Source organism: Algoriphagus aquimarinus (assembly GCF_007997215.1).
GTDB lineage: Bacteria > Bacteroidota > Bacteroidia > Cytophagales > Cyclobacteriaceae > Algoriphagus > Algoriphagus aquimarinus_A.
Window position 1 is genome coordinate 1 of the sequence record NZ_VORW01000002.1, and the last position, 57671, is coordinate 57671.

Annotated in this window: 48 protein-coding genes (1 of these 48 running past the window's edge); 29 read left to right on the forward strand and 19 right to left on the reverse strand. The window is 41.0% G+C overall.

The annotated features are described in order from the left end of the window. Positions 1 to 172 precede the first annotated feature (172 nt). The 4 genes from ESV85_RS04565 to ESV85_RS04580 form a co-directional block, all read right to left on the reverse strand. The gene (locus ESV85_RS04565) at positions 173 to 532 is read right to left on the reverse strand and encodes a heavy-metal-associated domain-containing protein (RefSeq protein ID WP_146915200.1); all 360 of its coding nucleotides are present in this window, start codon (positions 530 to 532) and stop codon (positions 173 to 175) included. A 163-nt stretch (positions 533 to 695) separates the two neighbouring features. Then, on the reverse strand, positions 696 to 2909 hold the full coding sequence (locus tag ESV85_RS04570) for a TonB-dependent receptor plug domain-containing protein (RefSeq protein WP_146915202.1): 2214 nt from the start codon (positions 2907 to 2909) through the stop codon (positions 696 to 698). A 158-nt stretch (positions 2910 to 3067) separates the two neighbouring features. Further along, positions 3068 to 3445 (reverse strand): HYC_CC_PP family protein, encoded by a 378-nt coding sequence (locus ESV85_RS04575; RefSeq protein ID WP_146915204.1) that lies wholly within the window; start codon positions 3443 to 3445, stop codon positions 3068 to 3070. A gap of 98 nt (positions 3446 to 3543) precedes the next feature. Continuing rightward, entirely contained in the window at positions 3544 to 4536 is a 993-nt protein-coding gene (locus tag ESV85_RS04580; protein WP_146915206.1) for a c-type cytochrome, read from the reverse strand. Positions 4537 to 4769: 233 nt separating this feature from the next. On the opposite strand from ESV85_RS04580, the gene ESV85_RS04585 reads away from it, so the two are divergent. Continuing rightward, a complete protein-coding gene (locus ESV85_RS04585; protein WP_146915208.1) occupies positions 4770 to 6194 on the forward strand; it encodes an amidohydrolase in 1425 nt (474 codons plus the stop codon). A 211-nt stretch (positions 6195 to 6405) separates the two neighbouring features. Here ESV85_RS04585 and ESV85_RS04590 read toward each other — a convergent pair whose 3' ends face one another. Further along, complete coding sequence (locus ESV85_RS04590) at positions 6406 to 8850, reverse strand: zinc-dependent metalloprotease (protein ID WP_146915210.1); 2445 nt, start codon at positions 8848 to 8850, stop codon at positions 6406 to 6408. A 116-nt stretch (positions 8851 to 8966) separates the two neighbouring features. Further along, entirely contained in the window at positions 8967 to 10061 is a 1095-nt protein-coding gene (locus ESV85_RS04595) for a glycoside hydrolase family 43 protein (protein ID WP_146915212.1), read from the reverse strand. 199 nt (positions 10062 to 10260) lie between these two features. Here ESV85_RS04595 and ESV85_RS04600 point away from each other — a divergent pair, with 199 nt between their 5' ends. From ESV85_RS04600 to ESV85_RS04635, 8 genes are all read left to right on the forward strand, one after another. Next, positions 10261 to 10797 (forward strand): gluconate 2-dehydrogenase subunit 3 family protein, encoded by a 537-nt coding sequence (locus ESV85_RS04600; protein ID WP_146915214.1) that lies wholly within the window; start codon positions 10261 to 10263, stop codon positions 10795 to 10797. Positions 10798 to 10803: 6 nt separating this feature from the next. After that, positions 10804 to 12501 (forward strand): GMC oxidoreductase, encoded by a 1698-nt coding sequence (locus ESV85_RS04605; protein ID WP_146915216.1) that lies wholly within the window; start codon positions 10804 to 10806, stop codon positions 12499 to 12501. A gap of 59 nt (positions 12502 to 12560) precedes the next feature. After that, positions 12561 to 13421: a sugar phosphate isomerase/epimerase family protein gene (locus tag ESV85_RS04610; RefSeq protein ID WP_146915217.1), complete on the forward strand. Its 861-nt coding sequence runs from the start codon at positions 12561 to 12563 to the stop codon at positions 13419 to 13421. Positions 13422 to 13512: 91 nt separating this feature from the next. Continuing rightward, positions 13513 to 14340: a metallophosphoesterase family protein gene (locus ESV85_RS04615; protein ID WP_146915219.1), complete on the forward strand. Its 828-nt coding sequence runs from the start codon at positions 13513 to 13515 to the stop codon at positions 14338 to 14340. Positions 14341 to 14559: 219 nt separating this feature from the next. Further along, positions 14560 to 15153, forward strand: a complete 594-nt coding sequence (locus ESV85_RS04620; RefSeq protein ID WP_146915221.1) for a hypothetical protein — start codon at positions 14560 to 14562, stop codon at positions 15151 to 15153. A 260-nt stretch (positions 15154 to 15413) separates the two neighbouring features. Continuing rightward, positions 15414 to 17456, forward strand: a complete 2043-nt coding sequence (locus ESV85_RS04625) for a glycoside hydrolase family 3 protein (protein ID WP_146915222.1) — start codon at positions 15414 to 15416, stop codon at positions 17454 to 17456. A 129-nt stretch (positions 17457 to 17585) separates the two neighbouring features. Further along, the gene (locus ESV85_RS04630) at positions 17586 to 18473 is read left to right on the forward strand and encodes a zinc-dependent peptidase (RefSeq protein ID WP_146915224.1); all 888 of its coding nucleotides are present in this window, start codon (positions 17586 to 17588) and stop codon (positions 18471 to 18473) included. A 292-nt stretch (positions 18474 to 18765) separates the two neighbouring features. Continuing rightward, entirely contained in the window at positions 18766 to 19221 is a 456-nt protein-coding gene (locus tag ESV85_RS04635; protein WP_191321933.1) for a nuclear transport factor 2 family protein, read from the forward strand. 36 nt (positions 19222 to 19257) lie between these two features. On the opposite strand, the gene ESV85_RS04640 is transcribed toward ESV85_RS04635, so the two are convergent. After that, positions 19258 to 19773, reverse strand: coding sequence for a hypothetical protein (locus tag ESV85_RS04640; RefSeq protein ID WP_223275907.1), 516 nt, complete (start codon positions 19771 to 19773; stop codon positions 19258 to 19260). Positions 19774 to 19778: 5 nt separating this feature from the next. Then, positions 19779 to 21044 carry a sulfite oxidase gene (locus ESV85_RS04645; RefSeq protein ID WP_146915228.1) on the reverse strand — a complete coding sequence of 422 codons (1266 nt, stop codon included), beginning with the start codon at positions 21042 to 21044 and terminating at the stop codon, positions 19779 to 19781. 264 nt (positions 21045 to 21308) lie between these two features. Here ESV85_RS04645 and ESV85_RS04650 point away from each other — a divergent pair, with 264 nt between their 5' ends. Beyond that, positions 21309 to 21695 carry a DoxX family protein gene (locus ESV85_RS04650; protein WP_146915230.1) on the forward strand — a complete coding sequence of 129 codons (387 nt, stop codon included), beginning with the start codon at positions 21309 to 21311 and terminating at the stop codon, positions 21693 to 21695. A 63-nt stretch (positions 21696 to 21758) separates the two neighbouring features. Next, the gene (locus tag ESV85_RS04655) at positions 21759 to 23342 is read left to right on the forward strand and encodes a glycoside hydrolase family 43 protein (protein ID WP_146915232.1); all 1584 of its coding nucleotides are present in this window, start codon (positions 21759 to 21761) and stop codon (positions 23340 to 23342) included. Positions 23343 to 23388: 46 nt separating this feature from the next. On the opposite strand, the gene ESV85_RS22445 is transcribed toward ESV85_RS04655, so the two are convergent. The 4 genes from ESV85_RS22445 to ESV85_RS04675 form a co-directional block, all read right to left on the reverse strand. Next, positions 23389 to 23598 (reverse strand): GDCCVxC domain-containing (seleno)protein, encoded by a 210-nt coding sequence (locus ESV85_RS22445; protein WP_146915234.1) that lies wholly within the window; start codon positions 23596 to 23598, stop codon positions 23389 to 23391. A 1-nt stretch (position 23599) separates the two neighbouring features. Next, positions 23600 to 24214: a mercuric transport protein MerTP gene (merTP, locus tag ESV85_RS04665; protein WP_146915236.1), complete on the reverse strand. Its 615-nt coding sequence runs from the start codon at positions 24212 to 24214 to the stop codon at positions 23600 to 23602. Continuing rightward, positions 24211 to 24585, reverse strand: coding sequence for an ArsR/SmtB family transcription factor (locus ESV85_RS04670; protein ID WP_146915238.1), 375 nt, complete (start codon positions 24583 to 24585; stop codon positions 24211 to 24213). The genes merTP and ESV85_RS04670 overlap by 4 nt, the downstream gene beginning before the upstream one ends. Positions 24586 to 24896: 311 nt before the next feature. Continuing rightward, positions 24897 to 25406, reverse strand: a complete 510-nt coding sequence (locus ESV85_RS04675; protein WP_146915240.1) for a contractile injection system tape measure protein — start codon at positions 25404 to 25406, stop codon at positions 24897 to 24899. Positions 25407 to 25628: 222 nt separating this feature from the next. Between ESV85_RS04675 and ESV85_RS04680 the strand changes: the two genes are divergently transcribed. From ESV85_RS04680 to ESV85_RS04740, 13 genes are all read left to right on the forward strand, one after another. Continuing rightward, complete coding sequence (locus tag ESV85_RS04680; RefSeq protein WP_146915241.1) at positions 25629 to 26477, forward strand: bifunctional helix-turn-helix domain-containing protein/methylated-DNA--[protein]-cysteine S-methyltransferase; 849 nt, start codon at positions 25629 to 25631, stop codon at positions 26475 to 26477. A gap of 9 nt (positions 26478 to 26486) precedes the next feature. Further along, a complete protein-coding gene (locus tag ESV85_RS04685; RefSeq protein WP_146915243.1) occupies positions 26487 to 27095 on the forward strand; it encodes an alpha-ketoglutarate-dependent dioxygenase AlkB family protein in 609 nt (202 codons plus the stop codon). A 416-nt stretch (positions 27096 to 27511) separates the two neighbouring features. Then, on the forward strand, positions 27512 to 29155 hold the full coding sequence (locus ESV85_RS04690) for a TldD/PmbA family protein (protein WP_146915245.1): 1644 nt from the start codon (positions 27512 to 27514) through the stop codon (positions 29153 to 29155). 17 nt (positions 29156 to 29172) lie between these two features. Next, complete coding sequence (locus ESV85_RS04695; protein WP_146915247.1) at positions 29173 to 30510, forward strand: TldD/PmbA family protein; 1338 nt, start codon at positions 29173 to 29175, stop codon at positions 30508 to 30510. 133 nt (positions 30511 to 30643) lie between these two features. Next, on the forward strand, positions 30644 to 31261 hold the full coding sequence (locus ESV85_RS04700) for a DUF4159 domain-containing protein (protein ID WP_146915249.1): 618 nt from the start codon (positions 30644 to 30646) through the stop codon (positions 31259 to 31261). A gap of 2 nt (positions 31262 to 31263) precedes the next feature. Beyond that, a complete protein-coding gene (locus ESV85_RS04705; RefSeq protein WP_146915251.1) occupies positions 31264 to 32262 on the forward strand; it encodes an AAA family ATPase in 999 nt (332 codons plus the stop codon). Then, positions 32249 to 33118: a DUF58 domain-containing protein gene (locus tag ESV85_RS04710; RefSeq protein WP_146915253.1), complete on the forward strand. Its 870-nt coding sequence runs from the start codon at positions 32249 to 32251 to the stop codon at positions 33116 to 33118. Before ESV85_RS04705 ends, ESV85_RS04710 begins: the two co-directional genes overlap by 14 nt. After that, entirely contained in the window at positions 33118 to 34290 is a 1173-nt protein-coding gene (locus ESV85_RS04715; protein ID WP_146915255.1) for a BatA domain-containing protein, read from the forward strand. Before ESV85_RS04710 ends, ESV85_RS04715 begins: the two co-directional genes overlap by 1 nt. Continuing rightward, a complete protein-coding gene (locus tag ESV85_RS04720) occupies positions 34287 to 36455 on the forward strand; it encodes a hypothetical protein (RefSeq protein WP_146915257.1) in 2169 nt (722 codons plus the stop codon). The genes ESV85_RS04715 and ESV85_RS04720 overlap by 4 nt, the downstream gene beginning before the upstream one ends. Beyond that, positions 36452 to 38074, forward strand: coding sequence for a hypothetical protein (locus ESV85_RS04725; RefSeq protein WP_146915259.1), 1623 nt, complete (start codon positions 36452 to 36454; stop codon positions 38072 to 38074). The genes ESV85_RS04720 and ESV85_RS04725 overlap by 4 nt, the downstream gene beginning before the upstream one ends. Positions 38075 to 38235: 161 nt before the next feature. Continuing rightward, on the forward strand, positions 38236 to 38688 hold the full coding sequence (locus tag ESV85_RS04730) for a YHS domain-containing (seleno)protein (protein WP_223275908.1): 453 nt from the start codon (positions 38236 to 38238) through the stop codon (positions 38686 to 38688). 84 nt (positions 38689 to 38772) lie between these two features. Further along, a complete protein-coding gene (locus ESV85_RS04735) occupies positions 38773 to 39762 on the forward strand; it encodes a hypothetical protein (RefSeq protein ID WP_191321934.1) in 990 nt (329 codons plus the stop codon). 170 nt (positions 39763 to 39932) lie between these two features. Further along, a complete protein-coding gene (locus ESV85_RS04740) occupies positions 39933 to 40430 on the forward strand; it encodes a DinB family protein (protein ID WP_146915263.1) in 498 nt (165 codons plus the stop codon). 378 nt (positions 40431 to 40808) lie between these two features. Here ESV85_RS04740 and ESV85_RS04745 read toward each other — a convergent pair whose 3' ends face one another. From ESV85_RS04745 to ESV85_RS04755, 3 genes are all read right to left on the reverse strand, one after another. Beyond that, entirely contained in the window at positions 40809 to 41330 is a 522-nt protein-coding gene (locus tag ESV85_RS04745) for a hypothetical protein (RefSeq protein WP_146915265.1), read from the reverse strand. Positions 41331 to 41649: 319 nt separating this feature from the next. After that, positions 41650 to 43002, reverse strand: coding sequence for a sensor histidine kinase (locus ESV85_RS04750; RefSeq protein WP_146915267.1), 1353 nt, complete (start codon positions 43000 to 43002; stop codon positions 41650 to 41652). Further along, positions 42992 to 44380 carry a sigma-54-dependent transcriptional regulator gene (locus ESV85_RS04755; RefSeq protein ID WP_146915269.1) on the reverse strand — a complete coding sequence of 463 codons (1389 nt, stop codon included), beginning with the start codon at positions 44378 to 44380 and terminating at the stop codon, positions 42992 to 42994. Before ESV85_RS04755 ends, ESV85_RS04750 begins: the two co-directional genes overlap by 11 nt. Positions 44381 to 44709: 329 nt before the next feature. Here ESV85_RS04755 and ESV85_RS04760 point away from each other — a divergent pair, with 329 nt between their 5' ends. The 5 genes from ESV85_RS04760 (at position 44710) to ESV85_RS04780 (ending at position 52803) form a co-directional block, all read left to right on the forward strand. Further along, positions 44710 to 45957, forward strand: coding sequence for an efflux RND transporter periplasmic adaptor subunit (locus ESV85_RS04760; RefSeq protein ID WP_146915270.1), 1248 nt, complete (start codon positions 44710 to 44712; stop codon positions 45955 to 45957). Between the two features lie 151 nt (positions 45958 to 46108). Then, positions 46109 to 46435, forward strand: coding sequence for a four helix bundle protein (locus ESV85_RS04765; RefSeq protein WP_223275933.1), 327 nt, complete (start codon positions 46109 to 46111; stop codon positions 46433 to 46435). A 188-nt stretch (positions 46436 to 46623) separates the two neighbouring features. Further along, the gene (locus tag ESV85_RS04770) at positions 46624 to 47319 is read left to right on the forward strand and encodes an ABC transporter ATP-binding protein (protein ID WP_146915274.1); all 696 of its coding nucleotides are present in this window, start codon (positions 46624 to 46626) and stop codon (positions 47317 to 47319) included. A 315-nt stretch (positions 47320 to 47634) separates the two neighbouring features. Then, positions 47635 to 49995 carry an ABC transporter permease gene (locus tag ESV85_RS04775; RefSeq protein ID WP_146915276.1) on the forward strand — a complete coding sequence of 787 codons (2361 nt, stop codon included), beginning with the start codon at positions 47635 to 47637 and terminating at the stop codon, positions 49993 to 49995. A 354-nt stretch (positions 49996 to 50349) separates the two neighbouring features. Beyond that, positions 50350 to 52803, forward strand: coding sequence for an ABC transporter permease (locus tag ESV85_RS04780; RefSeq protein WP_146915278.1), 2454 nt, complete (start codon positions 50350 to 50352; stop codon positions 52801 to 52803). 1280 nt (positions 52804 to 54083) lie between these two features. Here the strand turns inward: ESV85_RS04780 and ESV85_RS04785 are convergent. The 4 genes from ESV85_RS04785 to ESV85_RS04800 form a co-directional block, all read right to left on the reverse strand. Beyond that, positions 54084 to 55010 carry a cation diffusion facilitator family transporter gene (locus ESV85_RS04785; protein WP_146915280.1) on the reverse strand — a complete coding sequence of 309 codons (927 nt, stop codon included), beginning with the start codon at positions 55008 to 55010 and terminating at the stop codon, positions 54084 to 54086. Between the two features lie 148 nt (positions 55011 to 55158). Further along, positions 55159 to 55962: a DUF1206 domain-containing protein gene (locus tag ESV85_RS04790; protein WP_146915282.1), complete on the reverse strand. Its 804-nt coding sequence runs from the start codon at positions 55960 to 55962 to the stop codon at positions 55159 to 55161. A gap of 396 nt (positions 55963 to 56358) precedes the next feature. Next, positions 56359 to 57429 carry a YncE family protein gene (locus tag ESV85_RS04795; protein ID WP_146915284.1) on the reverse strand — a complete coding sequence of 357 codons (1071 nt, stop codon included), beginning with the start codon at positions 57427 to 57429 and terminating at the stop codon, positions 56359 to 56361. A gap of 152 nt (positions 57430 to 57581) precedes the next feature. Continuing rightward, positions 57582 to 57671, reverse strand: the 3' portion of a protein-coding gene (locus ESV85_RS04800; RefSeq protein WP_146915286.1) for an RES family NAD+ phosphorylase. Its footprint extends 363 nt past the window's final position; only the last 90 of its 453 coding nucleotides appear in the window; its start codon lies beyond the right edge, outside the window; the stop codon is at positions 57582 to 57584.

Sequence of the window (57671 nt, forward strand, 5' to 3'; positions counted from 1 at the left end):
GGAAATCAGGGTCAATTTAAAGCCTAAATTGTAATCACGTTGCGAACGCTTTTTCCCCTTGACACTAGAGAGGTTTTCTTTTTCCATAATAAGTCGATTTGGTGTCAACTTATTTCAGGACGAGACATAAAAAACAAAAAAGCTTCCCATTTCTGAGAAGCTTTTCGAATAGTTAATTATCATTTTTCTTAGGACGATCGTCATCTTCGTGTGCGCCATCTTTGCAACATTCATCCAATTTCGCATAGGCTTTTGGATCACGTTTTAGTGAATCTGCATTATAGCCAACCATGGTCACTCGCTTTCTGAGTTTGTCCGGATCAGTTTTGGAATCAAGGTATGCGATGTTCAAGACTTTGGTTTCCAAGTCTAGATTCACTGATTTCACGCCTTTTTCGAATGTTAAATCCTTTTCCAAAGTAGCCTTACACATCTCGCAGATTGCGGATGTTTTGATGCCGATTGTTTTTACTTGGGCTTGAGCAGCAAAGGCAAAAGCCGCAATAAAGAAGGTTAAGATTAATTTTTTCATTATTTCGTTAGTTTATTTTATACGTATTTTTGCTTTTACCAGAAAGGAGATGAAAGCATTTTAGGATTTGGCAAACTCTCCATTGAGGCTACATCGGTCACCCGTCTTCGGTCTTCCGTCCACTAGATCAAGAGATAATAGCTACTGTCATAATTGCGAATGGTTATTTGATTTTATATCTGATCCCAGTATAAATAACTCTTCCAGCTATCGGCCCCCAAGTCATGGAAGCATCGAAATTTGAGCCAAAAGGATTTTCAGGGTCGATGATAGGATTTGATTGTTTGAAGTTTAAAATATTTTCTCCGCCTAGGTAAATGCTGCCCCAGCGAAATCCTCGACTAACCTGAGCATTTAGCATAAAGAAATCAGGCGACTCAGATGGCTGACGAAATTCCACTGGACTTTCGCTGGTATTAGGAATACGCATTGGGCCATTCCAGTTCAGCGTCATATCTGCTTTCCACTTTTCGTACTTAGTAGCATAGGCTATATTCATAAAGAATCGATCTTGACTTTGTAGCGGAATCTGCTGAAGAATTCCATCCGTAGTCATCATCATCTCGTAATGCTTGTAAGCAGCTTTGGCATCGACTCTTTCAGTGATAGGATAGCTAGCTTCTATTTGAAAACTATTCGCATAAGATCCATTAGATAGATTGTTTACGACTAGTAATTCTGAACTTACATCCATATCGTATACCAGTTGATTAGTAAAGTCCGTATAGAAATAATCTGCTACAATACTTAAAGGGCGATCATCTATAGTAACGTTTCCGGCTACACTGACTCCCGTATTCCAAGATTCCTCAGGTTTCAGTTCTGCGTTGAAAACAAGTTCTCTGGCTGAAATCCATACTGAGCTGTTTTCCATCAAAGCATTTGGAGTTCTATAGCCTTTTCCTACAGATCCTCTTAGGGTCCAATTTGGGATAAATTCCCATCTGGCATGAACTCTAGGAGTGAAGTAGGTTCCAAAAAGATTGTGGAAATCAGTTCTAGCTCCTGCTACTACCGTAATTCGTTCGTTTGGAATGAAGTTATATTCGAAGAAAAGTCCTGGTACTTTTTCTGTTCTATACATCGCTGTATCGAGTCCCGTCGGGGTATTGGAATCAAAGGTTTCTTCAAAATCATCGTAAAGAAAACTTGCCCCTGTTTTGTACTGGTGAAAGCTTGACCCCAAGACATTCTGATAAATGAAATTTCCATAAGCTGTCTTTTCTATTCCCTGATAAATTCTTCTCCCTGCTCCGCCATTGAAGTCCTGATAGGAGAGAGAATATTGAAACCCCCAGCTTTGTGTAGGCTTATCAGGGTAAATCATGCCTAGCTTACCAAATACTTCTGCTTTACGGGTGTCCATTTCATAGCCATACATGCTACTTGTGGATAAATCGCCATTAAAACCAAACCCTTTTTGGCCTCCAGCATTGTCTGACATAAATAGATTTACTCCTATTTGTGCCATCAGTCGATCACCTTCGTACTTGTAACGATTGAGGAAATTTAGCTGCCTGCCTTTGGGTAGATCCATGAATCCATCGTCATTTCCGTCGATTTCAGAGCTCATTTGACTTGCATGAAATAGTACGCCAGAACTCCATTTTTCACTGATTGGAACCTGATGATTTGCATTGATTTCTATTCTTCCAAAGGAATTGAGGTAGCCATTGAGGTACCAAGTATCCATGCTTTCAGGTTTGAAAAGATCTACGTTGATCTGGCCAGTCATAGACTCATAGCCATTAATGACAGTACCAGCCCCTTTCCCTACATCAATGGATTGAATCCAAGTACCCGGAACAAAGGTCAATCCAAGTCTGGAATTTAAACCTCGGATATTCGGAATTCCTTCTCTGCTGATTAGCACGTATCGACCATCCAGACCCATCATCTGGATCATTTTGGTCCCGGTGACAGCATCTGCATAAGAAACATCCACCGAGGCATTGGTCTCAAAACTCTCAGAAAGGTTACAGCACGCGGCTTTCTGGAGTTCATTTTCGCTGATTAGGATATTTAGAAATGGAGCCTCGTCTACTACAGACTGAGATCTACCTCTAATGGTAACTTCCTCCATAGCTTCACCGCTTTCTTGTAGGGTGATTAGCATTGCTTCGTCAAAAACAGGGGACAACGTGTCTGGCTCATAGCCAAGGTAGTTTACTACCAATCGATCTGTTTTTAGCACATTTCCTAGTTCAAAGTACCCATCCAGATTAGTGATTACACCTTGGTCTTTGCCTTGAAGTTTGATGCTCGCCCCGATAAGAGGCTCATTAGATGCTGATTGAACCTTGCCCTTAATGCTGTTTTGAGCAAATATTAGTGCTGGCGCAAATAAACATGCTATTAATAAAATTGTTGATTTCATATAATTAAGATATTCCCATTGCTCTCAAGGAAATCGCATTAAACTTAGTCAAACCGGTTAATAGGTTGGGAAAACTAAGCGAATGCGCATTTCAAAAGAAATTGCTTGTATGTAAATAGATTACAGTTCGCCAAAAGCGAATAAAAACCAAGCAGGTCTTAAATCAAGAAGGATTGATGGAGAATAATTAGATCGGGAATAGTACGATCTGGAGAAAGATAACCTGGATTCGAAATCTGAATATCTTCTACAAGTATTCCTGGAATTGTTAGCACGTAGGCCAACACAAATTCCGGGGAAAGTTGGATCTGAAATTGTGTTTTACCGAAAAAATCATCTGAATCTGAAGAAGCATATTCATCTGTGCAGCAATCAGGATTTGCAGTTATATCCGCACCGCAGCAATCAGTTTTTTCAGGAGATATGGTTACTTCAGTACTTTTTAATTCATCACCACAGTAATGCGCTGCCAAAGTCAAATTGACTTGACCCGTCAGAAAAAATAGGAGCATTAAAGATGAGAGGATTGCTTTCATACTGTTGGCAAAGTTCGGGATTTCATATGATAAAGAAAAACCTACCCTCTTTACGATTTGTGAGAAGGTAGGTTTGATTATTTTTTTCAATTTAAAATTTACTCTGAAGTGACTGGAGGAGAAAATTTCACGACTTGATTAGAGATTGGCTTAATCGTATTTAGATACGAATAAATAGCCTTGAGATCTTCTTTTTCCATTCCTCCATACATAGTCCAAGGCATTACAGTGTTGAATTCACCTGGCTGAACTTTCGGTAAATGATAACCAGAGTCTAGGTATTGCTTGAATCTCCCAACAAACATATCTTCTGTCCATGTGCCAATACCAGATTCCTCATCTTGAGTAAGGTTAGCTGATCTAACTACGGAGCCATCTGGAAAAGCAAATGCTCTTCCTCCAGAAAACTCTAGTCCTGGTAACATAGCGTTCTGAGCATCCACAGGACTATGACATTCTTGGCATGCTGCCGCATTGACAAGGTATTTGCCGTATGCTACTTGGTCAGTCTTGGCTGGCTTAGGTTGAGGGTCAGCGTCTTGCGGGATTGTTTTCAGAATTAAGCTTACTGGGAAATCGGCCTTTGATTCAGGGATTTCATTGTCGATTGGATCTAAACTTCTGATATAAGCAATGATGTCATAAATGTCTTCTGGATCCATTTTGCCATAATATGGGTAGGGCATAACGGGAAACATTGCTCTTCCATCATTGGTAACTCCCGTGGTGATTAATCGATACAACTCCCCATCTGTGTAATCAGAAATTCCAGTAGGAGTGATGTTTTTTGAATAAAACACTCCTGGGAATCCCATTGATTGATCGAATAATTCCCCACCTTTTCCTAGAGTCCCAGGTTCGATAGGGCCAGATAACAGCGAGAAATCGCGCGTAGAATGGCAATCCACACATACTACGACATGATTTGCGAGGTATGCTCCTCTTGCAACTCTATCAGGACCAGAAGTTATGGTAAGGTCTTGTGCCGGGCTTACTTTTGGAAATGACATGTTTACAAAGACAATTCCGCCTACAATAAAAACTACAAGTACAGCAAGTAAGTACCCAAATACTTTAAAAATCTTTTTCATATTAAAAATGAGGTTTGGTTTATGAAAATTTACAGTTTATCTAAATCAATTGATAATAAAGGAGTTATAAATATTTTTGTATTTAGGAATTATTCAATAAAATCTTTAATTATTTCTAATTGCCTAACTACTAGGGCAAAGAGTAATTAGGAACTTCTATTTTTTGATTAAATGAGGTGTAATTGTTCCACTTTGCGTATTTTCAAATCACCATCAACCAAATCATTACCCCTATGAAAAAAATATACTCACTGTTGTGTTTTTTTATTGCACTAGCTGTACAAGCTCAAGAAAATGAAACGCTTAAGAAGCTAGACAGCAGATCGGAATTCTACAGCGATATTGCTAAACAAATTTGGTCAAATCCTGAGCTCGGCTATTTGGAAAACCAAAGTTCTGCTTTACTTCAAAAAACACTTACGGATGCGGGATTTACTGTGAAAGCTGGAGTGGCTGATATTCCTACGGCTTTTGTGGCGGAATATGGATCGGGGAAACCGATAATAGGAATTATGGCTGAATTTGATGCACTCCCTGGAATTTCTCAAAAAGCCGTGCCATTTCGAGATCCGGTAGTAGAAGGCGGTGCCGGCCATGCTTGCGGACACCATTTATTTGGTACAGCCTCAGTAGCTGCTGGTATATCTACGCTGGAGTGGATGAAAGAAAATAAGATCAAAGGTACTATTCGTGTGTACGGTACGCCTGCCGAAGAAGGTGGCGGAGGGAAAGTTTATATGGCCAAAGCTGGCATTATGGATGACGTGGACGCCATGCTCCATTGGCATCCTTCATCTGCAAACAATGCTGGCGCAAATTCCTCCTTAGCTAATATTTCTACCAAGTTTAGATTTTATGGTGAAGCTTCTCATGCAGCTGCAGCTCCTGAGCGTGGACGATCTGCTTTGGATGCGGTAGAAGCGATGAATTTTATGGTGAATCTGATGCGGGAACACGTGCCAATGGAAACAAGAATGCATTACGTAATCACCCGAGGTGGAGAAGCACCTAATGTGGTGCCTGCATTTGCCGAATCCTATCACTATGTAAGACATCCTGATGCATTAAAAGTGAAGGAAATTTTTGCGAAAATGATAGATGCCGCAGAAGGTGCTGCGCAGGGTACTCAGACTAGAATGGAATATGAAATTATCAATGGTGTTTATAACCTCTTACCAAATGAAACCTTGGCGAGGGTAATGCAAAGTAACCTTGAAAAAGTGGGTGGCATCAACTACACCGCCGAGGAAAGAAAATTCGCTGAAGATATCATCAAGACTTACCCAGCTGGTGTGCTTGTTTCTCCAGACGATGCAAGTGAAATAGCTCCATTCGAAGTAAATGAGAAAGGTGCTGGAGGTTCAACTGACGTGGGAGACGTAAGCTGGCTGGTGCCTACCGCGGGTCTAGGAACCGCTACTTGGGTACCAGGAACTTCTGCGCACACATGGCAAGCAGTAGCTGCTGGCGGAACAAGCATTGGAAGCAAGGGTATGATGGTTGCTGCAAAAACTCTTACTTTAACTATGATGGATATCTTTAAAGATCCATCAATTGCTACAAAAGCAAAAGCAGAATTAGACACCAGAAGAGGCGCTGGCTTTAAATATGAAGCGCTTACCGGTGAAAGATCTGCGCCATTAGATTACAGAAAATAACTTGGAAATGCCCGTGATGATTTTTAAGAAATCATTACATAAATATCTTACACATTGGTGATTCCTAATGATCAGGCATTAAGGATAGTGTCTAAGAAAGATTTATGAAAATGGCTATTCTCTGGAGTTGCCCAAAGTACAAAGAAAACCAAGCTTTAATTCTATAAAAACATGTCATTGCCTTTCGAGAGAAGGGCAATGACATATAAATTTATTCTGCGTCAAGCAATGAGTCTACCAGAGCATCAATATCACGAAGGTGATTTTGAACTATCCCAGCACTGTATCTAGAACTTGCAGATCTAGCAGAACTTTGGATTGTTTTTAATTCCGCACGAACAGCTGCACTGATATCAGAACGGCTTTTTTCATCTTGAGTCATCAGAGAAGCAAGACGCTCCACATGCGAACGCTGTAGATTTCTGCGAAATGCATCAATGTCTTTTGATCCTGAAAGTTCAGACCAAATGCCTTTTCTCAAATCAATTAGCATTTGAGTCATTGAGTAGGCGGTAGCTCCATTCAACGCTTCATTGTCAATCATGCGCTCCAATCGGTCCTTTCTCAGAACGTTGCTCAGAATTCTTGATTGCAAAGTGCCAATAGAAGATACTGCGCCACTAGGCTCGATATTGTTAAGGATTTCTTTTTGAAGTAGCCAATCAGGTGTAGTAAACACGTTTTCATTCAAAAACTTCATTGCATTCACCTGCTCAGGTTTGGAAGTTGGAGTATAGGTGACACCCTCTTGATCTGTAGTTTTATACTGCTCGTAAACCCCACCAATGTTAGTCACCACATGATTTGCAAAGCGGCTCCAAACTCCGATCAATTCTCCATATAATTCTTCTAAATCGCCATAACCTTCGCCGGCAGTGGCAGTCCATTTCGCAAGATTTGGCGCGACGATTTTCAAGTTTGCCAATCCATAGGTACTTGCTTTGATAGCGTCATCTCCTACAGATTCTGTTTGAGCGCTTGGGTCATAAGAGTTGCCTCCACCAAAAAGGTAAACTGGATCACCGGCTTTTTCTCTTATCCAGCTATTCAACGTAGGTTTTTCAGCTTCAGGAGAATTGGCATTCGGGATATATCTATAGCCCCAGTTGATTGCATAGTTGTCATATGGGCCGAGCATTCTTACCCAGCGAACTCCCTCATCACCTGGCTGAGCGACGTAGTTGTAGCGCGTGTAATCCATGATCGTTGCTGCAAGCCCCCATTTCTGGGTGAAAGTAGCCGAACGCAAGGAATCGGTAGGGTAGGCATAAGATGCTTTCATGTTGTGAGGCAATCCAAGCGCGTGACCAATCTCATGGGAAATCACTCTTCTCATCATTTCACCGATTTCTTCATCCGGTGTATTCAAGGTTCTGGCTGATGGATTTGCAGCGCCAGTTTCTAACATGTAGCGGTTTCTATACGAACGCAAGTGATTGTGATACCATACGATATCACTTTCTATGATTTCACCTGAGCGAGGATCAGATACACTTGGTCCCATTGCATTTCGGGTCGTCGTAGCCACGTAACGAACAGTAGAATATCTAGCATCTTCAGCACTCCAATCAGGATCTTCTTCTTTGGTAGGAGCGTCTTTTGCTATGATGGCATTTTTATAACCAGCAGCTTCAAAAGCAACCTGCCAATCTTCAATTCCCTCACGGAAATATTTTCTCCATTTTTGAGGAGTTGCCGGATCCAAATAATAAACAATAGGTTTCACCGGCTCTACTAATTCACCTCTGGCATACGCCTCAGGGTCTTTTGGTTCCAGTCTCCATCTTCTGATGTAGGTTTTTAAGTCTGATTTTAGTGCTTCTGAGCCATAGTCAATCTGCCTAACGGTAAACCAGCCTACTCGCTGATCATACAATCTAGCTTGCATTGGTTTCTCTGGAAGCAAGTACATGGACTGGCTCATTTCCATAGAAATTGTTCCAGACCTTGAATTGGAAGGTGGATCAGAAGCATTGTAAGTCATGTCGTGTCTTACTTCAATGTTTTCTGGATAGCTGGCCATTCTGGTGATAAAGCTTCTTTCTTTGTCCAGATTTCTCACCTGATACTGCTTTCTCATAGGGGCAGATAGGCCACTGAGTGCTGGGATATCGGAAAGGAATAAATCTGACACCTCTATTAGTGCAGCAGTAGAATCCGAATTGAAGGACTCGATTTTGAAGGATGCCAAAATTGGATGGTAGTTATTGGCTTCCACAGACAAGTGAATAGGAAGAGAATCTGCCGCTACATTGTCAAATGAAATGGAGCGAAGAATAATGCTGTTCTGCATTCTAGACCAATGGATCACTTGTTCATTGGACTTAGAACCTGCAGTGGTATATCCACCGCCAATACCGTCTGCTATTTTAGAAATACGAGAGACCAGCAGCATGTCTTTGCCCAAAAGTTCAAAGGGTACTTCATAGTAGTTTTTGTCCCCAACCCTATGAATTAAAAATAGGCCTTCGTCCGAGATGGCTTCATCCGTTACAATTTCGCTGTACTTTTTGAAAGCACTTTTTTTAGCAGGTTTAGCAACCTGGCTTTGCGGAGCAGGAGTTGCTTCTGCATTTTTCTTGTTCTTCTTTTGCGCAAAGCTTGTCAGGCTTAGTATGATAAAGAAGACTGTTAAAAGAGTAGTAGTTTTTCTCATTTATTCAATGAAGTTGGTTTATAAGAACAAAGTAGCTGAAGGGGTTAAAATATAAAAGGAGTCATTTTTGATGACTCCTTTTTCTTAGGATGAAGGGTTTGATAGTTGTTTTAGCTTTATTCTGTGATCGGATTAATAGTCTCAATACTACCGTTCTCCAAATGCTTTAAAGGAGTTACTTTGATGTTTCGTAAATGAGTTTTCCCAGAAAGCTCCGTGTCATGATAATAGATAAACCAGTTACCGTCTACTTCCACGATGGAGTGATGATTTGTCCATCCTTCTACTGGATTTAGGACAACACCTCTATAGGTGAATGGCCCGTAAGGATTGTCTCCTGTGGCATAAGCGATGAAATGCGTATCGCCAGTGGAGTAGGATAAATAATAAGTGCCGTTATACTTGTGAATCCAGGCTGCTTCGAAGAATCTTCTGTCATTATCTCCATTTAAAAGGTCTTTCCCGTTTTCATCCAAAATTTTGACCCTCTTCGGTGTTTCTGCAAACTGAAGCATGTCACCACTCATTTTGGCTATAATTGGACCCAAAGCGGGCTGATCGTCTGCTGGAAGTCCATCCGTAGGGGCAGCTCCTTTATCGTCGAATTTATTGTTTCTATACTTTTGCAACTGACCTCCCCAAATGCCTCCAAAGTACATGTAATAAGAACCGTCCGAATCTGCGAAAACAGAAGGATCTATGCTGTAACTTCCTTTGATCGGCTCAGGCTGTGCAGTGAATGGACCTGTCGGTGAATCTCCAACGGCAACACCGATTTTGAATATGTCTTTCTCATCTTTTGCTGGAAAATAGAGGTAGTACTTTCCGTCTTTCTCAGCGGCATCCGGTGCCCAAAGTTGTCTTTTTGCCCAAGGAATATCATCTACACCAAGTACTTTGCCATGATCCGTAATAGTGCCGCTGGGTGAATCCATCGAGTAAACATGATAGTCCATCATATTGAAATGCGCTCCCAAGTCATCTTCTGCCACATCAGACTCCACGTCATGGGAAGGATATATGTAGATCTTTCCATCAAAAACATGAGCTGAAGGATCTGCAGTGTAATGGTCCGTGATCAAAGGCTCGGCGAGATACTTCGAAGTGATATCAGCCACTTTAGCTTCCTTCACAGTCTCAGTGGGTTGACTGCAGGATGACAATACAAGAAGGGTACAAAATATAGGTGAATACTTCATTAGGTTTTGCATAAATAGGTTTGATTGGGGTACCAGTTTTGAATATAATTTTAAAAAATGATTTTCATCAATAATGTGCTGATGAATTAAGGTATATACGCGGTTAATATGGAGGAATTCCATTGATGCCAATGATTTACCTTTGGTGGATTTAACAGATTGGATATAATGTAAAACATTATATTAGACCCTTGATAACCCAATCAAACCTATGAACCGAAGAAACTCACTCAAAATCCTGGGCGGTACAGCCGTAGGGATTGCCGGACTCGTACTGGCAGACTGGAAGTGGCAGCTACTCGATGGCTTTAACCATAAAGGCTTTTTTACTTCTAAAGAAGAAAAACTTATTTCCAGCATCGCAGAGACCATTATTCCAGAAGGTCTACCGGCCAAAACTCGCTCCGCAGATGCAAAGCCAATTGGAGCGCTTAGCACAGGCACGGATATTTACCTGATGAAGCTTTTTGAGCATTGCTATGAAAAGGAAGATCAGGATAAAATCAAACTTCAACTAGCTGCTCTGAATGAAAAAGGCTTTTTAAAAGCTTCTCAAGAAGAACGTGAGGCTATGCTCTTGGGGCTCAATTCCTCAGAAAATGAGGATGAAAAGGAGTTTTTTAACCTCATGAAGTCACAAACGATCACTGGTTTTACTACGGTGAAAGAAGTGATGGTTGACTATAGAAATTATAAAGTTGCACCTGGGTATTACAACGGGTGTGCTGATTTACCTGCCCAAACCTAAGCTATCATGTTACAAGATTCAAAAGAGAAAAGAACCTACGATGCTATCGTGATTGGCTCAGGCGCTAGCGGTGGCTGGGCAGCCAAAGAACTGACAGAAAAAGGCCTAAAAACACTCGTACTTGAGCGAGGTAGGATGGTCAAACATATTGAAGATTACCCTACAGCATCCAAAGCCCCTTGGGAATTTGAGTTCCGAGGAGCTGTTCCATTGGAAAAAAGATCAGGATTGGGCGGCGGCCGATGGTTGCGTGAGGAAACTGCTCATTGGGCACTTGCGGAGGATGAGCAACCGATTATACAAGAGAAACCATTTCGTTGGTTTCGAGGATATCACGTAGGAGGGAAGTCGCTGCTTTGGGCTAGAGCTACTCAGCGATGGAGTGATTTTGATTACGAAGGTCCAGCGCGTGATGGTTTTGCGGTGGATTGGCCAATTCGCTACAAGGACTTGGAGCCTTGGTATACTCATGTGGAAAAATTTGCTGGAATTGCCGGAAATAAGGATGGGTTAGCCGAGCTTCCCGATTCTGAAGTGATGCCAGGTTTTGATTTGAGTTGTATCGAAAACTATTATAAGGAGCAATTAGCCTCCAACTTTGATAATCGCTACTTGATCCAAGGCCGATGCGCGCATTTGACTGACCCGCAGGAGATTCATAAACAACAGGGGAGAAATAAGTGTCAGAATCAAGGTATGTGTAATCGTGGTTGTATTTATGGAGGATATTTCTCTGCAAATGCATCTACACTGCCATGGGCAGAAAAAACAGGAAATCTTACTATACGGCCTGATGCGGTGGTGGAATCAATTATTTATGATGATGCCAAAGGCAAAGCAACTGGCGTGAGAATTATCGATAGGAATACGAAAGAAGAGATTGAATTTTATGCAAAGATCATCTTCGTAAATGCTTCTACGATAGCTTCTAATGCCATTTTACTTAATTCAAAATCTTCCACATTTTCAGGAGGAATAGGAAACGAAAATGGCTTGATGGGTAAATTCCTTGCTTGCCATAATTACAGGGGTAAAGGGAATGCGAGTTTTGAAGGTTTTGCGGATAAATTCAATGACGGTCGAAACCCTGGGCATGCCTATGTACCGAGATTCCGAAATGTATTCAAGCAAGACACAGATTTTCTTCGAGGGTATTCCATCGGGATGTCAGGAGGTCGTGGCTTAGGTTCGGATACCAGCATGATAGGTGATGAGCTTCGTGATAATCTACTGAATCAAAAATACGGAACTTGGCATATGTCTGCATGGATGCAAGGCGAGACAATTCCCGTGGAGGATAACCACGTTCGACTAAGCACAGATCAAGTCGATAAATATGGGATTCCGCAAATCATACTTTCTGTAGAATGGAAAGACAATGATGATAAGATGGTGGCTGACTTTATAGAGCAACAGACGCTGATGTACGAGAAAGCTGGGTTTACAAATATCAAAGTTGAGGACTCGCACTCGGATCCAGGTTCGGATATCCACGAAATGGGCGGTGTACGTATGGGGCGTGATCCAAAGACTTCACTTCTGAATGAATGGAATCAACTTCATCACTGTAAAAATATCTTCGTTACGGATGGTGCCTGTATGACTAGCACCAGTACTCAGAATCCTACGCTGACTTTTATGGCGCTGACTGCCCGATCTGCAAATTATGCAGTAGACGAGCTGAATCGTCAGAATTTGGGGTGATGAGATTTAGAGAATAAGAGATTTAGAGAAAACGGATATACACATATAAAAAAATATTTATGAAAAAGATCAAAGTGACTGTTTTGTTACTGCTGTGTTTTGGAATAGCAGAAATGAGTTTTGCTCAGAAAAAAGGCGATCCGCTCATGCAAGCTCCGCTTGGAGTTCAGTCGTATTCCTTCCGAAATCACTGGGCAAATGGTGTAGAATCTACACTTGATATTATCCAAGAAATGGGCTTCACAGAGCTAGAAGGAGGAGCGCCAAGAGGAATTAGCACGGAAGAGTTTCTTAAACTTTGCGCAGCCAGAGGAATAAGTATTCCTTCCACCGGAACAGGTTTTGAAGCATTGGAAGCAGATCCTCAGAAAGTTGCCGATCAAGTGAAAGCATTAGGAGCGAAGTACGTGATGGTGGCTTGGCTGCCTCATAACGGAGACTTCACCAAAGCAAATGCAGATCGTGCGATCAAGGCTTTCAACGAAGGCGGAAAAGTGCTGGCGGAGAATGGAATCACATTTATGTACCATGTGCATGGCTATGAATTTCAGCCGTTTGAGAAAGGTACTTTGTTCGATTACATAGTTAAGAACACCGATCCAAAATATGTTTCCTTCCAAATGGATGTGATGTGGACGCACTTCGGTGGAGGAGATCCAGTGGCTTTGCTGAAAAAATACGGTAAAAGATGGGTTTCACTACATCTGAAAGACTTCCGAAAAGGTGCTCCAACAGATATGACAGGCTTAACTGGCCCAGAGAATGATGTGACCTTGGGAACTGGCGAACTGGATATTCCAGGCATTCTTCGTGAATCCAATAAGATCGGAATCAAGCATATGTTTATAGAAGACGAAAGCGATGAAGAGCTGGAAAACCTACCTAAGAGCATCGCTTATTTGAAAAGCTTGAAGTATTAGGGGTGAGGGTTAAGCGATTATTTGAAAGAATATTATTGAAAACATGGACCAGCAAAAACAAGAAACGTATTTTTCAAAATAACTAGCTAGCATGAATAGACGCCCTTTTCTCAAAAACTTATCCCTGCTCGGAAGCGGCTTGGTTACCTTGCCATTGGCGGGGTTTCCTCTTACACTTTCCAAAACTGAGCAGGAGGAAGTTTTTTCACCTGTGTTTAAATTTGTAACCGCTTCAGACGGTCATTTTGGACAAGCAGATACTGATTTTAAGGCCTCCCACCAAAACTTGATACAGGCGATCAAGCGCGAATCAGATGTGGACTTGGTCGTCTTCAATGGGGATTTGATTCACGATGATCCAGTCTTTATGCCTGAAGTGAAGAAAGTATATGATCAGTTGTTACCCCTGAATTACTATGTAGTGAAAGGAAATCATGACAAAGTATCCGATGCCAGATGGCTTGAAATCTGGGGTCAAGCTTCCAATACATTTTTTACGGTCAAGGATGATTACGGAATGATTATTCTCAATTCTTCCAATGAGGCCGGAGATTACCTTTGCGTAGATGTGGATTTTTTACAAACAGCTTTGTCCAAAACCCAAAGCCTAAAGCAGGTGTTCCTCTTTATCCATATTTCGCAGAAAGATTGGACAAGACATGGTGTGGATTGTCAAGGAGTACTCGATCTTATTGCTAGCTATCCGAATGTAAAAGCTACTTTTCATGGGCATGATCATGATGTGGATGGTATCATTTGGAATCAAAAAAAGCCTTACTTCTGGTCAGGTCATTTCGGTGGGAGTTGGGGCAACCCATTTCCGAGCTACAGGATTTGTGAGGTAGATGAACAAGGAAAAACAAGGACTTCCTTAAAACGAGTTTCCGATGGCCTCATTCTAAATTCGCATCAAATTTAAAGCCTTTTTCTTCTCGCAAAAGTGTTCCATTTCAGGTCATTTAGCTTTGATCAAGATTAATAAAGTATTTGGAAGATGGATATCTTAAGGCTGAATTTATAATTAAAATGAAATCAGATTTGCTAGATTGAATTGCCCTCCTAGGAATGCTCAGAAAGCATATCTCACAGTTGGCTTAAATTGATAAATTGAATTTTGCAGTAAAAAAAACGGTAAAGTATGTGGTGGCAGTATCTATTAGTATTTTTTGGTGCACTTCTATTTGATATAGTACCTTTTCCTTTTCTGCCTGCATTTACGATAATGATGTTTTTACAAATCATTTTTCAGCTAAATGTGTGGTGGGTAATAGTGATAGGGGTAGCCGGTTCAGTTTTGGGTAGATATATTCTGCTTTTATATACTCCATTTCTAGCAGGAAAGTATTTGAATACTTCGAAGAATATTGACATTCAATTTCTTGGTGAGAAAATGAATGAGAATAAGTGGAAAGGTCAACTCTTTGTGCTTGCTTATTCGTTGTTGCCGCTTCCTACCACACCACTTTTTCTAGGTGCTGGGATTTCAAAGTTGAAGACTAAATATATTATCCCGGCATTTCTCATCGGCAAGTTTACCAGTGATACCTTAGCATTATTTCTAGGAGAATATGCCGTAGAAAATGCCGAGTCTTTATTGGAGAATGCATTTTCCTTACAATCTATCGCAAGCCTTCTATTAGCCCTGTTTCTACTTTTTTGTTTGTTTTTCATAGACTGGCGAACCCTTATCCAAACCAAAAAACTCGTGTTTAATTTTAAAATACTGAAGTAGTTAGCTCATTCTCATTGTTCAAATAGGCAGTAGAAGGATGATTGAAAATGCTTTCGTTTTACCTGCGAGTTTTGAATTTTACATTTAAGATTCCCGAAATTTTCAATCCCTATTAGTTTCCATTTGGACTTATTGGAAGTCATTTTTTTTTGGTATGTTTAGTTATGCTCCAAAATTCTGAACCCCTAGATTTTAATGGAGGATAATAATCAGAAGACAAAGAATCATTTTGACATAAATAACCCAAAATTAAACCTGTCATGCCCAAGTCAATTAACCTAATCCTCTTATTACTGCTTTTTATTGCGACCGCTTCTATGGGTCAAGGAACCTATAAGTTCCAGCCAAGGATAGAAGCCCGATCTGTTGACATGATTCATCAGGATCAGCTAGAATTTAAAGATCTCAATAAGAATCATAAACTGGATATCTATGAGGATTGGAGGCAGTCGATTGATCTTCGGATAGGGGATCTGCTCAGTCAAATGACCTTGGATGAAAAGGTTGGGATGCTTTTGATCAATACCTTAAATGCCGAGGAATATGGCAGAGTATCTGAAAAAGCGGTTGACTTTATAGAAAATGAAAAGATGACCAGATTCATTTTTAGAAATTCGGTCACTCAAAATCCAGTCAGAACAGGTGGTTCAGGAAATGGATTTGCCGGAGTTCAAATCACTCCATTTGAAGCCGCGCAGTTTATGAATTCGGTACAGGAAATGGCCGAAAGTAGCCGTCTTGGAATACCGCTGATGTTTAAGTCCAATTCAAGGAATCATATGGAATATGATGCAAGAGCAGGGATAAATGTGGAATCTGGAGCATTTTCAGCTTGGCCAAAAGAAAGTGGACTTGCTGCCACCCAAGATTTAGAACTGATTGCTGATTTCGCGAAGATCATGGCAGAAGAATGGACTTCAATTGGACTAAGAGGAATGTACGGATACATGGCTGATCTATCTACCGAGCCACGCTGGTATAGAGTCCACGAGACATTTACTGAAGACAGTAAGCTTGCCTCCGATATCATTTCAGTCTTGGTTAAAAATCTACAGGGCGAAACATTGAATTCGAAAAGTGTGGCTTTAACCATTAAGCATTTTCCTGGTGGTGGTCCACAAGAAGGAGGAGGAGATCCGCATTATGATTTTGGTAAAAATCAGGCCTATCCTGCGAATATGTTTGATTACCATGTCGCGCCATTTAAAGCCGCAATTGAGGCTGGAGCTTCATCAATCATGGCTTATTATGGGATTCCAGTCGGTCAGCCTTACCTCCCAAATAATGTTGGAATGGCGTTTTCGAAGGGTATTTTGACAGATCTTTTAAGAACAAAGCTTGGTTTCAAAGGCTACATCAATTCTGATACGGGTATCATTGGAGATAAAGCTTGGGGATTAGAAGACAAAAGCGTGGAGGAGCAGATTCTAATAGCCATAGAAGCGGGAACAGATATTTTGTCCGGTTTTAATAACAATCAACAACTTCTTGATTTGGTGAATTCTGGTAAGCTCCCTGAGGCTAGAGTTGATTTATCAGTTACAAGACTTTTGAAGGAACAATTTGAGTTGGGATTATTTGAGAATCCATTTGTAGATCCAAATCGGGCCTCCTATTTAATTGGCAATCCGGCTTTTCAAAGAAAAGCTGACCTCGCTCAAAGAAAATCTATCGTGCTACTTCAGAATAAAGATGTACTTCCGCTATCAACTCCTGAAGAAAAAGATTCCTTGAACGTATTCACCATGGGAGTAAATTCAGCTCTTTTCAAAGAAAGTGCATGGTCTGGGATCAAAGCTGTTTCGGGAGATTATGATATATCCAAAGGTGAAAAAATGCCTGTTCCGTCAGAGGATACTGATTATGCTATTATCCGAGTTCATGTGACAAATATTGGAGGTGCAGAGCGAAGGTTTGGTGGTGCTCAGCCTGATGAACTTAATTTTCTGGGATTTTCAGATATGGCCAAATCTAACTCTTGGAAAATCACCCCTTCATTGGAAGATATACAGACCGTCATGCAAAAAGTAGGTCCTGAGAAAACTGTTTTATCAATTGATTTTCGCCAACCTTATGTGCTTGATGAGGCAAGTGGTATTCTAAATTCTGGAGTGATTTTGGCAACCTTTGGGGTAAGTGATGCAGCGGTGATGGATATCCTTACTGGGAAATTTAAGCCAACAGGAAAACTTCCTTTTGCTTTAGCAAATAAGTCTGAAGCTGTAATAACCCAAGATCCAGACGCACCTGGATATCCCGAAAAAGACACCTTATTTCCATTTGGATTCGGTTTGAAATATTAGTTTAAAATTACTGACGGCTATTGATGCCATTTTCATTTTCAAATACGTATGAGGTGAATAAATAAAATCCCGATAACCCAAACCCTTGAACAACTTTTCGTTTTTTAAACCTTCCAAAACAACTTACACTTGGTCACCAAAATTTTAGTAGGGTTATTCATTGCCTTAATCTTGTATTTGCTTTTTCGCCCAAAGAAAATAAAAAGCGGATACGATGCGCCAGAAGTATTTCCAGAGAACTGGAGACTTTACCTGCTTCAGGAAGTGAATTTCTACGCTTCTCTTGACGAAGAGGATAAAGTTACTTTTGAAGCTGATATTTTACGATTTCTGAAGCGGGTGAGAATTACCGGAATCAAAACGGCCGTGGATGATGAGGATCGATTGCTGGTGGCAAGTAGTGCTGTTATCCCGGTTTTCGCCTTTCCCGATTGGGAGTATAGCAGTTTGCATGAAGTACTTTTGTATCCGGATTTGTTCACTGAGAAGTACGATTTTAGTGAGCAAAGTCGGAATATCTCAGGCATGGTAGGAAGCGGGGGAGTAATGCATCATGTGGTGATTTTTTCCAAACCTGCCTTGCATCTGGGTTTTGATAATGCCAGTGACAAAATGAATGTGGGAATCCATGAGTTTGTGCACTTGTTTGATAAGCAGGATGGAGAGATTGATGGTATTCCACATGTAATCATGAAGAATCAGGCAGTGTTGCCATGGCTGCATTTGATCAGCGAGAGTACAAAGGAAATGCTGTCGGGAAGAAGCGATATCAATATCTACGGCGCGACGAATAAGCAGGAGTTTCTGGCGGTAGCAAGTGAGTACTTTTTTGAGCGCCCTAAGCTTTTCAAGGAAAAACATCCTGAATTATACGACGTTCTTTCGGCCGTTTTTCAAACAGATTTGGCCAGCAGCCAGGTTGGTGATAATACCCTGAAGAGAACGATTGGGAGAAATGATCCCTGTCCATGTGGTAGCGGAAAGAAATTTAAGGACTGCTGCATGAGCCATGATTGAATTGGGATTTTAAGTTTTGAAAATTTATGAATATATAAAAAGGAGATGAGGATGTCAGCCTGAGCGAAGTCGAAGGCCCTTGTTACCAATTAATTAAAATTATTGTCCTCGATCCCGATAGCTATACGGGACGCTCGGACTGACAATGTTTTCGGAGAAAAATATAAGCCCTCATGGGTAGTTAATTGCGAACACATGCGTTCGCAATTAAGTTGGACGCATAACTGGATACTGACTAAAATTTGAAATATGGAAATTGAACCCTTAATAAGTATTAATCCTAATGAGTATCATGAAAAAAGTATTACTAATTCTTGCGCTGACATTCTCTTTTGATTGCTTTTCTCAGGAAGTCGAAAAGGCAGAAGTAGCAGCTGTTACCGCTGTGGTCAATCAATTTTTTGAGGCCTTAGAAAAGCAGGATACCGTTTTGCTAAAACAAGTAGCTTCGATGGAAGGGCAAATCTGGACGGTTAATAATACTGTAAGTCCAGCCAGACAGCGAATGAGGTCATTTAGTGATGATTTGAAGACTCTTATTTCCAAAAATTCTTTCCTAGAAACTCCCTTGAGTATGGATGTGAAAATCCATGAAGGAATGGCCATGGCTTGGGTTCCTTATGAATTTAGACTTAATGGGGACTTCTCTCACTGTGGAGTGGATGTCTTTACTTTGGTCAAGAAAGATGATGCATGGAAGATTATCAACCTGACTTATACGATTGATAAAGAAGGTTGCGGAAAATAATTTAGAATTATTAATTCAGGATTTGAATTCAATTACTCACTCCTTCAGCTCATACCAGTCAATTCCAGTAAGCGGAATTCTACGGCCATGTGATTCTTCCGGGGCGTAATTCTCTGCCAAGTAATCCAGAATAATAGCTTCATTTCCACCAAGATCCCACAATCCCTGAGTCTCTTGCATCCATACAATCTTGGAATGCCAGCCTTCACGGTTAAAACGATTTTGAAGAATCAGTGCACTGGAGTGACAGGCAGTACAGTTGGCTTTGACAAGCTCCAGTCCATTCCCTGCAATCAGTCCCGTTTCCACATCTTTGCCATCTACTACCTCAGTACTAAAATCGGCTAATGGTTCAGGGCTAGCTGAGGACAGTTCAGCGCTGGTAGAATTCAATCGGGTAGAGATTTCTGGTAGAAAAACCAACGAAAGCACAAGACCTACCAAGAGAACTACGACTCCTACCAGTCCAGCTACAGACTTAATCAATCCATTGAAAAGTTGATAGTTTTCCTTGTCTGAAGTCTTGGGATTATTGTTTGGAAGATTATTCATGTGCATTAGCTTACTTTCACCGCGATTCTGTGACAGGCATTATTTAGATAGCCTTTAGGATTCCAGCCTGGCATCACCATTGGCTGGGAGATTCCTTGATCGTCAGTTGCTTTTGCCCAGATCTCATAATATCCTGCTTGAGGGAAATCCAGATCTATAGACCACTGTTGCCAAGCCAAACGATTTGCAGGTTTTTTCAAGGAACATGTTCGCCAGGTAGCCCCGAAATCTGTGGTCACTTGCATTTCTTTAATTTCCTGTTCACCAGCCCAAGCATGTCCTCGTACGTTTAATTTTTTCGATTTGTCAAACATCGCCCCGGATTTTGGGTGAGTGATGATCGATTTTACAGGCATGGACTCTATTATTTTCATATCCTCCTCTGGCACCTTATCTCCTGGAGCTATTGGATACTTTGGAACACGATAGGCGTCACCCATCATTTTCTCACCATCATGCACTTTGTTTCTTACCACTAGTTTATGAAGCCACTTGCCAGACACGGAAGCTGGCCAGCCGCCGCAAACCAAGCGAAGTGGGAATCCATGTTGAAGAGGAATATCTTTTCCATTAAGCGCCCAAGCCAGTAATGTTTCGTCTTGCATTGCTTTGGACATAGGAGCACCTCGGGAGATCACAACTTTGTTTGGGTCGCCGTTTAGATGTTTGTCTTTTCCATAATACCCCACATAGACAGCATCAGATTTGATGCCGACATCAGCCAGTACATCTTTCAATCTTACGCCGGTCCATTCTGAACAATACACGGCTCCTTCTTCCCATTGATTTCCAGATGCAGGAGGATAAAAGCCAGCTCGGCCATTCCCACCACATTCAAGAACTAGTTGATAAGTATAGGCTTTGAACTTCTTTTTGAGCTCATCGAGCGTGTATGTTTTTTCCTTGGTGACTGATTCACCACCAATAGTCAAAGTCCAGTTTGCTGCGTCAACATCTTCTGGCATCAGTCCGTTATTTCTGATGAAAATATTGGAAAATGGAGTTACAGCATCATCTAACAGATGTGGCATAGGCTCTACATTCCAAGGCTTTTCATTACGGATAATCATGTCTTTGCTTTTGCCTTTCATAGGATCAAAGTCTGCAGGCAAGCCCACAGGAATATAATCTCTAGGCATACTGGCAGCGTGAACTATATCTGCGCCCAAAACCGTCGCCATTGCTGCTAAGGCACTTTTTTGTAAAAATGCTCGTCTATCTTGGGTATTAGTAGTTTTATTTTTCGAGCTGTTCAAGTCGGATTTTGACATGTCAGGAATAGGTTACAAAGTTATCTATAGATAAAGTAAAGGGTCTTAGTGCTCATTTCCTATCTCTACTCACACTTTTCCATAGGTGGATATGAAAATAATCAAGAAAACCGGAAGGAATCGTATTGAGTACTTTCAGTATTCAATACGAGCAGTTTGATATGCAATTCACTGGTTCGCAAAGCGCCTGTACTTTGTCATTATGCTACCCCGTAGAAAAGTAGGGGAGTATTGATATTTGAGAGTCATTTAAAGCTCGAAAATATGGATGTTACAAAAAGAAACAAGATCATTTTCTGGTCAGCCACTACCTTTATTTTCCTTTTCGAAGGAGTAATGCCAGCACTTACTTCGCAAACTGAATTAGCCAAAGAAGGTGCGCGGCATTTAGGCTACCCCATGTATTTTGGAAATGCTCTGGTGATTTTTAAAGTTTGCGGATCACTGATCCTAATGATTCAAAAATTTCCTAAACGCGTGAAAGAATGGGCATATGCAGGTTTTACCTTTGATTTTATTTTTGCCTGCATTAGCCACTACGCCATAGATGGTTTTGGTTTTCAAACGATATTTCCTCTTATCATTTTGGCGGTTCTAATGGTTTCTTATATCTATTACCACAAACTTAATTCACCCGTAAAAGCCTTTTAAGTCACTCTGCATTTATATCTTTAGCTGTAGACTAAACATCGAAAGACATTGATACAGCAACCATTGCCCCGATTTTTTCAGATTGATAAACTTTATTTCCTATTAATAGCATCCTTCTTTTTCGCTTTTGGCTGCACTACCGAAACTGTTCAGCAGGAAGAAGAAAAGACCTATACAAACCCGGTGATAATGGGGGATTTTCCCGATCCATCTATTATAAGAGTGGAGGATACCTTTTATGCTGTTGGAACAACCAATGATTTTGCTCCAAATTACCCAATTTATGAATCTACTGATTTGGTAAACTGGACTCGAATTGCATCTGTATTTAGCGAGCCTCCTGCTTGGGCAAGTGAAGATTTTTGGGCGCCGGAGTTATTCTACAAAGAAGGTACTTTCTATGTGTACTACACGACTAAACGAAAGGATAACGGAATTGCCTGCATAGGCGTGGCAACTGCAGAAGATATTACCAAGGGATTTACGGATCATGGGATTATTATTGAATGGGGAGAAGAAGCGATCGATGCCTATGTTTTCCAAGATGAGGACGATAAGCTTTATATTTCATGGAAAGCGTATGGATTGACCGAGGGTCGAGATATTGAGATTTTGTCTTCAGAATTAAGCGCTGACGGTTTGAGTTTGGTTGGCGAACACTGGACACTGACTGATTTCACACAAGGATGGACTGGCGCTGGAGATGAAGGACAGTCGATTGTGAAGCGGGGAGAATACTACTACATGTTTTATTCGATTGGTGGTTGCTGTGATAATAAGTGTGACTATCGTGTGATGGTGTCCCGCTCGAAAGATCTTCATGAAGGTTGGGAGCAGTTCCCCGAACCAATTTTGCAAGGTGGAGAAGAATGGCGCTGCCCAGGTCATGGCACGTTGGTGCAGACGGCGGACAACAGAGATTTCTACATGTATCATTCATATAACGCGACGGATTTTGAATTTATAGGAAGACAAGGGATGTTGGATGAGATTGTTTGGGATGAGGAGACCGCTTGGCCTCATTTCAAAAATGGAAATACACCTTCAGAAGAAGCGTTATTGCCTTTTCAGAATACCCAGCAGGAAAAAATTACGAACTGGGAAGATGACTCTTCTTCAGATAAGAATCTTGCTTTTTGGGAATGGGATGTAAAAGTAGCAAAGCCGAATGCGAAACTTGAGAATGGAGAACTGCTGATTTTACCTTCTCATACAGGAGTGAATTTCTTAGGACTTCGTCCAAAAATGGGTGATTATTCCATGGTTACGGAGGTCAAACTTTCTGAATCACAAAATGGAATAGGCGTTTATAGCAATCAAGAGCATGTATTAGCTATTACTACCAGCAATTCTGAAGTGCAGGTGTATAAAATTCAAGAAGGAAATAAGGAAGTATTGGCTAAAGAAAGTAGTACTGGAATTGCATCCATCTTTCTGAAATATGAAGCTCGAGATGGTCGCTACTACAAGTTCTACTGGTCAACGGATGAAACAAACTGGCAGGAGATGAAAATTGGAAACGCTGAGGAGTTCGATGCCTCCTTTATTGCTCAATGGGGTTTCTCCCCAAGAGCAGGATTTATTGTTGACGGGAAAAGTACCTCTCCAGCTGTCTATTCATTTTTGAAAGTAGGGTATGTGAAGTAGGAGTGGGCTGAATGATTTAATTACTGACTGGTCTACCTGAACTTGTTTAAGAACAGCAGCTTTTATTCTCTTGCATAGGAGGGCACATTACAGTCCCATAACTGCAGTACACACAACAGTCTCCCGGTATTGGTTTAATTACACTTTTGCAGTTTTCACATTCGTAAAAGAATTGACAAGCATCTGTGGGCATTTCTTCTTCCTTTTTATGTCCACAGTTTGGGCAGGTAATAATTGATTTTGTTAGTACGTCCATTTCACTTAATATTTGTCTCAATAACTTTATATCCTGTTCCATCAATTGCTTTTTGTATGTCAGCAAGAGTTGTTTTAGAACTGTCAAATTCCACAACCGCATTCTTGTCCTCGTAAGAGGCAGTAGCCACTATTATTCCTGGTAGTTTATTTACTTCGTGTTGTACATGCTCAGCACAACTTGTACATGTCATTCCGTCAATTGAAAATTCAACTTTTTGAATATTCGACTCTTTAACAATGACTATTTCTTTCTCTGATTTTGGATAAAAAATGTGTGCGTAGTCAGGAAATGAAATCATTGTCACTGCAAACAATGTCGCTATTCCTAAGAATGTTTTGGTTTGTATAAATTTCCTTTTCTCATCGGTTGCGCATTCACAGTCAATTTCCTTTTGTGTATCTGTTTCTTTCGGAAATAGTTTTTGATACCAAGCAAAACCAAGGGCTAAAACTGTCAGCCCAATCAAATAAGGTCTAAAAGGATCTACCCAAGAAAATGTTGAAGCAATTCCACTGGTTCCTGCGATTAGAGCTAAAACAGGAGTAATACAGCATAATGAAGCTGTAATTGCAGTTAGCATACCTGCACCAATTATTTTGTTTTCACTTTTCATCCCGGTATTAAGGTTTTGTTGTTGTCTAGGATCTCAAAAAATGGATTTAGGAGCTTTTCATATTCAGGTGTCAGTGAGTAAAAGATCGTTTGGGCTTCTCTCTCAGTTTCTAAAAGATTTCGGTCTTTCATTTTTCTTAAGTGTTGAGAAATAGCGGAAATATTCATTCCCAAAATATCACTCAAATCACAGACGCAAAGTTTTTTTTCCTCAAAGAGTAAGTAAAGTATTTTAAGTCTCACACTATTTCCGGCTAATGAAAGTCCATTTGCTAGGTGGTCAAATGAGTCATTTAAATCCGTAACCGTGTCTTTACAACGATTTATTTGTTCAAAATCAGCCTGCTGCCTTATGCAAGAATTGTTTCCCATAGCACAAGGTTACATTTACTCCTTATTTAAGCAAATACTTAAATACAAAATTGTGATTAGAAGGCCGAAGAGAAAATATTCATAATCGGGTGTTAATCTGAGTCTTTGATTCCTCGGCATATCAGCTTGGCAGCAATACAAGTTGAAAATACGGATGAGTTCGAGGTTTCCTTTATTGCTCAATGGGGTTTCTCGCCAAGAGTAGGATTTAGTGTCGATGGGCAAAGTTCCAAGTCGGCTAGCTATTCGTTCTTTAAAGTTTGGTATGTGAAGAAGAGTTAAATAAGAATAAGAGATTTGGTTTCATTTATTCAATACTCCCAGTCCACATGAATAGGCTTTTCCATCCAAGGAAACATAATGATCGAAAAAGAGAAAGGAGCTTGGTTAATCAATACATCAAAGGCTCTTTTTTCTACCCTTAATTCCCAGTGATCTTGGTATTCGGTGAGCAGTCCATCGCGAACCAACCAATTCCCTCTAAAGCCTTCGACCGAAGAATCTCCAATTGCTGGCCAGTGACCAATAACTGCTTTAATAAGCCCCTCAATAAGTTCTGAGTTTTCTTGAGTAATGGAAATAAAAGTTTTTAAAGGAATCGATATAGGTAACCCACAAAGAATCTTATTTAAAGGAAGGAATTCTTCTTCTGCAAATGAGTTACCTGTTGCCAAAAATTGAAGGTATTGAACAGCATCTGATTGGCTATACTCATCAATAAATTTTCCATTTTGAATAAGCCCAAGTCGCTCAAATAGGGTTGGGAAAAAGGTATTTAGTAAAACTAGTCCTGTATTTCTTACGGCTATTGCTTGATTCATAAATTAGGTTTTTGAGGTTCTTGTGAAATCTTACTTAGGTAAGCTACAATTTCTTAATAAAATTGTTTCTGTTTGAAAAATCAGCTTTGGCGTAGATTCATTTTAGTGAAATAGATAATTGGCTTTTTATAATGATTAGGATTGTATTCCCCAAACACCGCAAGATTCGGGTTTTGCTATTCTATGAATCAACCTACTTTTGGGTAACCTAGCATTTAGATCATGAGCGAAAGCCAGTCCATCAATTACCAGCGTATTGCCGAGGCGATTGTTTATATACAAGCTAATTTCAAAAGCCAACCCTCCTTGGAGGAAATTGCCGCACAAGTACATCTGAGTCCTTTTCACTTCCAGCGCATGTTTAGCGATTGGGCAGGGGTGAGCCCAAAGAAGTTTATGCAGTATCTCAGCGTGGAATATGCTAAGCAGCTTTTGCAAGGTAAGGAAGCTACTCTATTTGAAGCGGCGCAAGAAACCGGACTCTCTGGGACGGGAAGGCTTCATGATTTGTTTGTGAAAATTGAGGGCATGACTCCAGGCGAATTCAAGAATGGGGGAGAGAACCTCCAGATCAATTACAGCTTTGCAGAAAGTCCTTTCGGAGAAATCATAGTGGCTTCTACGCCCAAAGGAATCTGTCACTTGGCCTTTTTCTCAGATCAATCAGAAGGAGAAGCAACCATGAGAACCCGCTTCCCGAATGCGTCTTATCATCGGTTGGTGGATAAAATTCAACAGGAAGCCTTGTATATTTTTCAGCATGATTGGAACAAACTCAATCAGATCAAGTTGCATTTACATGGCACTCCATTTCAATTGAAAGTTTGGGATGCGCTGCTAAAGATCCCAATGGGAAACCTGACTACTTATGGTAGCATAGCTGGAGAAATAGAAAAACCGAAGGCATCCCGAGCCATTGGAACTGCTATCGGGAGTAATCCTGTGGCTTTTCTGATTCCTTGCCATCGAGTGATTCAGTCCAGTGGTAAAATCGGCGGCTACATGTGGGGGAATACCAGGAAGTCTGCAATTATAGGTTGGGAAGCGGCTCAACTAAACGGAGAAGTTTAAGAAACAAAAATGGATTTATTCAATCAGGATTCGGTCAAAGATGTAAATCTGCTTCCCAAAGACGGTACGGTGAATTACTATGGCAAGATTATGCCTACGGCTAAGGCTTTGACCTACCTAGACTATTTGCTGAACCAGATTCAATGGAAGAATGATGTGGCGATTATTTTTGGTAAACGAATAGAAACCAAGCGGAAAGTAGCTTGGTATGCCGAAAAGCCTTTTGAATACACTTATTCCAATAACACCAAAACGGCATTGCCATGGACTAAGGAATTGTTGGAGCTAAAGGAGTTGGTAGAAAAGAAGACGGGGGAAACTTTCAATTCCTGCTTGCTGAATTTATATCACAATGGGAGTGAGGGGATGGCGTGGCATAGCGACGGAGAAATGGATCTAAAAAAAGACGGTGCCATTGCTTCGGTAAGTTTTGGAGCCGACCGGAAATTTGCCTTCAAACATAAAGTAACCAAAGAGACAGTCTCACAGATTTTAGAAAACGGAAGTTTGCTGGTGATGAAAGGAACTACCCAGACACACTGGGTGCATAGACTACCGCCTACAAAGCTGGTTTCTAAACCCAGAGTTAATTTGACTTTCCGGACGATTGTGAAGTGAGGAAAATGTCCTTATTCTATCATCCCTACCCGGAATCAGAATATTAGAGATATTTGACTTTCAATAGCTTATTAATTGGATGAAATTTTGAATACAACTCAATAGATGGTGTGGCGTAATTAAAATCGTATTGATTCCTTAAAGGGCTGTTCCTGATTTTTTAAAGTGATCTTGCTTCCTTCTCTTTATATGACTCCTTTAGCACGCATTCGTCAATTTTAGATTTTTCAGGAGTGTAGGGTTAAAAAAATAGAGTTCTATAATTCTCAACAGGTATAATTCAAGTTGCACCCTTATAATTTACCGAGTCTGTATTTTTATTTTGCATAATCCATGCTTAGCAGTACTTTAATAGAACTATTAAACCCATTATTATCACTAGAAATATAAACCATAAACTTTAACCAGGAGATCAATTGAAAAGAAGAGATTTTATCCACCTTTCCGGGATGGGACTTGGAGCCCTAGCCACGTCCGGACTAGTCATGATGGGAAATCCTGTCTCGGCTGAGCAACTGCTTGAACCAGGAATGGATCGAGCAGCTAAGAAAGTACTAGCTGATATTGCATTAAATGCAGCCCGTTCCAAAGGCGCAACTTATACTGATGTGCGAATCGGCAGATACCTTTCACAAAATTTATTTACACGAGAGAAGAATGTTCAGAATATTTCCAATTCCGAGACATTCGGAGTGGGAATCAGAGTTATCGCAAATGGTACCTGGGGGTTCTCAGCTACTTCAGATGTGTCACCTGATGGAATCAAAACCTGTGCTGAAACCGCTGTAGCTATAGCAAAAGCGAATTCAAAACTTCAAACTGAACCAGTTGTATTGGCCCCCGAGAAAGGTCATGGTGAAGTCACTTGGAATACTCCTATTGTCACCAATCCTATGGAGGTTCCGGTAAAGGAAAAGATAGATTTGCTGTTGCAAGCAAATAATGCTGCGATGGAGAATGGTGCTGCATTTGTCAATTCCGCCATGTTTATGATCAATGAGCAGAAATATTTTGCTTCTACGGATGGTTCATACATAGATCAGGATATCCACAGAATATATCCAACCTTTTCTGTAACTGCAGTAAATAAGGCTTCAGGAGGATTCAGATCCAGACAGGCACTTAGTACTCCTATGGGGATGGGCTATGAATACCTAGACTGCAAGGATAAGGATAGAATCTTGAATCCAGCAGGCTTTATCAGCTACAATAACTCGTATGATATAGTAGAGGATGCCATTTCGGCAGCAAAGCAGGCCAAAGAGAAAATCACAGCAAAATCAGTAGAGCCTGGTAAGTATGATTTGGTTTTGGATCCTGATCACCTAGGATTGACTATTCACGAATCTGTGGGACACCCACTTGAATTGGATCGTGTACTTGGCTATGAAGCAAATTATGCTGGAACTAGCTTCGCTACATTGGACAAGTGGAAAGCTGGTGATTTCAAATACGGTTCAGATATAGTAAACATTTTCGCAGATAAAACGCAGGACTACTCTCTTGGAAAGACAGGGTATGATGACGAAGGGGTGAAATGTAAAGAGTGGGATCTGATCAAAGATGGTGTTTTGGTTAATTATCAAGCAATCAGAGATCAAGTAGGAATCTTGGGAGGAAATGAGTCCAACGGTTGTGCATTTGCAGATAGCTGGAGTTCAGTTCAATTCCAGCGTATGGCAAATGTTTCTTTGAGACCAGGTAAGGAAAAGTTAGGTCCTGCCGACATGATCAAGGATGTAGAAAAAGGTATTTACATCCTGGGAAGAGGATCATTCTCCATTGACCAGCAGCGTTACAACTTCCAGTTTGGAGGAACGGTATTTTACGAAATCAAAGATGGAGAAATTGCAGGTATGCTGGAAGATGTGGCTTATCAGTCAAATACTCAGGAGTTTTGGAATTCCTGTTCCCAGATTTGTGACAAAGATGACTATCGATTTATGGGTACATTCAATGATGGTAAAGGACAGCCTTCACAATCATCAGCAGTATCACATGGTAGTTCCACTACACGTTTTGACGGTGTGAATGTCATCAACACGGGAAGAAATATTTAACCTCAACACAGAGAATCATGGCCTTTCTAACAAAAGAAGAAGCAAAGAAAATTATAGATAAAGTACTTTCCTATTCCAAAGCTGACGAGATGGAAGTTTCCATTTTCGGTGGGCGAACAGGAAATATCAGATATGCTAGGAATACGGTAAATACGAGTGGTGAGACGAATGAAATTCGCCTAAGCGTAAGTTCTGTATATGGTAAAAAAGTGGGGTCTTCCTCTACAAATGAGCTGGATGATGCCTCTTTGAAAAAAGTGGTGGCACGTGCGGAGGAAATCGCAATGCTTGCTCCAGAAAACCCTGAATACATGCCTATGCTTGGACCTCAGACTTATCCTGACGCAATGACATTCAGCCCGGCAACAGATAAAATCAATCCGGATTTTAGAGCGCAATTGGCATCCGATAGTATAGAAATTACCAGTACAGGAGATCTGACAGCTGCAGGTTACTTGGAAGATTTCTCCGGATTCGTGGCTAGCGGTAATAGCAAAGGACAATTTGGCTACAATACGAGCACGTCAGTTGATTTTTCAGTGACTGTAAGGACCAATGACGGAAAAGGGTCAGGATATGCCATCAGAGATTTCAATGATGTGAATCTGCTCAGTGCTAAAGATGTGACGAGCATTGCAATGCAGAAAGCACAGGCTTCTGCTACAGCTCAGGCTATAGAGCCAGGCAAGTACACTGTAATTTTGGAGCCTACTGCTGCCGGAGATTTATTGAGCTTGCTTACCAGGGGCTTTGATGCCCGAAGTGCTGATGAAGGAAGAAGCTTTATGAGTAAAAAAGGAGGGGGAACTCGACTTGGAGAGAAATTATTCGATGAGAGAGTAACCATTACTTCTGATCCGACAAACTCAGAAATCCCACTTTCTCCTTGGGATAGTGATGGATTGCCAAGAGTGAAAACCACCTGGGTAGAAAATGGAGTAGTTAAAAATTTAGCTTATTCCCGCTATTGGGCAGAAAAGCAAGGAGTCGCTCCATTGGCTAGTGTTGGTGGAAGAGGATTTGGTGGAGGTGGATATATTTTCTCCGGAGGAGATGAGTCTATCGCCGACATGATCAAGAGTACTGAAAGAGGCGTGTTGGTTACCAGATTTTGGTACATCAGAGCAGTGGATCCTCAGACCTTACTATTCACTGGCTTGACTAGAGATGGTACTTTCTACATTGAGAATGGTCAGATCAAATTCCCTGTGAAAAACTTCCGTTTCAATGAGAGCCCGATTATCATGTTGAACAACATAGAATCCATGGGTAAGCCTCAGCGAGTAGGAGGAAGCTTGATACCACCAATGAAGATCCGTGACTTCACCTTTACCAGCTTATCTGACGCAGTTTAAAGAAGTTGGCAGTGATCACTATTCAGTTTGCAGTTGTAATTAGACTGCAAACTGAATCTTACTACTCATTGAGAATGTCTTCTGCAAAATGAACCCTGTGACTGATCACTGAGACTGAACACTAATCACTACAATGCAACCTTTCTTTTTCACTAGAATAAAATACAATTCCGGCAATTGGGATACTGATCAACGTATGCCTATCAACTTGCTCAATTCACTGGTGGAATACACAACCATTCCTGTGGATGAAAAGGAAAAAATAGTAGAGCTGAGTAGCAAGGAGATTTTCAAAAGTCCCTTTTGCTATATCAGTGGACATAAGTTGGTAGAGTTTTCGTCCGAAGAGCGGCAGAATTTCAAAACTTATGTAGAAAACGGAGGCTTCGTCTTTGCCGATGATTGCAATCATGACATAGATGGACTTTTCGCAAAATCCTTCGAAGCCGAAATGGCTAAAACCTTTGGAGAAGATGCGCTCCAAAAAATACCCAATAACCACCCAATTTATTCCGCCTTCTTTGAATTTGAAGATGGCCCACCTGCTACCTCTTTTGAGCTCAATGGCTGGGGTGATGACCTCATTCATGAGTACTTGAAAGCAATTGTTGTAAATGGAAGAATAGGAGTTCTTTATAGCAATAAAGATTACGGCTGTGAATGGGATTATGATTTCAGAAACAAGCGATTCTTAAAGGTCGACAATACCAAGTTTGGTGTCAACATAGTGGTTTATGCATTAACACAATGATTTTGGAAAACACAGATTTAACAGCATATAAAGAGCTAGTGGATAAAATCCCTTTGCTCAAAAAAGAAATAGCAAAAGTCATCGTCGGTCAGGAATCTGTGATCGATGAAATCATCATAACCCTACTAGCTGGTGGACACTGCCTGTTGGAAGGAGTGCCGGGTTTGGCAAAAACGCTGATGGTCAATTCTCTTTCTCAAGGAATGGATATGAACTTTAAGCGAATCCAATTTACCCCTGATTTGATGCCTGGGGATATTCTTGGCACAGAGATTTTGGAGGAAGATCATGTGACCGGGAAAAAGTTTTTTCAGTTCAATAGAGGCCCGATCTTCGCAAATATGGTATTGGCAGATGAGATCAACAGAACTCCTTCCAAAACTCAAGCTGCCTTGCTGGAAGCGATGCAAGAGAAGGTAGTGACTTACGGAGGGCAACACCATCCGCTTCCAGATCCTTTTTTGATTATTGCTACGCAAAATCCAATTGAGCAGTCAGGAACCTATCCACTGCCAGAAGCGCAGCTTGATCGCTTTCTTTTGTATATCAAATTGGGATATCCGTCTGAGCAGGAAGAGTTGGAAGTACTGGAAAAAACTACTGGAACTTACAAAGGAAAACCTGATGTAGTCTTCACGGGAACGGATGTCAAGACACTTCAGAAGCTTACTAGAGAGGTGCATATTGATTCTAGTTTGCTCATTTATATCAATAAGCTGATTCGAGCTACACGACCTGATAATTCAGAAATACAGTCGGTTATAGATTATGTGGAGTGGGGTGCAGGTACACGAGCTGGACAGGCTTTGATTCTTTGTGCCAAAGCTAGAGCACTGGTCAAAGGTCGTTTTGCTGTTACACCTGATGACATCAAGACACTGGCTTATCCAGTCTTGAGACATAGGCTTTCCTTGCACTTCAGAGCAGAGGCAGAGAATATTCAGCCAGATGCTGTCATCACCAAAATCCTTGAAGCATTACCAATCCATGCAAGCAAGTAACCTGGAGATCATCAAACTCAATAACCTGAAGTTGGCTGCTAAAATCATCAGCGAGCAACTCAAGCATGGGGTGCACCTTGGCAAGCGCGTGGGAGTCGGTTCTGAGTTTGAGCAGTACAGGTATTATGAGCCAGGAGATGATCCAAAGAGGATTGACTGGAAGTACTTTTCCCGATCCGGTAAATACATGATCAAAGAATCGCAGACTGAGAGCCATTTGCATGTGCGTATGATGCTTGACCTCTCTGGGTCGATGAATTACGAGGAAGATGGAATCAAACGTCTTGATTACGCTAAAAATCTCATTGCATCACTTTCCTACTTAGCACATCAGCAAGGGGACTCCTTGACCTATTTTACTTTTCAGGATGGAAAGATAGAGCAGAAGGTGTCAGCATCCCCTAAGTCATTTCAGCGCATTTTATATTATTTGGAAACCGAAACAGCAGCTGGAAGCTGGCCTGTTATGAAGCATGAATTTCCGGTATTGAAAAGTAAGGAGAAGGAATTGATCATTTTGGTTTCCGATTTTTTGCAAAAAGACAACGAATGGCTGGACATAGTGGAGCAAATGAGGCATCCGAAAAAAGAGATTGTACTGTTTCAGATTCTGGGAAAGCAGGAGGAAAAGTTTGACTTAAAGGGTAATTTCAATTTTCAGGACCTGGAGTCAGATCGTTCAATTATTTTGGATGGAAAGGCGATAGAGAAAACCTATAACGAATCTATAAAGAATTATTTATCAGGTTTTAAGCAATCATTGATTCTACCTCAAGTTCATCTGTTTCAGGCACGATTGACAGATTCAATCGCTGGCGTAATCAGTCAGTTTCTCGCAGAAAGATCCTTATCCTGATGCAATTTCTTCAACCCATATTGCTCTGGGGTTTGCTGGGAATAAGCATCCCTATCCTTATTCATCTCTGGCGAGGAAAGAAAGGACAAGTGATCCATTGGGCTGCTATGCACTGGCTCGCCACACAGGAAAGCTCCGTGGCAAAAGGCTTTCGATTGGAGAATATCTTGGTTCTACTGCTTAGGATTCTACTGCTAGTTTTGTTGGTGCTATTGCTCGGTCAGGTCTTTATTCCATCGGTAAGCAAGGTTTCTGAGGAGAGAATTATTCATCTGATACAGCCAAGTAATCAGATCATCGATGAGTACAAATTTGAGTTTCGACAGGCATTGGAAAAGGGTGAAGAAGTATATTGGGCTGATGAGCATCTCACAGCAATAGAGGATTTGGAAGAGTTGAATCCAGATGGAAGAGCTGTAAATTTTCAAGCTTCACTTAATCAAGTTCCTGATGAGACTACCCAGCTCAATTTGTATTTGAGTAATTCCCTCAACAGCTTAGGATCGAATAATTACCTAAGTAAAATTAGACCGAGACTCTTTCTGGGAACCACTTCCTTGGCAAATCCATCTCCTCAGATAATCTCAATTGAAGGAGGGGAAACCATGGAAGTGGGTAAAAATGGCTTATTGGACTCCATCGCAAACGATCAAAAGGAAACTGTTGGGATTACTTTAGAGAAGAGTTATTTCGCTTACTATATGGGGGAAATATCCTCCTCAGAGCGTCTCTTCATCAAGGCATCTCTTGATGCTATCCAAGATGTTTACGGATTTGACTTTGTCGAAAAGGAAGGAATTGAGGAAGCAAAGCTGATTTTTGACAACGAGCTACCAGAAGAAAAAGACAGCGAGAAACTTTACTTCATCTCGGATACTTTCTCTTTCTCTGAGCAATCGAATCTGATCAGTTTTTCAGATCAACTGGACTTCGATCATTCTGAATTGGTGCAAACAGGGAAGCTACCTGAAGTCATTTTAGAGAGATTCTTAGCCTATTCTGGGATAGAGCAGCAAGATGTGAAGTTGAGCCAAACTCAGCTTGAGAGTAGATTTTTGGTAGATTACCTAACAAGCCAAAATAAGAGAGCTAACCTTAATGTGATTCTTTTAGGTCTATTTCTGCTCTGTTTTGCCGCTGAGCGATACTTTGCAAATCAACAAGGGATATGAGCACTATAGAAAGCTATATCGCCAAAATTGAGCTGCACTTACGTGTGCAAACTGGTTTGAAGGCATTATTGATAAGTTTATCGCTGGTGTTATTTGGATTGGTTTTCACATCTGCCACTTCAGCTATCCTAGTGCTAGCTGTACTTGGTTTTTTAGTGGCAGGATACTATTTGGGGTTATTTGTAAGTCAGCGACAGCAAGCTATTCAGATACTTCATGATCGATTTCCAGACTTGGAATTCAGTTTGGAACTCCTTACCAAACCTTCAAAAAATATAGCAGAGCAACTGCAATGGGAGCGAGTGAATGCTACTTTTCAGGGGGGGGCTATTCAGATTTGGCATAAGAATACCTGGCCTTTTTTGATTGGGTTACTTCTTGTTTTCGGAGTTTATGGTCTATCTCTTTTGAGTCTTCCAGAAGAAAATTCATCCAACACTCAGGTTAAACTGAACGATAAATTGGAAGTGAATTCAGTAACAAATTCACCTGTGGAAATGAGTTCAGTAGAAATTTCCATCATTCCACCAGCCTACACAGGATTGCCAAATACTACTCAATCAGAACTTTCGATCAAGACTATTATGAGCTCTGATATTAAGTGGATTGTGGATATGTTGAATACCAAAGATGTATCCTTAGAATTAATTAATTCGAATGGCAAAAGCCTGCCTTTTTCCCAATCCGGAGAAAAATTTATTCTCCAGGATAAGGTCATAGGATCTGGTATTTATGCTCTTCGAGCAAGGAGAGATGATAAGGTCGTGTACGAATCTGATTATTTCCCATTGGAGGCAATCGACGATTTTGCTCCTGTGATTCAGCCTAGTGAAAAAGAGCTTTACAAGTACCACTTCACCAAGGATCCACAGGTCATTCAGGTGAAAGCAAAGGTGTCTGATGATTTCAAAGTTAAGGAGGTTTACCTGGTGGCTACTTTGGCTAGAGGTTCTGGTGAAAATGTGAAGTTTAGAGAGAACCGGATAGCGATACCAAACAAGGATTTTAAGTCTGCGGATCTCAGTGTGAACCTAGATTTGAAGTCCTTCGATTTCAAGCCTGGCGATGAGTTGTATTACTATTGGGCCGCTATGGATAATCGGTCTCCCGAACCTAATTTTTCCCGTTCGGACACTTATTTTCTCAATTACGTGGATACTTCAGGGATTCAAGAGGAGGATTTAATTGGGATGGCGATCCATGTAATGCCGGAGTATTTCCGTAGCCAGCGGCAGATTATAATTGATACTGAAAATCTCCTTGCGACTCAGAAAAGTAAGTCTGAGAAAGAATTTAATGCAGCATCCAATCTAATTGGTAGCGATCAGAAGCTTCTTCGGATGCGATATGGTCAATACCTCGGTGAGGAAAATTCAGAAACTAGTAATGGCTCTGAACCGGTGGATTTCCTAGCCGGTCACGATCATGATCATGCCCACGAAGCCGGTGTTGTCAATTTAGTAGTAAAACCTAATGCGAATAAATCGGATAGCAGCTCTCAGAAGGTTGATCCAAACGACCTTGAGGATGGAATGGGAGGACTTATGAGTGCATTTCTAAATAAAAGCCAGTCCTCAACTCAAGCTAATCTTGATGAGAATTCCTCGATGAATCTCTTGAAACTTGCCTTAGAGCAGATGTGGGAATCTGAGTTGCATCTACGGCTTTTCGAACCGAAAAAAGCGCTACCCTTTCAGGAAAAAGCACTGGAATACCTGAAAACTGTTCAGCAAAAGTCAAGAGTTTACGTAAAGCGATCAGGATTTGATCCGCCACCAATAAAGGAAGGAGAAAAACGCTTGACGGGTGATCTGGATAAATTGAAAAATCAGATCGAAATCTCGCAAATAGCATTGACAAAGAGCTTGGCACCACTCGCTTCCCAGGTGTTGGGATTGCTTGCGAAGCCTCAACTTTCTGCTGTCGATAAAGTTGCAGTGCAGAAACTCGGAGAACTCTGGACTTCACGCATGAACTATTCCGGCATTGAGGATTGGTCAGTTTTGCTTAGACTTCAAGAGTTGAATGCGGGAAAAATTACTGAGGAGGGCAAGAAAGAGTTGTTTCAGAAACTATATCCTCTGACAGCCCAAAGTGAAGGTGTGAATGCATCTTCACTCAAACAAAAAGAATTAGAAAAGGCCTTTTGGAGCAAGTTGCAATGATTCATTTCGAACCTTTGATTTCCTGGACTTGGACATGGCTATTCGCTGCGGCGATTCTGATCATTTTAGGTTTTCAGCTTTTTTGGATATTAAAGTCTGATCTGAAAGCAGGTAGAAAGTCTATAAAAATCGCTTTGAATGCCCTGTTTTCACTTGTGCTGATTGGCTACCTATTTCAGCCTATTTGGACTTGGATCGGACAGGACGATGCAGTTTTGGTACATTCTTCATCAAGTACCAAAGAGAAAATTCGCTTCTGGAAAGATAGCTTGAGCGTCAAGAAATCTGTTGATGTCAAAAAATACCAAGGTGAGGGAAATCCTGTTTATTTGCTTGGATCTGACTTTTCAGAGGCTGAGTTATTGAAAATAGGAGATAGGGATATTAAATGGGTTTCGGATGTTGAAGAAGCTTCTATTTCCTTTCTGGATTGGAAAGGGATACTGCGAGAAGGAGAAATGCAGACGGTGAATGGCAGAATAGAATCCAGAGATTCCTTGAAATTATCACTTGCTCAACAAGGTAAAATACTAGCAGAAACCGTTTCTGGATTAAATGATGGTACTTTTAAACTTGAATTTCCAGCGAAAGTTGTGGGAAGAAATGAGCTTGACTTGATGGTGAATGATAGCCTATATGGAAGCATCAAGTTCTTTGCGCATCCAGCCAAGCCAATCCAATACAGTTTGCAATTTGCATTCCCAGATGCTGAAATCAGGGTTCTAACTCAATACTTGATCAATTCAGGTGAAAAGGTAAGTGAGCGAATTGACGTTTCGAAGAACTCAACGATTAGCTCTGGGAGCTCTGAATCCGACTCCCTTCAGTTTCTGATCATCGATCCAGCTCAGCTTATCAAGAAATCAACCCAAGAGGCAATTGAGAATGGAGCGTCCGTTTTGGTGATTAATGTGGATGAGGTTGGAAGTGATATTTCTGCGATAAATAAGGCCTTTGAAACCAACTTCAAAGCAAAGCGAATTACAACAGAAGAAAGTAGGGAAGTTGAGGCTGATTTGGAAGCTTTACCTTACGGATTGGAGTCGGTGATTACTCAGAAACTGCTTTTTCAGAATGCATTTGCCGTGCAGCAAATTGGAAATGTTAAGGTTGGAGTGAGTTTGTTGGGTAAGACATTTCCAATCAAGCTAGCTGGTGATAGTTTGCACTATCAAGCGATTTGGCAGAAGATGCTAGGAGCAATGATTCCGCAGGAATCAGGGTCCGTTGAGCTTAAACAGCCTATTTTCAGAGGAATGAGAACTGAAATTCAAGTGATTCAACAGGAGTTTAAGGAGGATTTTATAAGTATTGAATCAGATTCAGTTTACTTGCAAAAATCGCTTGTCAATCCATTTTCTAAATCCGGGAGCTTTATAAGTTTGGATTCGGGATGGGTTTCATTGGCTGATAGTTTAGAATTTTATAGCTATGCTGCTGATGAGTGGCCAAGTATGAAAGGTTCGAAATTACGAGCTGATTTCTTGAAAGCACATTCGACAAAGGAAACATCTTCAATAGGTTTTACTTCCCAGCGAAAGGTTCCTGATTGGATTTGGTATGGACTGTTTGTGCTGACTTTGACACTAATTTGGTTAGAACCTAAGGTTTTGAATTAAGCCTAGGTTCCTTGTTTTTTTTTGTAGCAGTTGTATTTGGATTATTTTTTTTCTCCAATTTGTCTTGATTGCGACACGAAAATCCAGTCTGATTGAATTGTTTTAAGTTTTAAAGGAAGTTGTTGACTAGAGATTCAGCTAAATCCTAAACATATTTTAGTATGAATAATTATTGTAAAAAAGCGAGTTTCAGTTTTGTGTTAATGCTACTGATTTTTAAGGCTTATGCCCAAAAAGCTGAGGTGTTTTCTCAGAATGATAAAGCAATTAAGGGCTATGATCCAGTGGCGTATTTCACTGATTCCAAGCCTGTGGTTGGTGAGAAGGAATTTAAGCTTAGCCATGATGGAGCGAATTGGTATTTTTCTTCTCAGAAAAACTTAGATCTTTTTAAATCCAATCCATCTAAATACATGCCTCAATATGGTGGCTATTGTGCTTTCGGCTTGGCTGGAGGCTACAAGGCACCCATTTCCCCAGATGCTTGGACTATAGTGGATGATAAATTGTACCTGAATTACAACAAGAAAGTGCAGGTAGACTGGAATGCTGATCAGGCTGAGATGATCAAAAAAGCAGATAAAAACTGGCCGAACGTCAAGAAAGAAAAATAAAGTATGGAGGAAGAAGGCAAACAAAGTTTAGAGTCATCTGAGGTCTCGACTACCGATTGGGAAAAGTTGCAAGACCCCACGAGGATGCATAATTCCTTTGAGTTTGCACATGCTTGGTGGTTCCACATCCCGATGTTTGTATTGGGGGTTTCTTGGGCTATTCGACTCCGAAAAGCCAATTTCTTTGCTGCTGCCAATCCAGCTTTAGAGAATGGTGGCCTTTATAATTACTCCAAATTTGCAGCTCAAAATCACTTTCCAGAGGTCAATTTACCAGCTACTTGTCTGATTCATTCTACTGAGGAGGTAGCGTTAATTTTGGAAAAAGCCACAGCTCAGCAGATACCATTTCCATTTATTATCAAGCCTGACAAAGGCGAAAGAGGCAAAGGGGTGAAGCTGATCGGTAATCGCGATGAGTTGGAGAAATACCTGCTGGATCAACCCAAAGATGATTACTTGATACAGCAGTATATTGAAAAGTCGCAAGAATACGGCGTTTTTTTCCTTAAAAACCCTTTGACTGGAGAGTTTTTAATTCCTTCTCTTACCAGAAAAATTTCCCTACAGGTGGTTGGAGATGGTATTTCCAGCATTTCCGAATTGATACAAAATCATCCCCGAGCAAGCCGATATCAGTACCTAATCCAATCGTCTGACCCAACTTCTATCCCAGTGCTAGACGAAGTGGTAAAGCTGAGTCCGATGGGAAACCACTGCAAAGGCGCAGTATTTCTGGATTACAGCAGCCATATCAGCGCAGAAATGATTGCAGCTTTTGAGAGGATTTTCGAATCAGTAGGCGGTATCAACTATGGTAGATTGGATGTGAAAGTGGATGAATTGAGCGATCTCTGTGATCCAGAAAAGATCATTATCCTAGAAGTGAATGGTGCGAATGCTGAGCCTATTCATATGTACTCACCTGAGAAAAACTATCAAGAAGGATTGAAAACGATCAATTCGTATTTCCAAAACATGGGAATGATGGCAAAGCATAACTTGGTCGGCAGAAGAAGTCAATTTCGGGAAAGAGATACGTGGAGAAGCTTGATGCAGTATTTGAAAAAGTGAATCTTCATTGCCTAAAAGTATTCTTGCGGACAATTTGAGAATTGGAGAACCACGATATTTAGGAGATGATAGAGGGCTATTTTCTGCAGGTATCTCATGTTTCTTGTCCTGCTTGATTCTTTGTGTTATTTTAAAAAAAAATCAGATTATAACCTTTTTAAAAAGTACCTATGCTAGTTAGTTTGAATTCGGAAGTTTTAGGGGAATTATCAGATTTTTTGAGTCAATTGAAATCAGAAGATTTTGCCGATTGCTCTCCTGTTTTGAGGACTTCCAGTATAGGTCAGCACGTACGCCATATATTGGAATTGTATGACTGCCTGCTTTCTCAGTATGAGTTAGGGATTGTTTGCTACGATGATAGAAAGCGGGATAAAAGGTTGGAAACAGATATGGATTCAGCTTTAGCTAAAATCAAAGAAATCCGAGAAAATCTCAAATTAGAAGACAAGGAGATTATTCTTAAAATGGCTGTAGCAACCGATTTTGAAACGATCCGGAGCAGTTACAACCGCGAACTATGCTACAATCTAGAGCACTGCATTCATCATCAGGCGCTGATCAAAATTGCCTGTAATCAACTCGATTACCTTTCACTTCCATCTAGCTTTGGCGTAGCCAAATCAACAATAGACTATGTCAAAAGTATGGAGCTAAGTGCAAAGTGATATAGTAATTGGATAGTATTATTTTTTATAAAAATCACTCCCTTGATTTTAATTACCGAATCAGTTATAATCAAGGAAATAATAGTTTTTGGGAGGTTGAAACTGTACCAATACTTTTATGTTAATTTTCAATTCCCAAAAACTGGCGAAGATTGCTCTCATCGCTGGATTAACCATAAGCGATCAGATTTCTATCGCCCAAACAAGCGATAACATTCGCGCTACTTCGCTAGAAGAGGTAATGGAGACTGCTCAAGTTGTCCTGCTTCTCCAGAAGCAGGACTTATTTAGAAAATCATATAAAATCAAGCCTCTGAAATCAATCGATCTCAGAGGCTTGATTATGGAGGATAACCAACTTTTCTCAGGTGATAACAGCTATTCTATTTTCAGGAAATATTTGAAGTACTTCACTAAGTTCTTGTATTCATCTGAATCAATTTTGCCTTTTCCTATTGCCACTTCTACCACCTCATAGATTTCATTGAATGGATAGGTAGCACTCAAATGCTCATTTTCATCCATCCATTTCTTAAGCAGTTCGATTTCATATTTGTTAATATCTCCATCCGCCATGATACCGTAGCAAACTCCTTGGAGAAAGTGCAGGTCGGCTTTTGTTTTGTCTTTCTCTTCAAAATTCAGCGCATGTTTTTCTAGAATTTCCTTGAGTTCTATGATCTCTTCTGAGCCAATAGTGCCTGTCTTAACTTTGGTAGAGATTTCCTCGAAAAATGAATGGAAAGGTTCCTCAGAGCAAAGTCCTTCGTGCGTATTGCACCAGGCTTTTAGTGCTTCGTATTCACTGATGGTAATCCGGCCATCCATGGCGATACCATTTACCAAGCCATTTAAATTGTGAAAAGCTATTTGGGTTTGGGTCAAAAAATTATTTTTCATATCCTATACAGTTTTGTATAAGATACAAAGTCTTGATAAACAATGAAATGAAGGTGGTGTAGTATTTTTCGAAGGTGATGAAAAAGGCGGTTCCTTATAGCTTTTGGTGATGTCTTGAATAGGTGCAAGGGAGTCGTAAGGTCCTCGACTCCGCTCGGACTTACAAGCTTTCAGTTTCATTGGATGAATCTTTCATTCGTAGCAAAGTAGAATTGTCAGCCTGAGCGAAGTCTTATTGTCAGCCTGAGCGAAGTAGAATTGTCAGCCTGAGCGAAGTAGAATTGTCTGCCTGAGCGAAGTCGAAGGCTCTCCCCAAAAGTTACCTGAAATTCATCGTGAATACAGTCCGCTCATTCGGGATAGAAGTCACTTGAAGACTACCATTATGTAGGTTCATAATCTGTCTGGAGATTGCCAGTCCTATTCCACTTCCAGTCTTTTTAGTAGAATAAAAAGGAACAAAGATCCTTTCCAAGGCCTCAGGGATAATCCCGGGTCCAGAGTCTTCTACTTGTATCATCAAACCTAGATCTCCCTGTCCAATAGATGAAATCCATATCGTGCGGTCTGCCTGATTTTGCAAGGATTCAGAAGCATTTTTCACAAGATTAATCAAGATCATAGTGATCTGATCGGGGTCACAATGTATCTCCAAATCACTTGGATGGATCTTGGTTTCTATTTTGACCTCAGCCGATTTCAGGTCCTCTTTCATCAAATTGAGTACATTCTCGAAGAGTTGGCTTACTGGCATCGTTACTTTTTTCGGCGCAGGGATATTCGTGTAATCACGGTATGCATTCACGAAACTCACTAGACCTTTGCTCCGATTGGCAATGGTGTCCAAGCCTTCCTGCATATCCATGAAGCCATCTCTTTTGATCAAGATGCCTTCTTGCTGTACGTAGCTATCCTCATCCAAAATGGTACGAAGTGATTCCACCAAACTTGAAATCGGTGTAATGGAATTCATGATTTCGTGTCGAAGTACCTTAGTCAGGTTTTGCCAAGCTTCAAGCTCGTTTGACTGAAGTTCGGCATTGATGTTTTGTAGAGAAAGCAATGTCCAGCTATGTCCACCCATCTTCAGTGAAGTAGATTGTATGATCAGGTGGAGGGAAGGATTTACTTTTTTGGAAATGCGCTGCCCTGGCTTCATCTCCAATACATCTGCCAGAAGCTTTGGGGATAGCTTACTCAAATCAGTAATGTCCCGAAACTGTGGAATTTGAAGCAAATGCTTCGCAGCATTATTGATAACACCGATTTTCCCTTGGTCATTGAATGAGATAATTCCCGTGTTGATATGCTGAATGATGACCTGGAGAAAAAGCATTTGTTCTTCCTTTTCGGCACGGGTTTGCTTAAAAACATCCATTACCTCATTGAAAGAGGTGTTTACTTCCCGAAAGGAGCTTCCCATTTTGCTGTCGGAAGTGAAGGAACTTGAGAAATCAGCGTAACGAATAGAATCTAGAAAACGGGCAAGTTTGTGATTGATCGAGTTGACATAATAGATCATTTCTCCAATCTGGATCAGTGTAATTATGCCTAGAATAGCGGGCGCCAACCAAAGGTCCTGACTGTAATACAACCAAAGTCCTAGATAAAGGCTAATGATAATTCCAAAAATCCTTAGCCCAACACCAAGAGAAAAGCTCTTATAAACCATACTTCTCAAGTCTGCGATAAAGTGATGATCGAGTCAGCCCAAGTTCTTCAGCGGCTCTCGTGATATGCCCATTGTGTTTTTGTAATGCTTTGCGAATAAGGATTCGCTCCACATCTTCGATATTTAAATGCTCCAAACTTACCGATTCATCCTGACGCTCTGGTTGTGCCATTTTTTGCAAGAAGAGATCTTCAGGTTGTAGCACATTGTGATTAGACATGATCACGGCCCGCTCGATACTATGTTGTAGTTCACGGATATTACCAGGCCAGTGGTACTTGGACATGCGTTTGATGAGTGGTTCGGAAGCCTTGCGAATGTCTTTGTTGTATTTTTTGGAGTAAAAGGCAATGAAGTGATCCGCCAAAAGCGGAATGTCTTCAATACGCTCTCGCAGTGGCGGAAGCTGAATTTCTATGGTGTTGATGCGATAAAGTAAATCCTGACGGAAACCATTTTCATATACCATAGAATGAATAGGCATATTGGTTGCTGAAATCAACCTGATATTTACATCTACCGGCCGATTTGCTCCGACCCGTGTCACTTGACGATTTTGGAGTACTGCCAAAAGCTTTGATTGAAGTGGCATCGGAAGGTTTCCTATTTCATCCAAGAAAAGTGTCCCTTTATGTGCCTGCTCAAACCTACCTGCCCGATCTTCTTTCGCATCGGTAAATGATCCTTTTTTATGCCCAAAAAGCTCTGATTCAAAAAGCGTCTGCGTGATTGATCCTAAATCCACTCCTACAAAAGCTTCTCTATTTCTTCGTGAATGTCTGTGAATAGCACGAGCAATCAATTCTTTTCCAGTACCGTTTTCACCTAAAATCAGAACATTTGCATCTGTGACAGCGACACGTTCGATGGTTTCGAAGACCTTCTGCATAGATTCGCTTTGACCGATAATGTCCTTGAACTTATCATCCATGTCCTGATGCAAGGTTTGCTTCTGATCCCTTAGCAGATTCACTTCCATTTTCTTTTTGCGAAGCTGTAAGGCAGAATTTAGCGTAGCGAGTAAGCGTTCATTTTCCCAAGGCTTCAGCACAAAATCAGTCGCACCTTCTTTGATGGCTTTCACAGCAAGATTAACATCTCCATAGGCTGTGATCAAAACCACCACGGCAGAAGGGTCCAGTTCCAATATTCGGTCTAACCAATAGAAACCTTCCTGTCCAGAACTCACATCCTTCGTGAAATTCATATCCAGAAGAATCACATCGTAGGATTCATTGTGCGTGAGGATAGGAAGTAGATCAGGATTGGTCTCTGTGTCCACTTGAGAAAAATGTCGCTTGAGGAAAATTTTTGCTGCTTTTAAAAGGTCTTCATTGTCATCTACTATAAGAATCTTACCTGTACGTTGCTCGCTCATGATTAAAAGAATTAGGTATAGATCGGAAAAATATCCGTCGTGCTGTGCCCACTTGTTCCAAAAGTATACCGAAAAATAGGAGGCCGGTATTTTGGCTCAAAACGTTTGATTTCGGACAAGTTGAGCATGTTTTTGATTCGGTGGACGAGTTTATAAGTTAGGAAAAATATATTCGACTTTGAATGATTTTGTTCGCTTGCGGACGAAAATGTTCGCGAGTCTAGCTACTGATTTTTCATAAATCAATGAAAGAAGCTTGTAAGGGCAATTTTTTGCATGGCATACCATTTGGCATACTGGGGATAGCCCGGAAATGGCATTTACACACAATGGATAGAAAATTAGCAAAGAAAACCTGGACCCCTAAAAGAATTGCCTATATAGTAGGCGGAGTCATTTTAGTCGCCGGAATTATTTATCAGATAGGATACGCAGATCATAGATCTACAATGAATGTAGAGAAGGATAGATTGAGTATTGCAACAGTTACGAAAGGGGAGTTTACTGATTATATATTGGTGTCAGGGCAGATTGAACCTGCACAGACTTTTTTCCTAGATGCCGTAGAAGGTGGAATGGTAGCTCAGATCGTTCGGGAATCTGGAGCGGTAGTAGAAGTAGGAGATACGATTTTGATCATGGCCAATTCCAATTTGCAATTGGATGTGATGCAGCGGGAAACCATGCTTTATGAGCAAATCAATAACCTTAGGCAGACTCGATTATTCTTGGATCAAAATGATTTAAGTCAGCAGGGACAATTGGCAGAGATAGATTATCAGATCAGCTTACTTCAACCTCAGTATAAAAGATTCAAAGAGCTTCATGAGAAGAAACTGGTTTCAGATCGGGAATTCGAAGAAGTGGCCGAGCAATATGAGTACAATCTGAAAAGAAAGGAATTGACCTATAAGTCGTATAAAAGTGATTCCATCGCGAGATCGTATCAATTGGCGCAACTGCGACAGTCAGAAAACAGAATGAATGCTTCTTTAAATGGTGTTGGGCAGATTTTGAATAATCTGGTAATTAAAGCTCCAATAGCAGGTCAGTTGGCAATGGAGCAAATCGAAGTTGGTCAGGCGATCAATTCAGGTGAGCGATATGGTCAGATCGATGTGCAGGATGAATTCAAAGTAAGGGTGCCTATAGATGAATTGTATTTGCCACGAATCGGACGTGGTTTGAAAGGGAAGTTCACACTGAGCGGTGTGGATCATGAACTGGAAATCATGAAGATCTATCCAACCATCACCAATGGTCGATTTGAAGTGGATATGGCTTTCACAGGTGAAAGCCCGCAGGGAATCAGAAGAGGTCAGAGTGTAAGAATCAGATTGCAGCTCAGTGATAGCGAGCAAAGTCTACTTCTTCCTACAGGTGGATTCTTCAAGGACACCGGTGGAAACTGGGTATTTGTAATCAATTCTTCAGGTAATGCAGAGAAGAGAAATATCAGACTTGGAAACAAAAACCCTGAATTCTACGAAGTGCTGGAAGGTCTAGTAGAAGGAGAAAAAGTAATCATCTCTGGCTATGAGAACTTTGGGAAGAACGAGATTTTGGGCCTAAAGTGATTTTGGGTCTCGGAGACCGATGCCGGGTGTCCGATGCCGGATGACCGATGTGGGGTGCTTGATGTTGGATGTGGATTGAGTAATGATTTCAGGATTTAGACTATAAAGCTATGGATGAATATGTGCCTCATTTTAAATTCGAAAGCTTCAAATATGGCAAAAGGCCATGGATTTTGGAGAGGATATATTTGGTGTTTCTAAGGGTTTCCCTAAGGATGAATTATTTAACTTGATTTCACAGGCAAGACGTGCTGCGGACTCAATTGCTTTAAATATTGCTGAAGGCTCTATCTCCCAAAGTAACCCTGAATACAAGAAGTTCTTGGGCTATGCAATTCGATCTTTAGCCGAAGTAGTCACTTGCTTGCATAAAGCCGTGAGAAGAAAATATATTGATCTAGAACAGTTTAACAAACTTTACGCCGAGGCTTTTCATCTTATGAATATGATGCAATCCTTCAAATCAAAGATTAATTAGGTAGAAATGAAATGACTTGGAATACATAGGTCATTAGATATCAAATTATAAAAAAAAATATAAATAATGATGGAGGTTCAACCCACATCGGGCACCCGACATCGAACATCATACAAAAAAAATATAACAAACGATTGAGGTTAAAACCACATCGGTCACCCGACATCCGACATCTAACAATAACAACCATGAACGTAATCAAAACCGTCGATCTCCGAAAGCTTTACTCCACTGAGGAGGTAGAAACTACAGCTTTGGACAATATCCAAATTGAAATCAAAAAAGGCGAATTCGTAGCCATTATGGGACCGTCAGGTTGTGGTAAATCCACACTCTTGAATATCCTTGGCCTGCTGGATAATCCAGATTCTGGCGAGTATCATTTCTTAGAAAATGAAGTCGCTAAATTCTCTGAAAGACAGCGTTCTTCCCTCAGAAAAGGAAACATCGGTTTCGTGTTTCAGAGCTTTAACCTGATCGACGAACTGACTGTATTTGAAAATGTAGAACTACCCTTGCTTTACCTCAAAATCCCGACTGATGAGCGCAAAACTAGAGTAGAAGAGGTGCTTTCTCGCATGAATATCATGCACAGAAGAAATCACTTTCCACAGCAGCTTTCCGGCGGTCAGCAGCAGCGAGTGGCGATTGCCAGAGCAATTGTAGCAAAGCCTTCCGTGATCCTTGCCGATGAGCCTACAGGTAACTTGGATTCTACCAATGGCGAAGAAGTAATGCGCCTTTTGGAAGAACTCAATAACGAAGGAACTACCATCGTAATGGTAACTCACTCTCCGCATGATGCAAACTACGCTCACAGAATCATCAACCTATTTGATGGTAAAGTAGTGACTGAGAATATCAGGGAGCAGTTTCATGTGTAGAATGGATTGAAAGATTGGAAGATTCTAAATACTTGTCCGCCGTGGCGGATTGAAAAATTGGTCTTTACAAATCTTAGCCTAGGTCTGTGTCCTCACTATGCCAGCTACCATGGTCTGTGTCTCCACAGACCATGGTAGCTGGCATAGTGATACCGACCACGTTGGCTATTTGATCTTTGTATATCATTTAAACCCTTGTAAAAGATCGCTTTTAATTCTTTCAATATAGAATCTAGTTTCATAATTGAAATTGCCCAGTTCTGATATTTATAAATCTTTCAATCTTTCAATTTTCCAATCTTTAAATCAATCTTCATGCTCCGCCACCAACTCACCCTCGCTTTTCGAAGTTTTATGAAGTTCAAGAAGATCTTTGCGATCAACCTGTTTGGGTTGGCGATAGGTCTGACGACGGTGGTGCTGATCATGATGTGGGTGAAGGATGAGCTAGGCATCAGTCGTAATCATGAGAAGATAGATCGGATCTATGCCGTGATGACTAATCATGACAATACAGGTGGCATTGTAACTATAGGTATAACTCCTGGTGATATGGCCGAAGCCATGAAGGCAGAGCTTTCACAAGTGGAGTTAGCGGCAGGCACATCGTCGTTTATTAATGGAGTTGCTTTTGAGAATGGGGATACCAAGATGACTGGAGCGGGTCTTTATGTAGATCAGACTTATTTTGATATTTTCTCAGTTGATTTTCTCGAGGGAAATCCAAGTCAGATCATGACTGGAATCAATAGCTTGGCGATATCTGAGACTATGGCTACCAAACTCTTTGGCTCACCAAAAGAGGCCATAGGCAAATCAGTGAAATGGCAAGTTTTTGATTTTCACAATGATGTGGAGGTAACTGGTGTTTATAAGGATTTCGGTTCTATGGAAGTGGACAAACCAGATTATTTCCTGTCTTTTTCTTACTTCAAACAGATGCTTGGCGAAGGCGTTCATTGGGGTAATTTCAATGCAAGCACTTATTTATTACTTAGACGAGATACAGATGTAGCGGCTTTTAATGAACAAATTGCTGGTTTCATTAAAGCCAAAGATGAAAGAAGTAATGTATCTGCTTTTGTTCAACCGTATGGTGATACCTATCTCTATGGTACCTATGAAGATGGAAAAGTAGCAGGTGGAAGGATCAGTTATGTGAAGCTTTTTTCAGCTATTGCAATCTTCATCTTGATTATCGCGTGCATCAATTTCATGAATCTAACTACGGCTAGATCGATGAGTCGATTGAAGGAAATAGGAGTGAAAAAGTCTATGGGAGCAAGCCGCGGGGGCCTTTTTGGACAATTTATGGTCGAATCCTTACTGTTGACATTTATGGCTTTGGTTCTGGCCATTCTCGCAACATTTATCCTGCAACCATTTTTCAATCAGGTGACATCCAAAACGCTAAGTATGTCTTTCCAGTCTGAGTTGATCCTTCTTTTATTGGGTATTTGGCTATTAACCAGTTTTTTGGCTGGGATATATCCTGCCGTTTACCTTTCTAGGTTTAAACCAGTGGAGGTGATGAAATCTAATATCAAGGGAAGCTTTGGGGAATTACTGGCTCGAAAAGGCTTGGTTGTTTTTCAGTTTGCAATTTCTCTTCTGCTGATCATAGGAATCTCCGTGATCGGCAAGCAAATGACTTTTATTCAAAACCAAAACCTGGGCTATAATCAAAGCCAGCTTCTACAGATTAATGCCTCTGGTGTCAATCCCAACCAGCTAGACTCATTTCTGGCTGAAATCAAAAAATCACCTGGAGTAGAGAATGCATCGAGTTTAAGTCATCCATTGGTTGGTTTAAGAAGCGCCACTATTGGTCTTACTTGGGAGGGAAAAAACCCTGAAGAGCAGGTGAAGTTTGAAAATGTATCAGTCAACATGGGCTTGATCGAAACCATGGGATTTGAATTGGTGGATGGAAGAGCTTTTTCTACGGAATTTGGAGAGGAAGAGTCCAAGATAATTTTGAATGAAGCTGCAGTTCGGACCATAGGTTTTGATGATCCAGTTGGACAAATTGTCAACCTGTGGGGTGATGACAAAGAGGTAGTAGGGGTGATCAAGGATTTCAATTTCGAGTCATTGAAAGAGACAGTTAAGCCAGCTTTCTTAAAATACGATCCGGGTTTTGCGCAAAAAATTATGATTAGAATAAATCCTCAAAATCAACAGGAGACTATTGCTGGAATAGAAGCGCTTTTCGTGAAGCAAACTGCTCAGCCTATGGATTATTCCTTCATGGATGAGGATTATCAGTCGCTTTATGCTTCCGAGCAGCGCGTGTCCAAGTTGGCAAAATATTTTGGAGTGATGGCGATTTTCTTGAGCTGTCTTGGCTTATTTGGCTTGGCCGCATTTACTGCGGAAAAGCGTAAGAAAGAGATAGGAGTGCGAAAGGTAATGGGAGCTTCCATGATGAGCGTGTTGACTTTGGTTTCCAAAGACTTCATCGCATTGATCCTGGTTTCGATCCTGATTGCCATTCCAATTGCCTGGTATTTCGCCAATAACTGGCTTCAAACCTATGCTTACCAGACCGATTTGAGTTGGTGGATCTTTGCAGGCTCTGGAGTTCTTTTGATTGTGATTTCACTGATTACAGTAGGTTATCAGGCTTATAAGGCAGCTTCGACGAATCCTGTTGAATCCCTTCGATCAGAGTGAGTAGGGAGGTTGGAAGCCGGGAAGTGGGAAGTTTGATTTCGTTATTGCGAGTAATGAAAATATAGAATTTACAAAAGAGAGATGGCGGTGTCAGCCTGAGCGAAGTCGAAGGATACGCGACTCCGCTCGGACTGATAGCAGTTTTGTTTCTAAATCTTCGTCGCGGTCAATGTCTTCACAAACCACGGCACAAAGAGCTAATAGCTTTGCCCGAAAGCGAACGTTACTGTACGAAGTTAGGTGCGTAAAAAATTGAAAATGAGCTTTCTGGCATCCAGAAGGCTTTTTTTAAATGGCATAAATCCTGAATAAGTTCTAATACACCTTGATAGTCAATCTTAAATTCTATTTGCTATGCTCAAGAATTACTTCAAAATCGCCCTAAGAAACTTAAAGAAGCATAAGTTCTATACTTTCATCAATATCCTTGGACTATCGGTAGGCGTGGCGGTCTGCATGATTATCTCACTTTTTGTGATCAATGAGCTTTCCTACGACAAGCATTTCAAGGATGCAGATCAGATTTATAGAATTCACGCAGATATCATTTTTGGAGGGAATCACTGGGATATGATCACAGCTCCGGCTCCTATGGCTGAGGCTCTTCCTGCCGAATTTCCCGAAGTGGAATATGCAGTTAATTTTAGACAACGTGGTTCCTATTTGGTCAAAAATATTGATCAGAACATCAAAGAAGATGGAGTAATCTGGGCGAGCAAGGACTTTTTCAATGTTTTCGGAACACCGCTTTTAGAGGGCAATCAGGATGGTGTTTTGACGGAACCCAATACTATGGCTATCAGCAAGAGCATAGCTGATAAGTATTTTCCAGGAGAAAGTGCCATCGGGAAAACCTTGATTCTGGATAATGATATGAATTTTAGGATCACTGGAGTATATGAGGATATACCTCAGAACAGCCATTTTCACTTTAATTTTTTACTGTCCATGGAAGGCTTAGAGGAAGCAAAAAGCGCTTCCTGGATGGGTAATAATTTCCAAACCTATTTGAAAATCAGGAAGGATGCAGATCCTGAAAATCTAAATCAAAAACTTAAATCCTTGGTCGAAAAGAATATAGAGCCAGAATTAGGGCGATTATTTGGTGAAGGAGCCACTTTGGAAGGCATGCTTGCCGATGGAGGTAAGATGGAATATGCAGTTCAACCGCTTCTGGATATTCACTTGAAAAGTGATCTGATGGGGGAGTTTGAGCCTAATTTCAATGTTACCTACGTCTATCTTTTTGTGGCAATTGCCTTGTTTATTTTGGTCATCGCCTGTATCAATTTCATGAACTTGTCCACGGCCAGATCTTCTTCTCGTGCCAAAGAAGTGGGAATCCGAAAAGTGATGGGTTCATTCCGAACGCATTTGATTCGTCAGTTTTTGATGGAGTCTATACTGCTGAGCTTTATCTCATTTTTGATCGCTGTGCCTCTTGTCGCTGTTTTACTTCCTTTTTTCAATGATTTGGCTGCACGGGAACTTGTCATGCCATTTAGCTTCGGTTCATTTTATATGATTTTGATTTTAGGCGCCATTGGTACTGGCGTACTGGCAGGAATTTATCCCGCATTTTTTCTGTCAGGTTTCAAACCGATTAGCATTCTGAAAGGGAAAGTTTCCATGGGAATGAAAAGCGGGATGATTCGAAGCTCTTTGGTAGTTTTTCAATTTGCGATCTCTATCATATTAGTCATCGCCACGATCGCTGTTTTCAATCAGCTGAATTACATACAAAATAAGAAGATTGGCTTCAATAAAGAGCAGATCATAACGGTGGATGATGTCTATGCGCTAGGCGATCAAGTAGAGACATTCAAGCGGGAGATCCTGGCAAATAGTATGATGGAGTCGGGGACGATAACTGGGTATTTGCCGGTTTCGGGAACCTGGAGATCTGATACACCATGGTGGGCCGAAGGTAGGGATCCTAAGCAAACCGAGAATATGGTCAGCTTGCAAAACTGGGAGGTGGATTACGATTACGTGAAAACAATGGGGATGGAAATAGTGGAGGGAAGAGATTTCTCGATGGATTTCCCATCTGATTCTTCTGGGGTGATTCTTAACGAAACTGCAGCAAAACAATTCAACTTTTTGGGAGATCCTTTAGGTCAAAAAATCTACACCTTGGCTGGGAACAATGAGACGATGAACATGGAAGAGCTGGAAAATAGGACTGTAGTCGGCGTAGTGAAAAACTTCAATTTCGAATCGCTCAAAGAAAATATAGGTTCGGTGATGATTTTCTTAAGTGAAAGACCTCAGGGCATTGCCTCCTTCAAGTTCAACTCTACAAATACTGATGAAGTAGTCAATTTCATAGAATCTAAATGGAATGAAATGGCTCCGGGACAACCCTTTACTTATTCATTCTTGGATGATAGATTCGGTCAGATGTATGCTTCCGAAACCCGTCTGGGGAAAGTCTTTGGTATCTTTGCAGGATTTGCAATTGTCATCGCCTGTCTGGGCTTGTTTGCCTTGACCGCATTTACTGCAGAGCAGAGGACCAAGGAAATCGGGATACGAAAAGTGCTGGGTTCCAGCATAGGAAGCATCGTGGTATTACTATCTAAGGAATTTGCCAAGCTCGTGGTAATCGCATTTCTGATCGCTTCACCCATCGCTTGGTGGGCAATGACTAAATGGCTGGAAGACTACCAGTTTAAGCAGGAGCTAGGCTGGCAGGTATTCCTTGGCGCAGGATTCTTCGCCATTCTTATCGCTTTGCTGACAACCAGCTATCAATCTATCAAGGCTGCAACTTCAAATCCAGTCGATTCATTAAAGAGTGAGTAAAGAGTGAGTTACCGTCATTGCGAGTGAGGAACGAGCGAAGCAATCTTACCTAAGTATCAAGAGGCTAGAATCAAGAAAAGAGATTAAAGTCAAAAGGTTGAAGTCTGAAAAAGATAACGGTTGTGGTGTGGTCCTGATCCGCCATAGTCGAGAGAAAGATCTCCTCGACCGTTGATTTGTTATTTTTACCCATTACATCCCCACAAGTATCGGGAGGGTAGTAATAAACGGGTAAAGTGTACATCCCACCCCGAGTGGGTTTAGGATGGTTATTTTTTTGAGACTGGGTTTATCCACCTCAGCTGATGGATATTCGCTGGATCTGGAATGTTGCTGGTGATTATTACGGTGATTACGGTGGGAGTTCAGGCTTATAAAGCCGCTTCAGCAAATCCAGTGAATTCGCTGAAGAGCGAGTAAGGGGTATTTTTGATTTTGGATATGCTATTACAGATTTGTTCGCCTAGGTCTGTGTCACAGACCGAAATACTGGTGGTTTGCGGAGACCTGCCTACTGGCAAGGCATGCCACACCAAGGCAGTAGCCTTGGGCAATAGGGAAGGAGAAGGGTGCATGACAGGTGCCTCAGTATCTTTTTGCCATCATTTTTCCTTTGAGTATCGCTTTATCCTGTGCTAGAGCACCAAAGCAAAGCAGGAAACCCAGAGAAGCAAAGAAGATGGATTTACGAATCAGAGACATTAATTGCCTGTATTGAAGTTCTTATGAAGGATAGGATTCTGCTTACTTAATAGCCGAATCAGAATACCAAGATAAATTCGATTTTCTGTATTTTACTATACTCGATTTGTAAAGAAATTAAGTTTGGCTGGTGGGAGGGGAGGTTTATTAAATTGGAAACTGTAGTTGAGTTGAAAAGGGTGATCATTCAATATCAGAGTATAAAAATCTGAGATTGGTGTATGAATGTTTATTGTTGAAGAGTGAAAGAAGTAACCGTCGAATTGCAAATTTTCTAAGATAGAAAGTTGTTTTGCAGACCTACACCTAGTGGGCGTAATGAGCTCTACTAGAAATTCTTCCGATAGCTTTTTATATCTGCCCAGGCCACTCAAAAATAAGACTTCACTCGGCATTGATGAGAAGCATCAGCTAACCAGAAATAGTATATTGTTTTTTATGGTAACCCGATTTTTTGCACGTAGTGATATAGGAACATCATAAAACTAGCTCTACCATGGGATTGAGGCAACCTCGGTATTCCGAGCTCAAAAGCAAAGCGTAAATAGCTGCTGGCACGATTCCGTATACTACTATTATTATTCTATGTTTTTTTGCTCTGTAAAGCTACTCGTCTCAATAAAGATTCTTTTTACACTAGGATGGAAGTGTCGAATGTCTTTTTCAAGCCTACATACGGCTTTCTCGATATCCAATGAAGATTGATTTTTCTTAAAGCGAATGTCAATAGCTAAAAAAACATTTTGCGGACCAAAATACATGGTTAACGGTTTTTTAGCCTTATCTACCGCCTCATCTGCATGCACCACTTTTAGAATACTGGAAGACATTTCTTCATTCGCACCTTCTCCGATTAGTAAACCTTTACTTTCTATTGCCAATATCAGCGCTATAACTGCAAGTAAAAGACCGATGAGAACAGATGCATAGGCATCATAACGTGCGTCTTCAAAATAGTGTCCTAGAAATAAGCCTGTAGCAGCTATCACCAAACCCACGAGCGCGCCTGCATCTTCCAATATCACAGCAAAGCTCCCGGGATCCTTGCTTAATTTGATAGCTTTCCAATAAGTATTTTTTCCTTTTTGTTTTTTGAAATTTTTCAATGCAAAAAACAGTGCTGATCCTTCAAATAAAAAGGCAAGTCCCAATACGATGTAACTCCAGAATGGATCCGTCAAAGGAGCAGGGTCAGCTATATGAGAAATTCCTTTGTATAAAGACATTCCGCCACCGATTGAAAAAATAAGTATGGCAACAATCAAAGACCAAAAATAGAGTTCTTTCCCATGACCAAATGGATGATTGTCATCAGCGGGTTTTTTGCTCTCATGGATTCCAAATAAAAGTAAGCCCCCGTTACCCGTATCTACCAGGGAGTGAATTCCTTCAGAAATCATCGCCGAACTTCCGCTAAAACTTGCTGCTATAAATTTAGCTACAGCTATCGCAAGGTTTGCGGCAATCGCTGCATATATGGGCAATTTACTTCCCGATGTATCCATTTTTGAAATAATTTAATTAATCGAATTGTGTTCTATTTACTAGATAGAGAGACACTTTATTTGTCAAGCCTATTTGATACGATCTGTCAACATTTTGTGTGGTTATAGATGAAATCATTCATGTTATTTTCTCGCTTAAACGTATTGCCTAAACTAAGTCGCTAATATCAGAATGGCGGGCAACCATGAAACAAAAGATGCCATAACCCAGCATTCCTAATGCGACTGCCCCCATCAGAAAACTGCCATACGGTAAACTTAATAAATATTGCAAAGCACCTTCTGTTCCCTCCAGAGCATTGGCATCGTGAGCGAGGCTAACTTTGATTATAAAAAAAGAAATGATTCCAAAAACCACTCCCCTTGCTACATAACCATACCTACCGCTTTGTTTAACCAAGTTGTATTCATTTTTAGTATCGGGATTTTCATCAATCTGCTTCATGTATTTTCCGCTAAATCCCAAATAGCACTGCCAAATTGCATTCAAAGCCATCCCTACGGCAATTATCCATATAACCCAAATTCCCCATTCTTTTTCAAGCAATTGGCTCAGTGCTGCTTTTTTAGACTCATCGCCTGACGAATCTGAATTACTAAAAAGTGGTTTCGCAAATGAAAAGGCAATGACTCCATAAAATATTCCCGAATAGGCAAATTGGAGTCTAGGACCAATCCTTTTTTCATCTTCGTCTCCACTGGGGTCAAATGCAGCTTCATAAAAGCGCCATAAGCTATAGGCCAATAAGCCGAAAGCTACAATTGAAGTGAGTATTACTCCGCCAGGTAATTCTTGAAGAAATGAAACAATACCTGATTTCCCTTTAATTTCTCCACCCAATCCGAAGGCAACCATTGCCGCCAGAATTCCCATTAGGGCGTATACTAATCCTTTACTGTAAAAGCCGACTTGCTTTACTTTTTTTATTTTGTCTTTCTGGGAGTTGTCCATATACTTTTATCCCTAAATGGGGAATTTCTATGTTGAATTAGTAAGAGGGATACTATTTCACATAAGTAGTGCCATGGTTGAGAACCTTTACTTTCGCTCTGATTTTTAGATTCGGAGCATAACTATCGGAAGTGTCAAGACAGCTCCATCCAGATCGATGGTCAGTTGTGAGCCTGGCATGGGTAGGAGCGAAAACTCCGCGGCGGAGGAGAAGATCATTAGCCCAATCCGCTGTCCTGCTGGGATGATCTTTGTATTGGGGTGAAATTACAAATCCCACCCAGTAGCAAAGGTGTTTTGACTAAGTTTCGTCTAACATTCTACAGCCAACTTGGGTAGAGGAGTGAATCTTGGGCCGTTTTTTTCGAAATCGGCTGACCGCAAGCACAAGAAAGTTTATTTCGCACTGAACCAAGACATACCATCGGGGTTCTGAAGGTCGGTTATTTCTTTGATCACTGTCATTGTGTTAGTGTCGATCACTACGAGTTTGTTGCCGGCGCTTACTGCATAGTATGCCCGTGGACGTACCGGATCGATGAAGATGCCTTCACCACCTGCACCTACGTCAATACGTTTCACCTCTTTACGTGTTGCCACATCCCAGACACGCAGCTCGTTGCCCTGTAGCTCATTCATCAATACGTATTTTCCGTCCTTCGTAAACTTAATGCGGTTGTTCAAACCGCCTTCAAACGAAATAGTGCTGACCAGTTTCTTCTCCGGTACGTTGATGATCGATATCTCTTTAGCATTCATGTGAAGGGCCCAAAACTCGTTGCCGTCGGGTGAAAGCGCCATGCCTTCCATGCGGGTGTCACCAGGAAAAGTAGTGAAAGCAAAATTTTTCTGGCCTCTTTCATTTGTTATCCGATCGACAATAGAAATCACACTGCCATTGCTGCTTGCAGTAAAGATTCGCTGTTCATCGGGAGTGACGATGAGCATGTGTGATCCACCGGGGAGTCCGATGACCTCGTCAAACTTCTTGGTTGCCGGATCATAACGTGTGATCAGGCGGTTAGTCTCATGGCCCAGGTAAAGATGACTGCCTGCGAAAGTAATCGCATGACGGTCTCCAAATGCGCTGATATCAATGGGCTCAACCCGCTTTTGCGCGACAACATCTACCACCGTGATTCCAGGAAGATTCGAGCCGATGTACACATACCGTCCATCGGTTGCGATTTCGTGAAGATTTCCTCCTGCCGGAATACGCGCCACAATTTCAAGTGTTTCGGGATCGATTATCACCAGACGGCCCGCAGCCTTCTCGCCCAGGAGCAAGGCCTGTTTGGGTGTGGGTCCAAAGCTCACTACCGGCGAATCCGGATCGACGGCCCGGTTTTTCCCCGGCCCACCACTTTTCCCCGGACTTGCTGATGGTGGGACTTGGGCAAGCAATGGTTGTACTTCAAGAAGGAGAAGGGTGATCAGTAGTAGTAAAAAACAACTTGATTTTTGCATAACAGGAATTTGGATAGTAGTTATGAAAACCACCTCCATGGATTGTCCTGTGCTGTCTTGAATGTTCCCTTCTCGTCAGTTCTTCTTCCTAGCCAATTTTCTATTTTCAGGTTTTTGATGCTCTCTTTTTATCAACATATTATTCCTGTTTATTACTTTATCAACCTCTGATCAAACCGAAACTCTACCTGTTCAATGACTTTCACTCTATGATATTCTGGGTGTCTGCAATTGAGTATGTA

Excerpts from the sequence above, each read along its gene's own strand:
- ESV85_RS04565 (WP_146915200.1), bottom strand. The coding sequence starts at position 532 with ATGAAAAAATTAATCTTAACCTTCTTTATTGCGGCTTTTGCCTTTGCT.
- ESV85_RS04570 (WP_146915202.1), bottom strand. The coding sequence starts at position 2,909 with ATGAAATCAACAATTTTATTAATAGCATGTTTATTTGCGCCAGCACTA.
- ESV85_RS04575 (WP_146915204.1), bottom strand. The coding sequence starts at position 3,445 with ATGAAAGCAATCCTCTCATCTTTAATGCTCCTATTTTTTCTGACGGGT.
- ESV85_RS04580 (WP_146915206.1), bottom strand. The coding sequence starts at position 4,536 with ATGAAAAAGATTTTTAAAGTATTTGGGTACTTACTTGCTGTACTTGTA.
- ESV85_RS04585 (WP_146915208.1), top strand. The coding sequence starts at position 4,770 with ATGAAAAAAATATACTCACTGTTGTGTTTTTTTATTGCACTAGCTGTA.
- ESV85_RS04590 (WP_146915210.1), bottom strand. The coding sequence starts at position 8,850 with ATGAGAAAAACTACTACTCTTTTAACAGTCTTCTTTATCATACTAAGC.
- ESV85_RS04595 (WP_146915212.1), bottom strand. The coding sequence starts at position 10,061 with ATGCAAAACCTAATGAAGTATTCACCTATATTTTGTACCCTTCTTGTA.
- ESV85_RS04600 (WP_146915214.1), top strand. The coding sequence starts at position 10,261 with ATGAACCGAAGAAACTCACTCAAAATCCTGGGCGGTACAGCCGTAGGG.
- ESV85_RS04605 (WP_146915216.1), top strand. The coding sequence starts at position 10,804 with ATGTTACAAGATTCAAAAGAGAAAAGAACCTACGATGCTATCGTGATT.
- ESV85_RS04610 (WP_146915217.1), top strand. The coding sequence starts at position 12,561 with ATGAAAAAGATCAAAGTGACTGTTTTGTTACTGCTGTGTTTTGGAATA.
- ESV85_RS04615 (WP_146915219.1), top strand. The coding sequence starts at position 13,513 with ATGAATAGACGCCCTTTTCTCAAAAACTTATCCCTGCTCGGAAGCGGC.
- ESV85_RS04620 (WP_146915221.1), top strand. The coding sequence starts at position 14,560 with ATGTGGTGGCAGTATCTATTAGTATTTTTTGGTGCACTTCTATTTGAT.
- ESV85_RS04625 (WP_146915222.1), top strand. The coding sequence starts at position 15,414 with ATGCCCAAGTCAATTAACCTAATCCTCTTATTACTGCTTTTTATTGCG.
- ESV85_RS04635 (WP_191321933.1), top strand. The coding sequence starts at position 18,766 with ATGAAAAAAGTATTACTAATTCTTGCGCTGACATTCTCTTTTGATTGC.
- ESV85_RS04640 (WP_223275907.1), bottom strand. The coding sequence starts at position 19,773 with ATGAATAATCTTCCAAACAATAATCCCAAGACTTCAGACAAGGAAAAC.
- ESV85_RS04645 (WP_146915228.1), bottom strand. The coding sequence starts at position 21,044 with ATGTCAAAATCCGACTTGAACAGCTCGAAAAATAAAACTACTAATACC.
- ESV85_RS04650 (WP_146915230.1), top strand. The coding sequence starts at position 21,309 with ATGGATGTTACAAAAAGAAACAAGATCATTTTCTGGTCAGCCACTACC.
- ESV85_RS22445 (WP_146915234.1), bottom strand. The coding sequence starts at position 23,598 with ATGGACGTACTAACAAAATCAATTATTACCTGCCCAAACTGTGGACAT.
- merTP (WP_146915236.1), bottom strand. The coding sequence starts at position 24,214 with ATGAAAAGTGAAAACAAAATAATTGGTGCAGGTATGCTAACTGCAATT.
- ESV85_RS04670 (WP_146915238.1), bottom strand. The coding sequence starts at position 24,585 with ATGGGAAACAATTCTTGCATAAGGCAGCAGGCTGATTTTGAACAAATA.
- ESV85_RS04675 (WP_146915240.1), bottom strand. The coding sequence starts at position 25,406 with ATGAATCAAGCAATAGCCGTAAGAAATACAGGACTAGTTTTACTAAAT.
- ESV85_RS04680 (WP_146915241.1), top strand. The coding sequence starts at position 25,629 with ATGAGCGAAAGCCAGTCCATCAATTACCAGCGTATTGCCGAGGCGATT.
- ESV85_RS04685 (WP_146915243.1), top strand. The coding sequence starts at position 26,487 with ATGGATTTATTCAATCAGGATTCGGTCAAAGATGTAAATCTGCTTCCC.
- ESV85_RS04695 (WP_146915247.1), top strand. The coding sequence starts at position 29,173 with ATGGCCTTTCTAACAAAAGAAGAAGCAAAGAAAATTATAGATAAAGTA.
- ESV85_RS04700 (WP_146915249.1), top strand. The coding sequence starts at position 30,644 with ATGCAACCTTTCTTTTTCACTAGAATAAAATACAATTCCGGCAATTGG.
- ESV85_RS04710 (WP_146915253.1), top strand. The coding sequence starts at position 32,249 with ATGCAAGCAAGTAACCTGGAGATCATCAAACTCAATAACCTGAAGTTG.
- ESV85_RS04715 (WP_146915255.1), top strand. The coding sequence starts at position 33,118 with ATGCAATTTCTTCAACCCATATTGCTCTGGGGTTTGCTGGGAATAAGC.
- ESV85_RS04720 (WP_146915257.1), top strand. The coding sequence starts at position 34,287 with ATGAGCACTATAGAAAGCTATATCGCCAAAATTGAGCTGCACTTACGT.
- ESV85_RS04725 (WP_146915259.1), top strand. The coding sequence starts at position 36,452 with ATGATTCATTTCGAACCTTTGATTTCCTGGACTTGGACATGGCTATTC.
- ESV85_RS04730 (WP_223275908.1), top strand. The coding sequence starts at position 38,236 with ATGAATAATTATTGTAAAAAAGCGAGTTTCAGTTTTGTGTTAATGCTA.
- ESV85_RS04735 (WP_191321934.1), top strand. The coding sequence starts at position 38,773 with ATGCATAATTCCTTTGAGTTTGCACATGCTTGGTGGTTCCACATCCCG.
- ESV85_RS04740 (WP_146915263.1), top strand. The coding sequence starts at position 39,933 with ATGCTAGTTAGTTTGAATTCGGAAGTTTTAGGGGAATTATCAGATTTT.
- ESV85_RS04745 (WP_146915265.1), bottom strand. The coding sequence starts at position 41,330 with ATGAAAAATAATTTTTTGACCCAAACCCAAATAGCTTTTCACAATTTA.
- ESV85_RS04750 (WP_146915267.1), bottom strand. The coding sequence starts at position 43,002 with ATGGTTTATAAGAGCTTTTCTCTTGGTGTTGGGCTAAGGATTTTTGGA.
- ESV85_RS04755 (WP_146915269.1), bottom strand. The coding sequence starts at position 44,380 with ATGAGCGAGCAACGTACAGGTAAGATTCTTATAGTAGATGACAATGAA.
- ESV85_RS04760 (WP_146915270.1), top strand. The coding sequence starts at position 44,710 with ATGGATAGAAAATTAGCAAAGAAAACCTGGACCCCTAAAAGAATTGCC.
- ESV85_RS04770 (WP_146915274.1), top strand. The coding sequence starts at position 46,624 with ATGAACGTAATCAAAACCGTCGATCTCCGAAAGCTTTACTCCACTGAG.
- ESV85_RS04775 (WP_146915276.1), top strand. The coding sequence starts at position 47,635 with ATGCTCCGCCACCAACTCACCCTCGCTTTTCGAAGTTTTATGAAGTTC.
- ESV85_RS04780 (WP_146915278.1), top strand. The coding sequence starts at position 50,350 with ATGCTCAAGAATTACTTCAAAATCGCCCTAAGAAACTTAAAGAAGCAT.
- ESV85_RS04785 (WP_146915280.1), bottom strand. The coding sequence starts at position 55,010 with ATGGATACATCGGGAAGTAAATTGCCCATATATGCAGCGATTGCCGCA.
- ESV85_RS04790 (WP_146915282.1), bottom strand. The coding sequence starts at position 55,962 with ATGGACAACTCCCAGAAAGACAAAATAAAAAAAGTAAAGCAAGTCGGC.
- ESV85_RS04795 (WP_146915284.1), bottom strand. The coding sequence starts at position 57,429 with ATGCAAAAATCAAGTTGTTTTTTACTACTACTGATCACCCTTCTCCTT.